The organism is Micromonospora sp. NPDC049230 (assembly GCF_040647875.1).
Classification (GTDB): Bacteria; Actinomycetota; Actinomycetes; order Mycobacteriales; family Micromonosporaceae; genus Micromonospora.
This window is the reverse complement of the sequence record NZ_JBEZCZ010000012.1, coordinates 1-57,671: the sequence shown is the minus strand read 5'-3', so window position 1 is coordinate 57,671 and position 57,671 is coordinate 1. Positions and strand designations below refer to the sequence as shown.

Annotated in this window: 44 protein-coding genes and 1 pseudogene (1 of these 45 running past the window's edge); 28 read left to right on the top strand and 17 right to left on the bottom strand. The window is 70.2% G+C overall.

The window, feature by feature from the left end; genetic code table 11:
• A protein-coding gene (locus AB0A95_RS13415; RefSeq protein WP_357555952.1) for a hypothetical protein crosses the window boundary here: on the bottom strand, nt 1–765 show its 5' portion. The gene continues 222 nt to the left of window position 1, outside the view; the window shows 765 of its 987 coding nt (coding positions 1–765); it begins with the start codon at nt 763–765; the stop codon falls past the left edge of the window.
• A gap of 71 nt (nt 766–836) precedes the next feature.
• Between AB0A95_RS13415 and AB0A95_RS13410 the strand changes: the two genes are divergently transcribed.
• A complete protein-coding gene (locus AB0A95_RS13410) occupies nt 837–1,445 on the top strand; it encodes a TetR family transcriptional regulator C-terminal domain-containing protein (RefSeq protein ID WP_357555951.1) in 609 nt (202 codons plus the stop codon).
• A gap of 424 nt (nt 1,446–1,869) precedes the next feature.
• The gene (locus AB0A95_RS13405; protein WP_357555950.1) at nt 1,870–2,544 is read left to right on the top strand and encodes a hypothetical protein; all 675 of its coding nucleotides are present in this window, start codon (nt 1,870–1,872) and stop codon (nt 2,542–2,544) included.
• Between the two features lie 163 nt (nt 2,545–2,707).
• Here AB0A95_RS13405 and AB0A95_RS13400 read toward each other — a convergent pair whose 3' ends face one another.
• Nucleotides 2,708–3,082, bottom strand: coding sequence for a DUF4259 domain-containing protein (locus tag AB0A95_RS13400; RefSeq protein ID WP_357555949.1), 375 nt, complete (start codon nt 3,080–3,082; stop codon nt 2,708–2,710).
• Nucleotides 3,083–3,343: 261 nt separating this feature from the next.
• Between AB0A95_RS13400 and AB0A95_RS13395 the strand changes: the two genes are divergently transcribed.
• Nucleotides 3,344–3,805: a hypothetical protein gene (locus tag AB0A95_RS13395; RefSeq protein ID WP_357555948.1), complete on the top strand. Its 462-nt coding sequence runs from the start codon at nt 3,344–3,346 to the stop codon at nt 3,803–3,805.
• A 535-nt stretch (nt 3,806–4,340) separates the two neighbouring features.
• Complete coding sequence (locus AB0A95_RS13390) at nt 4,341–5,969, top strand: RICIN domain-containing protein (RefSeq protein WP_357555947.1); 1,629 nt, start codon at nt 4,341–4,343, stop codon at nt 5,967–5,969.
• 93 nt (nt 5,970–6,062) lie between these two features.
• On the opposite strand, the gene AB0A95_RS13385 is transcribed toward AB0A95_RS13390, so the two are convergent.
• The 6 genes from AB0A95_RS13385 to AB0A95_RS13360 form a co-directional block, all read right to left on the bottom strand.
• The gene (locus tag AB0A95_RS13385) at nt 6,063–6,668 is read right to left on the bottom strand and encodes a short chain dehydrogenase (RefSeq protein WP_357555946.1); all 606 of its coding nucleotides are present in this window, start codon (nt 6,666–6,668) and stop codon (nt 6,063–6,065) included.
• Nucleotides 6,665–7,597, bottom strand: coding sequence for a helix-turn-helix transcriptional regulator (locus AB0A95_RS13380; protein ID WP_357555945.1), 933 nt, complete (start codon nt 7,595–7,597; stop codon nt 6,665–6,667). Before AB0A95_RS13380 ends, AB0A95_RS13385 begins: the two co-directional genes overlap by 4 nt.
• Nucleotides 7,598–7,876: 279 nt before the next feature.
• The gene (locus tag AB0A95_RS13375) at nt 7,877–8,206 is read right to left on the bottom strand and encodes a hypothetical protein (protein ID WP_357555944.1); all 330 of its coding nucleotides are present in this window, start codon (nt 8,204–8,206) and stop codon (nt 7,877–7,879) included.
• Nucleotides 8,203–8,409, bottom strand: coding sequence for a hypothetical protein (locus AB0A95_RS13370; protein ID WP_357555943.1), 207 nt, complete (start codon nt 8,407–8,409; stop codon nt 8,203–8,205). Before AB0A95_RS13370 ends, AB0A95_RS13375 begins: the two co-directional genes overlap by 4 nt.
• A gap of 48 nt (nt 8,410–8,457) precedes the next feature.
• Nucleotides 8,458–9,420: a hypothetical protein gene (locus AB0A95_RS13365; RefSeq protein ID WP_357555942.1), complete on the bottom strand. Its 963-nt coding sequence runs from the start codon at nt 9,418–9,420 to the stop codon at nt 8,458–8,460.
• A gap of 7 nt (nt 9,421–9,427) precedes the next feature.
• On the bottom strand, nt 9,428–9,838 hold the full coding sequence (locus AB0A95_RS13360; protein ID WP_357555941.1) for a hypothetical protein: 411 nt from the start codon (nt 9,836–9,838) through the stop codon (nt 9,428–9,430).
• 160 nt (nt 9,839–9,998) lie between these two features.
• Between AB0A95_RS13360 and AB0A95_RS13355 the strand changes: the two genes are divergently transcribed.
• From AB0A95_RS13355 to AB0A95_RS13340, 4 genes are all read left to right on the top strand, one after another.
• On the top strand, nt 9,999–12,386 hold the full coding sequence (locus tag AB0A95_RS13355; RefSeq protein WP_357555940.1) for a CHAT domain-containing protein: 2,388 nt from the start codon (nt 9,999–10,001) through the stop codon (nt 12,384–12,386).
• A gap of 1 nt (nt 12,387) precedes the next feature.
• Complete coding sequence (locus tag AB0A95_RS13350) at nt 12,388–21,468, top strand: hypothetical protein (RefSeq protein ID WP_357555939.1); 9,081 nt, start codon at nt 12,388–12,390, stop codon at nt 21,466–21,468.
• Between the two features lie 368 nt (nt 21,469–21,836).
• Nucleotides 21,837–22,226, top strand: a complete 390-nt coding sequence (locus AB0A95_RS13345) for a hypothetical protein (protein WP_357555938.1) — start codon at nt 21,837–21,839, stop codon at nt 22,224–22,226.
• Nucleotides 22,223–23,173, top strand: coding sequence for a hypothetical protein (locus AB0A95_RS13340; protein ID WP_357555937.1), 951 nt, complete (start codon nt 22,223–22,225; stop codon nt 23,171–23,173). The genes AB0A95_RS13345 and AB0A95_RS13340 overlap by 4 nt, the downstream gene beginning before the upstream one ends.
• A 476-nt stretch (nt 23,174–23,649) precedes the next feature.
• On the opposite strand, the gene AB0A95_RS13335 is transcribed toward AB0A95_RS13340, so the two are convergent.
• Nucleotides 23,650–23,895: a hypothetical protein gene (locus AB0A95_RS13335; protein WP_357555936.1), complete on the bottom strand. Its 246-nt coding sequence runs from the start codon at nt 23,893–23,895 to the stop codon at nt 23,650–23,652.
• Nucleotides 23,896–24,714: 819 nt separating this feature from the next.
• Between AB0A95_RS13335 and AB0A95_RS13330 the strand changes: the two genes are divergently transcribed.
• Both AB0A95_RS13330 and AB0A95_RS13325 read left to right on the top strand, forming a co-directional pair.
• Entirely contained in the window at nt 24,715–27,054 is a 2,340-nt protein-coding gene (locus AB0A95_RS13330) for a CHAT domain-containing protein (RefSeq protein WP_357555935.1), read from the top strand.
• A gap of 537 nt (nt 27,055–27,591) precedes the next feature.
• On the top strand, nt 27,592–29,115 hold the full coding sequence (locus tag AB0A95_RS13325; RefSeq protein WP_357555934.1) for a carboxypeptidase-like regulatory domain-containing protein: 1,524 nt from the start codon (nt 27,592–27,594) through the stop codon (nt 29,113–29,115).
• A 265-nt stretch (nt 29,116–29,380) separates the two neighbouring features.
• On the opposite strand, the gene AB0A95_RS13320 is transcribed toward AB0A95_RS13325, so the two are convergent.
• Nucleotides 29,381–30,343, bottom strand: a complete 963-nt coding sequence (locus AB0A95_RS13320) for a DUF1731 domain-containing protein (protein WP_357555933.1) — start codon at nt 30,341–30,343, stop codon at nt 29,381–29,383.
• A gap of 377 nt (nt 30,344–30,720) precedes the next feature.
• Nucleotides 30,721–31,833, bottom strand: a complete 1,113-nt coding sequence (locus AB0A95_RS13315) for a pyridoxal-phosphate dependent enzyme (RefSeq protein WP_357555932.1) — start codon at nt 31,831–31,833, stop codon at nt 30,721–30,723.
• A 256-nt stretch (nt 31,834–32,089) separates the two neighbouring features.
• Here AB0A95_RS13315 and AB0A95_RS13310 point away from each other — a divergent pair, with 256 nt between their 5' ends.
• The 5 genes from AB0A95_RS13310 to AB0A95_RS13290 are packed head-to-tail and all read left to right on the top strand — an operon-like array spanning nt 32,090 to nt 38,472.
• Nucleotides 32,090–33,646, top strand: coding sequence for an ABC transporter substrate-binding protein (locus AB0A95_RS13310; protein WP_357555931.1), 1,557 nt, complete (start codon nt 32,090–32,092; stop codon nt 33,644–33,646).
• Nucleotides 33,643–34,608: an ABC transporter permease gene (locus AB0A95_RS13305; protein WP_357555930.1), complete on the top strand. Its 966-nt coding sequence runs from the start codon at nt 33,643–33,645 to the stop codon at nt 34,606–34,608. The genes AB0A95_RS13310 and AB0A95_RS13305 overlap by 4 nt, the downstream gene beginning before the upstream one ends.
• Complete coding sequence (locus AB0A95_RS13300) at nt 34,605–36,461, top strand: dipeptide/oligopeptide/nickel ABC transporter permease/ATP-binding protein (RefSeq protein ID WP_357555929.1); 1,857 nt, start codon at nt 34,605–34,607, stop codon at nt 36,459–36,461. Before AB0A95_RS13305 ends, AB0A95_RS13300 begins: the two co-directional genes overlap by 4 nt.
• On the top strand, nt 36,455–37,252 hold the full coding sequence (locus tag AB0A95_RS13295) for an ATP-binding cassette domain-containing protein (RefSeq protein ID WP_357555928.1): 798 nt from the start codon (nt 36,455–36,457) through the stop codon (nt 37,250–37,252). The genes AB0A95_RS13300 and AB0A95_RS13295 overlap by 7 nt, the downstream gene beginning before the upstream one ends.
• Nucleotides 37,249–38,472 (top strand): ATP-grasp domain-containing protein, encoded by a 1,224-nt coding sequence (locus AB0A95_RS13290; RefSeq protein WP_357555927.1) that lies wholly within the window; start codon nt 37,249–37,251, stop codon nt 38,470–38,472. The genes AB0A95_RS13295 and AB0A95_RS13290 overlap by 4 nt, the downstream gene beginning before the upstream one ends.
• Here the strand turns inward: AB0A95_RS13290 and AB0A95_RS13285 are convergent.
• Nucleotides 38,469–39,206 (bottom strand): class I SAM-dependent methyltransferase, encoded by a 738-nt coding sequence (locus AB0A95_RS13285; protein WP_357555926.1) that lies wholly within the window; start codon nt 39,204–39,206, stop codon nt 38,469–38,471. The genes AB0A95_RS13290 and AB0A95_RS13285 overlap by 4 nt on opposite strands.
• A 98-nt stretch (nt 39,207–39,304) precedes the next feature.
• Between AB0A95_RS13285 and AB0A95_RS13280 the strand changes: the two genes are divergently transcribed.
• From AB0A95_RS13280 to AB0A95_RS13250, 7 genes are all read left to right on the top strand, one after another.
• Nucleotides 39,305–40,348, top strand: coding sequence for an enolase C-terminal domain-like protein (locus tag AB0A95_RS13280; RefSeq protein WP_357555925.1), 1,044 nt, complete (start codon nt 39,305–39,307; stop codon nt 40,346–40,348).
• 34 nt (nt 40,349–40,382) lie between these two features.
• Nucleotides 40,383–41,120 (top strand): class I SAM-dependent methyltransferase, encoded by a 738-nt coding sequence (locus AB0A95_RS13275; RefSeq protein ID WP_357555924.1) that lies wholly within the window; start codon nt 40,383–40,385, stop codon nt 41,118–41,120.
• Nucleotides 41,117–42,298, top strand: coding sequence for an MFS transporter (locus tag AB0A95_RS13270; RefSeq protein WP_357555923.1), 1,182 nt, complete (start codon nt 41,117–41,119; stop codon nt 42,296–42,298). The genes AB0A95_RS13275 and AB0A95_RS13270 overlap by 4 nt, the downstream gene beginning before the upstream one ends.
• Nucleotides 42,295–43,452 carry an acyl-CoA dehydrogenase family protein gene (locus AB0A95_RS13265; protein ID WP_357555922.1) on the top strand — a complete coding sequence of 386 codons (1,158 nt, stop codon included), beginning with the start codon at nt 42,295–42,297 and terminating at the stop codon, nt 43,450–43,452. Before AB0A95_RS13270 ends, AB0A95_RS13265 begins: the two co-directional genes overlap by 4 nt.
• A gap of 310 nt (nt 43,453–43,762) precedes the next feature.
• Nucleotides 43,763–44,710, top strand: coding sequence for an alpha/beta hydrolase (locus AB0A95_RS13260; RefSeq protein WP_357555921.1), 948 nt, complete (start codon nt 43,763–43,765; stop codon nt 44,708–44,710).
• 455 nt (nt 44,711–45,165) lie between these two features.
• Complete coding sequence (locus tag AB0A95_RS13255) at nt 45,166–46,521, top strand: sensor histidine kinase (protein WP_357555920.1); 1,356 nt, start codon at nt 45,166–45,168, stop codon at nt 46,519–46,521.
• A complete protein-coding gene (locus AB0A95_RS13250; RefSeq protein ID WP_357555919.1) occupies nt 46,509–47,153 on the top strand; it encodes a response regulator transcription factor in 645 nt (214 codons plus the stop codon). The genes AB0A95_RS13255 and AB0A95_RS13250 overlap by 13 nt, the downstream gene beginning before the upstream one ends.
• A 201-nt stretch (nt 47,154–47,354) precedes the next feature.
• On the opposite strand, the gene AB0A95_RS13245 is transcribed toward AB0A95_RS13250, so the two are convergent.
• Entirely contained in the window at nt 47,355–47,537 is a 183-nt protein-coding gene (locus AB0A95_RS13245; protein WP_357556037.1) for a DUF4158 domain-containing protein, read from the bottom strand.
• Nucleotides 47,538–47,627: 90 nt separating this feature from the next.
• A complete protein-coding gene (locus tag AB0A95_RS13240; protein WP_357555918.1) occupies nt 47,628–48,110 on the bottom strand; it encodes a hypothetical protein in 483 nt (160 codons plus the stop codon).
• Between the two features lie 9 nt (nt 48,111–48,119).
• Here AB0A95_RS13240 and AB0A95_RS13235 point away from each other — a divergent pair, with 9 nt between their 5' ends.
• From AB0A95_RS13235 to AB0A95_RS13225, 3 genes are all read left to right on the top strand, one after another.
• Nucleotides 48,120–48,539 carry a hypothetical protein gene (locus AB0A95_RS13235; protein ID WP_357555917.1) on the top strand — a complete coding sequence of 140 codons (420 nt, stop codon included), beginning with the start codon at nt 48,120–48,122 and terminating at the stop codon, nt 48,537–48,539.
• Nucleotides 48,540–49,017: 478 nt separating this feature from the next.
• Nucleotides 49,018–49,710 carry a response regulator transcription factor gene (locus tag AB0A95_RS13230; protein WP_357555916.1) on the top strand — a complete coding sequence of 231 codons (693 nt, stop codon included), beginning with the start codon at nt 49,018–49,020 and terminating at the stop codon, nt 49,708–49,710.
• Nucleotides 49,707–51,158: a HAMP domain-containing sensor histidine kinase gene (locus AB0A95_RS13225; protein WP_357555915.1), complete on the top strand. Its 1,452-nt coding sequence runs from the start codon at nt 49,707–49,709 to the stop codon at nt 51,156–51,158. Before AB0A95_RS13230 ends, AB0A95_RS13225 begins: the two co-directional genes overlap by 4 nt.
• A 204-nt stretch (nt 51,159–51,362) precedes the next feature.
• Here the strand turns inward: AB0A95_RS13225 and AB0A95_RS13220 are convergent, their stop codons facing one another.
• Nucleotides 51,363–53,507 carry an MMPL family transporter gene (locus AB0A95_RS13220; RefSeq protein WP_357555914.1) on the bottom strand — a complete coding sequence of 715 codons (2,145 nt, stop codon included), beginning with the start codon at nt 53,505–53,507 and terminating at the stop codon, nt 51,363–51,365.
• Between the two features lie 298 nt (nt 53,508–53,805).
• On the opposite strand from AB0A95_RS13220, the gene AB0A95_RS13215 reads away from it, so the two are divergent.
• Complete coding sequence (locus AB0A95_RS13215) at nt 53,806–54,243, top strand: hypothetical protein (RefSeq protein ID WP_357555913.1); 438 nt, start codon at nt 53,806–53,808, stop codon at nt 54,241–54,243.
• 163 nt (nt 54,244–54,406) lie between these two features.
• Here the strand turns inward: AB0A95_RS13215 and AB0A95_RS13210 are convergent, their stop codons facing one another.
• A complete protein-coding gene (locus AB0A95_RS13210) occupies nt 54,407–54,985 on the bottom strand; it encodes a TetR/AcrR family transcriptional regulator (RefSeq protein ID WP_357556031.1) in 579 nt (192 codons plus the stop codon).
• Nucleotides 54,986–55,139: 154 nt separating this feature from the next.
• On the opposite strand from AB0A95_RS13210, the gene AB0A95_RS13205 reads away from it, so the two are divergent.
• Nucleotides 55,140–56,159 (top strand): aldo/keto reductase, encoded by a 1,020-nt coding sequence (locus AB0A95_RS13205; RefSeq protein ID WP_357555912.1) that lies wholly within the window; start codon nt 55,140–55,142, stop codon nt 56,157–56,159.
• A gap of 148 nt (nt 56,160–56,307) precedes the next feature.
• Here AB0A95_RS13205 and AB0A95_RS13200 read toward each other — a convergent pair whose 3' ends face one another.
• Nucleotides 56,308–56,781 carry a TetR/AcrR family transcriptional regulator gene (locus AB0A95_RS13200; RefSeq protein ID WP_357555911.1) on the bottom strand — a complete coding sequence of 158 codons (474 nt, stop codon included), beginning with the start codon at nt 56,779–56,781 and terminating at the stop codon, nt 56,308–56,310.
• Between the two features lie 248 nt (nt 56,782–57,029).
• On the opposite strand from AB0A95_RS13200, the pseudogene AB0A95_RS13195 reads away from it, so the two are divergent.
• Nucleotides 57,030–57,306, top strand: a pseudogene (locus tag AB0A95_RS13195) (site-specific integrase); the annotation flags it as partial.
• Between the last annotated feature and the right edge of the window lie 365 nt (nt 57,307–57,671).

The following is a 57,671-nucleotide window of genomic DNA, read 5'->3' as shown; positions in this document are numbered from 1 at the left end:
GTAGGTCAGGCCGCCGAGGACGACTGTCGCGGTGGTGGAGCCGGTCAGACGGGCGTATCGGGGGACGAGGACGCCCTGCACGAAGATGACTGTGGGCAGCACCGTGCCGGCCAGGTACAGCAGGAAGGTCAGTGGCACTCCGAGGGCGAGCTGACCCGGGGCCAGACCGGCGAACGCGTGGCCGAGCACCGCCCACTGCGCGAGCGATTCGAGGACCAGCACGGCGAGGATGAGGATGGCGTCGCCGCGCCGATCCGCCGAGCGCAGACACATCTGCTGGGCGGTGTAACGTCGCCGGAACCACAGGAGTGGCACCAGCGCGTAGACCACGACGTTGTAGGTGGCCCAGCCGATCGCCTCGGCGGGCCCGACCGGATCCGTGGCACCGACGAGCGTGCCGGCCAGGTGGAAGCCGATCGGGTGCCAGCCGACCCCTCGGCCGATGAGCAGGCCACCGAGTTGGGCGAGGACACCGTACGCCAGGACGAGTCCTGTCTCACGACGAGCGGTCGAGAGCGTCGGTGCGCGCTCGGCGATCATCGGTGCGGGTCGGCCACGGGTGAGCGCGTATCCGATGGCGGCGAGCAGTGCCAGCTCGACGAGGGTGGCCTGAGCGGCGATCACCTGGCCGGGCCCGGATGGCGGGTCGTGCTGCGCCGGCCAGTCGAAGGGGGCGTCGCCGGGCGCGAGGAGCAGTACCGCGCCGTTGAGTGCGATCCAGCCGACCACCGTTGCCGTGAGCCAGGCTTGTTCTCGACGTGACACAGATGCCCCCGTTTATCTAGCACGGTTGTGTTAACAACAAGAAGCTAGCACGACTGTGTTATAAAAGGGTAATGCCGAAGCTGGTGGATGCGCAGGCCCGACGGACCGAGCTCGCCGAAGCGGTCTGGCGCGTCGTGCTGCGGGACGGGCTGGAACAGGCATCGGTGCGCAACGTGGCACGCGAGGCCGGCCTGTCCACGGGTTCGTTGCGCCATTTCTTCACCACCCAGTCCGAACTCCTCGAATTCGCCCTACGGCTGGTGGGAGAACGGATCGAGGAGCGGATCCGAGCCGTGGACACCACGGGCGACCCGCGTGCGGTGGTCCGGTCGATGATCGACGAAATGCTGCCGCTGGACCGGCCACGGCGCGGCGAGTGCGAAGTGTGGCTCGCGTTCACGGCACGTGCCGTCGTCGAACCGACATTGGCCGGCCTGCGCAAGGACATCGACAAACGCCTCGCCGACGCCTTCAGCACAATGATCCGGCGACTGGCCGACGCCGGTGCGCTCCGGTCCGGGCTCGATCAGAAGGTCGAGGCAGAGCGTCTCTACGCCCTCGTCGACGGCGTGATCCTGCACGCCCTCCTGCGCCCCGGCCGGACCTCGAACGCAACCGCCAGGGCCACCGTTGGCGCACACCTCGACCAGATCGCGCCGGCCGCCGCGGACGAACGCTGATCAGCCTTACGGACTACCGCCGGCTGGTCGCTCGACAACGGTAGGATCACGGTGACCGCGACACCGTAGCGGTCCGCCAGCTCACGGACCAGGCGGCGAGCCAACGCACCGTCCCCACAGACAACAAACCGCCGCCGTGCAGGCTCCGCGGTGAAGCTCTGTCCGGTGTCTCCGGACACAGCCGAATGGTGAACGACCAGGCACAGGGTGGCGTTGACCACGAGGTCGGCTTCGGCGTGCACGTGGTGGCCGATCCAGCGCATCTGTACGGCAGTGACTCGCTGGGACCACGTCGGGTCGTCGCCACCGCGGCAGCGCCCCCGAGACCGGTCCGCTTCGCCGACCCCGACGGCGACCGCGGGGCCGACTACCTCGTCGAGGATCCGGGCGGGATCCGCGGGTGGACATTGCTATGGTCCGCGCCATGGTTGCCGCGTGGCGAATCGTGGACTATCGGCGTGCCGAGACGCCCGTGACCGAGCCGATCACCAAGTTCGGCGGCCAGCCCACCTGGCTCGGGCCGCCGCACTGGCCGGTCAGCGCAGCCTGGGGCACGCCGATGCGTTTCCTGTGCCAGATCGTGCTCGAACCCGAACTCATCGGCGACGACACTGGACGGCTCGCCTACGTCTTCGTCACTCACGGGGACCACGGACGCGATGCCGACGAGTTCGACCCGGACGTCATCTTCGCTGACGGGGGCGAGAACGCCGTGGTCGTCCAGCCCGGTGCCTTCCCCGGGCCGACCGTCCCGCTGGCCAGCGGCCCGACGCTCTATCACGACGACGGATCACCTGCGGAGTACACGGTCGACCTGCTTCGCGATGAGGACGTCGAACCCCTGATGCCCGACGTCTACCTGGCGCTGTCCTCCGAAGACCGGGACCGCTACATCCAAGCGATCGACTACGACAAGATCGGCGGTACGGCCCTGCCGCTCGACCCGGACGACTGGCCTGCGGGTGGGCCGTGGCGGCCCCTTCTACGTCTGGCGACGAACTGGACGCCGTTCTATCTCAACCTCGGGGCCGCTCCGGTGGCACTCGCGTTTCTGTCTGCCAACGGCCGCGCAGGTTGCCTGCGGATAGAGGACTCGTAAGGACTGTTTCATAAGAACGGGCCGGCCTGCGGCGGGCCCGGCACGACCGCCCTTATGAAACAGCCCTAAGTACTTCGGCGCCGCCGTCGTAACCATCGATGAACGCGATCGACCAGCGAGGAGCGTCCATCCCCGGGCGGGCGGTGCGGACTCGCGCGGAGCGTTACGCCTGATCGTCCTTGGCCAGTGCGGCGAGCTGGTCGAAGGTTCGAACGAGGTGGGCGCGCCGCTGTTCCTTGTGGTCGGGTGTGGGCTCCAGGCCGTCGATGGTCTCGTCCCAGACGGTCAGGAACGTGGTTTTCCAGCCGGCGATGGTGGCCGGGTCCGGCAGGCTGACCCCGACGTAGTTCTGTTGTGCAATGAGGTGGAGCAGTTCGAGGTTGCAGGGCACTGCGACACCCCAGTACTCGTCGGGCTCGATCTCGACGGGGTCGCCGGACATCGCCTCGGCGACTTCGGCGATGAGTCGGTCGGTCACGATTCCCAGATGGTCGGCCGCGGTGTCGCTGTCGAAGTTGCCGTTTCCCCAGCTGCCCATTGGTCCTCCGCCTGTCGTGCCCACTTGTCCTGTGGATTGAACCAGGACGGTACGACCTGTGGCACCGGCGGAGTGGGTTCGACGGGCGCGATCAGAGGGATGACCTGACGAGGCCGGTTCGCCACTTCCCAGGCGGGCTGTACGGTCCTCGCGTTCGGTGGTGGCTGTGCTACGGGTACGAGATCGCGTTCGTTCACCGGCGATGTCCGCCGGCCGTTCGGCCCCGCCGATGGGCGAATGCGTTCGAGTTAGCATTTCCGGATGGAAACAGGGGCCGGTGCGATTGCCGCATGGGTGCCGGACCCCGCCGAACTTCGCCGGCGGGTCGCCCGCGGTCGTGGTCTGGTCGTCGTCCTTGACGAGACCGTCACGATGGAGGCTGCCACCGCCGCCGCGCGGACGTTGCGGGTTGCGCTCCAGCCCGACATGGCCGTCTTCGCCTCGTTACCTGTGAGCGACGTCGACGCGGACCCCCCGGAATCTGTGCGGTATCACGGCGCGACCTGGTATCTGTACCCGCACGGAGAGCACTGCCAGTTCGAGAATTCGGCAAGCGGCGAGGTCGTCGAGGCCAACATCTATGCCCCCGACCTCGTCGATCCGTACTTCCTCTTGCAGTACGCGAAGACCTCCGGCCGACATGGTGCGATCGTCGATTCCTGCGCGGAGGGTTTCCACGATATGTGTCGTTTACTCGATCACGCTGGAATTGCCCAGGGCTAACGACCGTGGCCGACTGACTGTCTGGAGCACGCGTCCTCGCCGCCAGCACAGAGTGCGGCATCGCACTCAAAGGCGAGGCGCGCTGATCGTCACCACGATCGCCGGTCTCGGGCGCCCGTACCCGCACGTGGGCACGGCCCGCGGCGCCGCGCCGTTCCCGATTAACCGGCATCCACGCGGCGACCGAGGCCCGGTGGTGTTCGACCGCCACGCGCCCGCGACTGCGGCGATTGGCCGCAGTGCGGGTCGTCCCGCGGCCCTGTGGTGTTTTCTCGTGGCGGGACAGGATTTGAACCGCGACTTCCGGCTGCCAACCACCACCCGTCGAGTTTGTTCGGGACAGCGAGATTCCACAGCGTTGGTTCGTAGGTTACAGTTACGCCCATCGATCCAACGGGGGATTTCTCGTCGTTGGTAGTCCACAAGCGACTGCCGCGCGGGCGCAACTTTCTGACGTCATCGGCGGACGCTGTCGTCGTACCGACGACGTGGCGTGCTTGTGCGCCCGGGTGAGTCGCGGGGAAGGATCGCAAGGATGACATCGAAGGACACGACCAGGAAAAGGTGGCTGCGCGGCCTCGCTGTCGCCGCACTGGCGGCCGGCGCGATCGCGGTGGTTCCCGCGGCTCCGGCGGCCGCCGCCCCGGGCCCGGTCGCCGCCGCACCGCCGGTGCAGTGCGTCGGTACGGGCACCGACGGCAACCGGCTCCAGATGGTCTACGCCTACGAGGCGGGCACTCCCAACAGGTTCAGCGAGCGCGAGCCGCACATCCGGCTCGCCGCCTGGGTGGCCCAGCAGAACGTCAACGACAGCGCCCGGCGCGAAGGCGCGCAGCGGTGGCTGAAGTTCGTCACTGGCGCCACCGGCTGCCAGGTCAACATCATCACCATCCAGGTGCCCGCCGGCAGCACCAACGCGGACTTCCGGGCCTGGCGTGCCACGCTCCAGAGCTTCGGTCTGACCGCGAACAACCGCAACTACGTCGTCTTCGCCGAGAGTCTGACAAGCTGCGCGTACACCGATGTCGTCGACGTGCCGCACGACCTGAGCCCCGGCACGTCCAACCTGAACAACAACTACGCGATGTGGACCTCCATCTCGCCCGGTTGCTACGGCGGACACACCGTCACGCACGAGTTCGCCCACTCGGTCCGCGGCATGCGGCAGGGCATGCCGAACTGGGACGGCGACTGGCACTGCTCCGACGGGTTCGAGACCCTCTGCGGCGAGAACGGGACCAGCTGGGCATGCCCCGATCCGATGGCCGAACGCCTGCTCGACTGCAACCGGGACGACTACTTCGGCATCAGCCCGCAGGGCAGCTGGCTGCCGAGCCACTGGAACGTGGCCTACGACAGCCTCTACCTGGCCGCCGGCTCCGCGACGACGACGCAGACCACGATCCCCGCGCTGCAACCCCAACTGCTGCGCGCCGTCGACGTCGAGGGCACGTCGATCGCCTTCTCCTGGACCCCGACGGTCAACCCGATCGGCAGCAACTGGTCCTTGGAGTACCAGATCCTGCGCAACGGCACCGTGGTGAGCACCGTGCCCGGCTGGAAGACCAGTGCCCGGGTCACCGGCCTGGCAACGAACAGCACCGCGTCCTACGCGGTCCGCAGCCGCCTCACCTACAACGGAGTGACCCGCACCTCGGCGAACTCGGTCGCGCTGTCGGTGACCACCAGCAGCAGCTCGGCGGCGGCCGGCACTGTCGAAACGGGCGCCACCCTGGTGTTCAACAATGACCTGTTGCACTCCGACGGCCGCAACCTGGCAATGGACCTCTACGCCTTCAACCCCGACGACAACGCCCCGATCAAGCAGTGGTTCTACAATTCCTCACTGAACCAGCGGTGGAAGCTCACCACGGCGACGGGCGGGACCTACACGGTGACCAGCGCGGTCACCGACAAGTGCCTCAGCCCTCTCGGCGGCGCGACCACGGCCGGCACGCCGATCGTGCAGGTCACCTGCAACGGTACGGCGGCCCAACGGTGGACCTTCACCGTGCTCACCGACCTGACGTACCAGATCCGCACGGCAGCCGGCACCTGTATCGGCTCGCAGAACAACGGCACCACCTCCGACACCGTGCTGGTCCTGGCGACCTGCTCGACCACGCAACCCAGCCACCGCTGGACCGCCAACCGCGTCGCCTGAACGCGTGGAGGGTGGGTCCGGCACCCACTGGACCCACCCTCCGGCAGCGCTACCACGGCCCTGTCAAACGACGGGTGAGCGCGAGTCGTCTGGTCATCCGTACGCCCGGATGATGCGGCCGGTGTCGTCACCTTCGACGCAACGCAGGTAGTGGCCGACGAGTTCGTCCATCGGCACCGGGCGCATGCCGGGGAAATGTTCGGCGAAGGCGTCGAGGGAGTCGCCGATCATCGTGGGGCTGACCACGTTGATCCGCATGGCCCGTGGTAGCTCGATCGCCGCCGACAGGCCAAAGCTGTGCAGGGCGCCGCTGATGACGCCGCCGCCGGTGACGTGCGGCCATGCTTGGTCGGCGAATATACCGGAGGTCAGGGTGAAGGAGGCGCCGTCGGCGCAGTGGTGCTGGCCGGTGAGAACCAGATCTGCCTGCCCGAAGAACTTGGCTCGCATGTTGTCGAACAGCGCGTCGGATGTCAGCGTCGTGAACTCGTCGAGCGCGCCGTGCGCTGCGATGCTCACGACACTGTCGACCGCCCCGACCTCGCGGTACATGGCCTCGATGGTCGAGTGCGAGGTCAGGTCGACGTGGACGTCACCCGAGGTGCGTCCGGCCACGACAACGTCGTGGCCGCGCGATCGCAGCGCGGGCACCAGACGTCGTCCGATGGTGCCGGCGCCGCCGACGACGACGATCCTCATCGTGCTTTCTCCTTCCGGGACCGGGCTCCTGGCGCGGTGCGTCGTTCGAGGCTCTGTGCCAGCAAGGTGAGCGCGTCGGCGTCAGATGTGCCGGGACGCGCGTAGAACAGGCCGAGCTGCTGGTCATCGTCAGGCAGGGTGACCGTCTCGTTCGCCAGGGTCACTCGCCCGACGACAGGATGGTCGAGGTCTCGTAGGTAGTACGAGCACGTTCGGACGGGACGCCGCACCCACATCCGCGCGAACTCCGGGCTGTCGACGGCGAGTTGGCCGACGAGCCGTTCGAGTTCCGGGTCGGCCGGGTGCCGCGCCACCGCCTGATGCAGGGCCGCGACGGTGACCTGCGCCTTGGCGTGCCAGTCGCAGTACAACCCGCGGTGGTGCGGGTCGAGGAACAGCATTCGGGCGATGTTCGGCCGGACCCGCAGGTCCGGGGCGTCGACGTCGACATGGCCGGCCAGCAGAGCGTGTCCGAGGCGGTTCCACGCGAGGACGTCGGCGCGGTGATCGATCACGATCGCCGGTGTTCCAGGCATGGCGGCGAGCAGTTCACGTACCGAGGGCCTCAGATTGCTTCTCCGGGCACGAGGACGAGTCGGGCGTCGCGGAGCAGCGAGGATCCGCAGATGGTCGTGCTCAGTCGGAGAGAGCCGCAACGCCGCGGCCAGCGCGTCGATGACGGCGCCAGAAGCGCTGCCGCTGACCCCCTGCTCCAGTCGCGTGTAGTAGCCGATACTGACCCCGGCGAGTTCGGCAAGCTCTTCCCTGCGCAGTCCCGGGACCCGCCGACGAGTAGCGCCGGGCTCGATACCCGCGGCGTCTGGCGTCAGGCTTTCGCGTCGGCTACGCAGAAAGCCGCCGAGATCGTTCGCTCCCTTGTTGACCACCAGCCCATCGTCGCGCCGATCGCCGATCTCTGCCTGCCCCAACCAGGGATACCCTCGCGACCCCCGGGTGATACGTACTCCTCTCACAAACGGTCCTTCGCGCCAGCAAGATCTGAGGTGAGCCGGGGGGTCGTCGCCACTGGCGGAACAGGGCGTCGTGGGTCAATTCGAGGCAGGTGCCGTCCTCGACATCGGTGGCCGGGCGGAAGAACCCTGCCCACCCGGCCACCGGCGGCTACCCCGAGGAGGGCGGTGACGGCCGCAGCGCGTCCGCGTACCGGAGCGCGACGGCAGCTACCAGGAGCTGTCCGAGGATCTCGATCACCAGATGGACAAGCCAGCCCACGAACAGGTACGGCAGAACCGCGACGCCGTGCTCAGCAACACGGTCAGCGTCCGGAAAGCTGGTCCGGTGCCGAGGGCCAGTCCCACCCCTGTCAACAAGGCCAGCAGCAGTGCGGTGGGCACCAGGGCGAGGAAGACCTCCAGGCCGAGGGCGAGGAGAGTCCCTTCCGGTTGGGTGGAGCTGAGGTACGCCTCCGGTCCCGCGATGATCAGCAGCACCACGAACTTGACCGGTACGACCAGCGCCGCCGCCAGGCAGGTGCGAACCCACCACCAGCCGGGGCCGTGATGCTGACCTTCGGTCACTTCAGCACTCCGGCTCCGGGCAGGCTCGTGCTCCACGTCATGTTCCGATCCTCATACTGCACCGCCTGGAACGACGGGTAGTTGTCGCCGTGCAGGCTGACCCTGACCCCGCGCCACACCCCGCGGCGACGCTGCACCGCCAGGGTGACGCTGTCGACGTTCAGCTCGCCGGTGTTGTGGTGATCCGGGATCACCCAGGTCATCTTCGCCCTGGTCCGCACGCCGATCGACAGCGGTCACAAGCCGGCTGATCAGGGCGGCGGCGACCAGGTCAGGGGCAGCGCGGTGGTGCGGTGGTTGAGCAGCCACCTTCCCAGCTGTTCGGCGATCACCCGCTCCTCGGCGGTGGTCTTGGGCATGCCCAGGCCGCTGGCCGCGTAGAGGTCGCGGCGGTAGACCATGACCAGGTCCTCCATGTGGTCGGCGTATTCCTCGGCCATCGCGCACACCCGGTGCCATGCGAAGACGATCGACACCGCGCTGACCAGGAGCAGGACGCCGGCGACGATCAGGCGGGACGGCCACGCCCACTCGGCGGTCACGGCGATGAGCAGCCACAACGGGGTCAGAAGCGCGAACAGCAGCTGCTGCGTACGCAGATAGACGTTGTTGCTGTGCTCGGCCAGCCGGATCCGCGCCGCGTCGGGCATCGCGGTGACCAGCGGGCCCCAGACGGCGGCGACGTTCAGGCCGTAGGCCTTCAGCACGTGCTCGCGGGCGGCTGCCAGCGTGTTGCCGATCCGGGTGGCCTCGGTCTCCACGCGGGGATAGTGACGCCAACGCTCCTGCGCCCGCAGGGAGCCGGTCTTCTTGCTGTAGACCTTGCCGTCGAGGAAACGCGTGCGCAGTCCGGCCCGGCGGGTCGCGTGCCTGCGCCGTCTGCCGGCCGCCCAGCATTCGGCCCGGGCCGGCCAGTTCGCCCCGGCAAGGGTGGCGAACAGGGACGGGGCCAGCCCGTTGACCAGGGCGGCGGTGCCGACGACAACGACACCGGCACCGATCGCGAGGGCCCACCGGCCGGCCGTGCCGTGGGTGAGCGGCCAGCACACGATCATGTGCCAGCCGTCGCACGAGTCGACGTCGGCGATGCGGGGCTGGGCCAGCAGGACCAGGCCGGCGGTGACGAACCAGGTGAACAGGGCCGTGCCCAGCGCGTAGTGCTTCCAGCGGGGGACGAGCGAGTCGACGAGCAGAGATCCGAAGAGGTCGGTCATGTGCCGGTCACGTGCCCGGGACGAGGGTGAGGGTGTGGGTCGCACAGGTTGGCGAGCCGAACGGGCCGTCCGCGTCGCCCGGCTCGCCGGTCACCGGGCAACCCGCTCTCGGGCAGCGCCAGTAGACGATGTCGGGCATGCGGGAGGCGCCGGACTGGGCCAGATGTCCACGTTGCCCGGTGGGCGGCACGTCGAGGCTCATGACCAGGATCTCCAGTTGGAGATCCCGATGGGTCAGCTGCTCGGCCCGGTCGACGTACCCGGCGTCATCCAGTGTGGTGTCCTCGGCCAGGTTGCGGACCGCATCGCGGACGTCCTCGGCGACAGTGGGGAAGCCCGAGAGGCCGATGATCTCGCGTAGTAGGCCCTGCCAGAGGACCCGGTCGGCCTGGACCGATGAGAGCGAATCGTCCGCCATGCGGTCCACAGTGCCACAGCGGTGCGAGAGTGCCTGGTCAGCAGTTCGGGGGATGTTCACCCCGATGGGGTGGACTAGGGTTGGGACGACTCCTAACTGAAAGTGATCAGAGAGGCAGTCCGGTGTGCCGTCGGAACTCGTAGATCTTCGTCTTGACCTGGTGCCAGGAGAGGGTGACGGGGTCACGATCCGTGCGACGTCCAGTTTCGACGCGCAGGGCGCGATCGGCGAGAGCCAGATCCGGCCCGACCTGCTCCGCGCGGCGGGCGTCCTGGCGGCACTGGATAAGCTGGACTGGGCGGTCCGGGGCACACAGCTCAACCTGCTGATCCCGCCGGGCCCGGTCCACCTCCTCCTCATGCGTCTGCGGGCCCACGCGACCTTCGCCGGTCAGCCGCTCCGGCTCCGGATCACCGCTCCCGAGCACCTGCTCGACCTGCCGTGGGAGTTCTCCACAGTCCCGACGCTCAACGGCCGGCTCGTCCCGGTCACGAAGGACACCGAGCTGACGCTGGTGCGGGAGACCGGGCCCCGGCCCACCCGGGAACGGCGCGACTCGGACGTCATCGTCGTCGCGGACGCGCTCGGGTTGCAGGGTGAGGTCCGGATCGACGACGCCGTCACGATCGACCTTCCGGAGAACACCGGGCGGGCGGCCCGGGACGCCGCCCTGATCGGCGAGGTCCTGGCCGGCACCTCCTACGAGTTCCTACCGGTTCCGGCCGCCGACCCGAAGAGCCTTCGGGAAAGCCTCGCCGCACCTGCCTTCGGCTTCTACTTCGGGGGCCACCACACCGCCGAGGGTGTGGTGCTGCACTCGGACGACCGTACCCGGGCAGCGGTTTTTCCTGACCTTGAGCTGGCGGAACGTCTCGGCGCGGCAGGTGTCGAGGTCGCCGTCTTCGCCGCGTGCGAAACCGCCACCGGCGGGGACTGTGCGCCTCTGGCGCGCCGAGCGGTGGAGCACGGCGTCAAGTTCGCCATCGGGATGTACGGGCCGCTGGACCACGCCGACGGCGAGCGGTTCGCCGAGGCGTTCTTCGCCGCCCTCGCCACCGACGCCCCGGTCGAGGACGCGGTCGCCGCGGGCCGCAGGCAGATCTACAACAAGCTGACCCAGCCGTTCGTCTACGCCGCGCCCGATGAGCCGCTGTCGTTCCGGCGCCCGCTGCCGCCGCTGCCGCCGAGCGACGTGTTCCGGGCCTGGTGGCTGCCACCGGACTGGGCGTCGCGGCAGGACCCGGCCCCGATCGACGACGCCCTGGCCTGCCGCGCGGACCTGCTGCTGGGCATCGGGCGGCAGCCGCTGACAGCGATCGTCGCCGACCGGGCCGGTGCGGGCCTGGCCGACGAGCTCAACGGGCTACAGCGGGCGTTCCCGCAGCACGCGGAGAATCTTGTCCGCCAGTGGTACGACGTGAACGCCTCCGGATCCGTGCCGACCGATCCCGACGACCTGGCGAGCCGGACCGACCGGCGTGAATCCTTCCGTGACCAGCACAAACGCGATCCCACCCGGGTCGGTGTGGTCCTGCGCTACGCCCTCCCGGCCCGGGCTGTCTGGGCGAGCGAGGCCCCGGCCGCCGATCTCGCCCGAAACCTGGCCGCCGTCCGACGGATCGTGCGGCACGCCGGCATCGTGCTACAGATCAGCGCCGGTGACCCGATGGACGCCCTGCTCGCCGCGGCCGACGTGGCGGCCGCCGCCACCCGCACCGGTCTCACCGACGTCGATGTCCTGACCAGAGTCGCGCCAGGTGGCAGCGGCCCGGCGGAGCGGACGCTGCACGACGTCGCATCGGCGGTCACCCGGGCCCGGCGCGCGCGGGGCCTGGAACCGGCCTGGCCCGGCCCGGCACCGGACGACCGGCCGGTCGTCGCCGCACTCAACGCGGGCGCCGCGCCGCCAGGAGGCGACGAGAGACGTTTCCTTCTTCTGGTACGGGACTGGGCTCCCGAGGGCTATGAGCGATTGTTGGAGGCGTACGCCGTGCACCGGGAGGGTCCCGGTTTTTATGCGGCCCTGGCCGCCGCGGCCACCCGTGAGCAGCACCTGGAACGCTGGCTGTCGGCCCTGCCCGCCGACCGGGCCGTGGACCCCGGCGGGATGCGCCTGGACTGGCACGGCCCGCAGCGCACCGCCGACATGCTGATCGCGACCGCCGAGCGCACTGGTCACCCCCGCGCGGGCGAGTTCGCCGTGCTGTGGAAGCACCTGGCCGCCGACCCGTGCGTCACCGAGATCGCCGAGGGCTGTGTGCCGCCGGGCGGCCCGCGCCTGTGGGAGCCGGAGACGGTCCGGCTGTGGGCCCGGCACCGCGACGTCAGCGCCGTGGAAATCGACGTGCGGACCCCCTCCTTCTGGGCGATGATCAGCCAGACCCCCGTGACCCGGGCCCTGGCCGACCGCCTCACGGCCCTGCCGTCCGCGCTGACCACCCTCGTCGGGCTGCGGGCCGGCACCCCGCACTTCGACGCCACCGATCTCGACGATGTGGAACGACTCAGCCTGATCGTGCGGCCGTACCGCCGCGGAAAGGCTCTCTGACGTGCTGGTTCTCCCCGCGTGGTACCTCTGCTGCCAGATCCGGCTGGAGGCGGCCGAGACGGCCGCCTACCTGGACATTCTGGAGGTGTTCGCGGCGCCGTACCGCAGTGTGGGCCGGCTGCGGTACGCGGTGGAGCAGTTCGCCCGTACCGAGCGCACCACCCAGGTCTACGCCATTCCGATCCTGGTCGAGGCGCTGCGCGAGGACGCACCGGACGATGTCGCCGCCGACGTGGTGGCGGCCACCGGGGAGCTGCTGGCCGAGGCGCTCGCGACGGCCGCCGGGCTGGCCGTGCCGTCGCTGCTGACCGAGCTGATCTCCGGACTCGGCACCCGGTCCGGCGACGAGGTGCTGCAACGCCTCGCCGCCGTCGGCGACGTCCGGCCGCCGCGCTCGGCCGGTCACGGCGGGCCCTACCTCGACCTGGCCGACAACGCGGCGCCGGTGATGGTGCTGGCCCTGCTGCGCAGCATCGCCTGGCGGAACCCGGAACGCGCAGCCCACCTGTGCAACAGCGAGCAGGCCCTGCCGGTGGTCGACAGGGCCCGCGACGGCCGCCACGGCCGGCTGCCGCTGCTGCTGGCGATCGAGACGCTGGCGGCGGTGGGAGAGCCCGTCGGTGAGCTGGCCGAGAACATGCTCGACGGCGACGGGGTGGTCGGGCTGACCGAGCCGGACGTGATGGCGACCTACGCCCGGATCCGGTTCCTGCCGCAGCCGGGCACCCTCGAACCGGAGGCGCTCGTCGACGCTGTCGAACGGGAGGCGGCCGCGTTCTGGTACTTCGACCGGGTCACCCGGGGGCGGCGGGAGCCGGCTCAGCCGTACCCCTGGCTCGGGGTCACCGAACGGGATCCGCTGCTGCCGCGCGTGCTGTGGCAGGCCACGCTCTGGGCGCTGGCGGTCCGGGTAGCGCCGGCGGGGGCCGCCCGGCGGCTCGCCCGCTGGTGGGGCCCGCCCGGGCAGGCCCGACCGGACGACCGGCCCCGCGCGGTGCACCTGCCGACCGATCAACGGCAGGCCGGCCGGGTCCAGACTGTCCTGCACGGGCTGCTGCGACGGCGGCTGGTGCGCCCCGACCAGGACGCTCCGGCCGTCGAGGTCCGGCAGGGGCCCGCGGGCCGCAACAGTTCCGAGACGACGGCCATGTTCTGGTCACCGTGGCTGGTGCGGACCGACGCGCAGTACTTCCGGGGCCGTAAGCAGGACCGGTACGAGGGCCGTGAGCAGGAGCGGTACAAGCCGTCGGGGCGCACCCAGATCCCGACTTTCCCGCACGTCGACGATCTGATCAGCCTGGTCCGGCTGTTCACCGCGATCGAGGTGGCCGCCGATCTGCTGGCCCGGACCCCGGACGGGCAGGCCCCGGAGTTCATCGTCGAACTGATGCTGCACGCCGGGGACGTCTTCCACACCGCCCGCTTCCGGGACCCGCTGGCCAACCTGCGGCACGGGTCGGCCTGGGAACCGTCGAGCACACCGATGTCATCGCAGCTCACCGCCCTGGCCCTGCACTCCTCGGAGGTGGTGCGGGCACGCGTCGCAGCCGGGACCGAACCGGCGCTGCCGCCGTCGGTGTTCGCCGCCTACCTGACCGCCAACGTGCAGTACCGGCCGGACAACAAGGGGCGGCCGATGCCGGTCCGGCGTACCCCGCAGCAGCGGTCGTGGCTGCTGTCGGCGCCCGCGGTGTTGCTGGCGACCGAATGGGCGTACGAGTCGTACTCCGGCTACGTCGACCTGCCCGACGTCGCGGACGCCGCCGCCTGGTTCGTGGGGGACCCGCCGGCCGCCCGCCGGGCCGTCGAACTGGCGCTCACCGGCACTCGTGACTACCTGCGCAAGACCTACGGTGACGGGAGCGCCGCCGGCATGCTGGAGATGGCCCGCGTCCTGGAGCGGGCCGCCTTCCGCGACCCGGCCGACCCGGGCCTGCCGGCCGGGTCGGTGCACCCGCTCACCGGCGAGACCACCAAGCCCAGCGTGCGGTCGCTGCTGCTGGCCCCGGCACTGGACGTGCGCGGCTGGGCCGAGGCCGGCGATCTGGCCCACCACGACCTGCGGCAGGCCTCCCACCTGGCTGCCGTCACCATGCGGCTGATCGCCCTCTTCGCCGAGGCGCCCGAGGTCACCGGGCGGGCCGAGTGGGTCGCCGAGTGGCTGCGCGCGGTCAACGAGATCAACAGATCCCGGGACTTTCCGCGCGACGTGCGGTCGGAGTTCATCCGCCTCTTCGACGTCGTCCCGGTCGACGAAGTTTCCGGCCGGCTGCTGCGTGACGTGCTGGAACTCGCCGTCGACGCGATCGGCGAGTTCTCCCGCAACGCCCCCCGCTACCTGGAACTGCTCGCCGGTCGCCTACAGGACGACGCTCTGGGCGCGCGCGGCAGCACCACCAACGCCCTGCGGCGCCGGCTCATGGGTACGCTGGTCGCCCGCGAACGCGAACACAACGACTCCGGCCTGCTGCTCAGCCCGTGGAGCCTGGCCGGCGACGACACCGCCGCCCGGCAGCGTCTGGGCCTGCTGGAACGCTTCGCGTATCTGGTCTCGCCGAGTGTCGACCTGTTCGCCGGCGCGGACACCCCGCCCGAGGAGGCCCGCCACCACGTGCTGCTGCGTACCGCCGCCGGCAGCCCCGCCGACCCTCGGATCACCGTCTCCACCCGCCAGGACGGCATCGGGCTGGTCCACGTCGCCGTCCGCGGCACCCTGTCGTCGGCGGCCCTGGAGGACCTGTTCGGCAGCCGGGCCCGCACCGGTGAGCGGCTCGACCAGTACGAGAGCCAGACCCGCAAGTTCACCGCGGTCGTCGCGAGCGTGAGCGTCGCGTCCCCGGGCGCCAAACTCCAGCGGGCCGCCCTGAACTGGGGCGCCGGGCGCACCATCGCCGCCGACGTGCCGACCAGCTACCAGATCGGCGACCTGGTTTCGGTACGTGTCACAGTCCGGGGTGGCCGCGCGGTGGTGGGCCGGGCCGAGCGCCTGCACCCGGTGCCGGTCGACGGTGAGCGCCGCCAGTTCGAGATCGCCGTCGACGGCCGGCACCTCAAACTCGGTGAGGACGGCCACCTGAAGCCCTTCGCCCCCACCGGTGACCTGCTCGAACTGTGGGACCCCGACACGTCCCGCGCCTACCGCGCCGAGCAGCGGCGCCACCCGGTGACCGCCGTGTGGAGCGCCGCCGCCGGTGACTGGGTGCCGGAGGAACGCGACTTCGTCCAGCTGATCGCGACGGAGTTCGCCGACGAGCAGAGCCGCGCCGCACCCCGGACCCTGGTCGTGGTCGCCGAGACCGAGAACGGCCTGCTGCTGTCGGCCCGCCCCGGAAACAACTACCTGCTGCCCGACCGGGTGTGGGAACCCGGGGCCCGCGACCTTGTCCAGCAACAGCTGGTCACCCCGGGCGCGGGTCTACTCGTGGACGTCGCCCTCACCGACCGGGACGGCCTGCCGCGCCTGGCTGTCACCGGGTTCGACGACCGCAACGTGCGCTGGGCCCGGATGTTCGACGACGCCGACGGCCACATCGCCCACCGCGCCGACGGCCACTGGCGGTACCGCACCACCATCCCCGAGATCGCCGGCGAACTGCCTGTCGACTTCGACAACCTGCCCCTGGAATCGCTGCCGCTCTTCACCGTCGACCAGAAGAACTGGGACGCCCGTGCCCAGCGGTCCGGCCGGGTCAGCGTCACCCGCACGCCGGTCCGCACGCTGCGCAACCACACCACCGAGGACCCGGACCGTTTCGACTTCCTCGACGACCTGGCCCGTGGGGCCGTCCTGCGGCTCGGCTCGATCAACACCCGACGCAAGCCGTGGGGGTCGTCCTACACCGGCTGGACGCCGGACAACGTCGAGGTCGCGGTCGCCGCCGAGACCGTGTCCTTCGCCGCCGGAACCGTCGACACCGGGAACCTGACCCGCAACCGGCTCGCCGTCGTCACCCGCATCGAACGGCGGCCCGCACCCCGGGCGGCAACCCCGGCCGAGCCGGTCGGCGACGACGAGATCGTGCCCCACGACAAGGACCGGGGCGCCCGGCTCACCGCCCTGAAACGGGTCACCCAGGCGCACGGGTTCATCGTGATGATCGGCCCCAGCTCCCGCGACGAACGCGCCCCCGCCTACGGCGTCTGGCTCGACTGCGACGAGGTCGTCATCTACTGCGAGGTCCCCGGCCGGGCCTTCACCAGCCTGGCCCGCCGCATCGGCGAACGCGTCACCGCCCGCCGCACGCCACTGGGCTGGCAGTTCACGGTGGAGACCCGGGTGATCCACACCCGGGCGCTGTGGCGCGCCGTCCCGGACCGCGACCCCGAGGCGGCCACCCCGGCGCTGCACCTCGGCACCTGCCTGGCGGGCGGTTACGGCCTGCGCCAACTGCTGCAACGCCGGGACCAGCCGGAGATCCTGCTGCGCTTCCACGTCGCCGGCAACGCGCACCACCTCGCCGGCACCGGCCGCAACAGTCGGCCCGGTCTGCGGCCCGGCACCGGCGTCATCGACCGGATCGCCGAGTTCCGCGACGGCGGTGCCTGGCACGCCCGGGTACGGCTGCGCACGCCGGCCGGCGACCTCTACGGCGACGCCCGCGGCCGGGCCTTCCCCGCCACCGGCGGCAACTGGGCGAGCATCGAGGTCAGGGTCGACGAGTACGAGGACACCGCCGACAACGCCCGCTACCTCGACGTGCGCCGCAGCTTCGTGCCGGCCCAGGTCTCCGCCGCAGTCGCGGCCGCCGACGAGCTTCAGGGCAACCGCGAGCGTACGTTCCAGGACTGGCGGGACGAGGGCACCGACCTGGCCGAAGGCACCGTCGACGGCACCATCCTGCGCCTGTCAGATCTGGAGGTGCCGGCGGGTGACCGCTGGACCCGGACGGTTCCGCTGCGGGACGGCGACCGGCCGTGGGTCGACGGCCGCGCCTACGACAGACGGGCCGCCCGTGCCCTGCTGCGCCGCACCGCCGCCGGAACCTGGGAGGCCTCCTGCCGGGACGCGCCCGCCCTGACCCTGGAGGAGTTCGCCGCCTTCCTACAGTGGTCGGCCCGCACAGCCGGCGAACGCCGCTACGACAACCACATCATGTACGCCGCCGGTGGCACCGAGGACGCCTGCCGGTTCGAATGGGGCCACGGGCGCACCGTGCTCGTACCGCTGGATCGTCTGGAGATCGACGGCCGCGTCCGCACCGGCCAGCCCTTCTTCTTCGGCGACCGGATCACCGAGTTCCGGTTCGGCCACGTCACCACCGCCGACGGCACCGCCCGCCTCGTCCTGCGCATCGACTCCGACGACGTCGAGGCCGAGATCGAGAATCAGGTCTGGGACGACGCGAGCAAGCGGATCGTGCAGCTCCTGGAGATCGTCGTCGACACCAGCCGCCAGTCGGTCAGCATCGACAACGTCGTCGTCCGCAACCGCCGCATCGGCGGCTCCGCCGACCGGGACCGGCACGGCCACCAGCAACGGCTCCGCAACGCCGTCCTCGACTCCCGCGACGCGGCCCGCCTCTACGCCGTGATGACCCAGAAGGACCAGCAGACCCGGAGAGGTGTGATCCTCGCCCGCCTCGACCCGCGCCCCCTGGACGGCAGCGACCCGAAGCTCCTCTTCCGTTACCTCTCCCCGTCCGTCGGAGAGGGCGACGGCGTCCTGCACCGCAACGACCGCCTCTTCATGCTGGCCGGGCCGATCCAGCCGAAGGGCACCCGCCCCGGCGAGGTCGGCAACGACTATCTCGTCCCGTTCACCCTCCCCGGCGACCTGCTCGACTCCGACGGGCCCACACTGCGCGTCGAGGTCCGCCGCCGTGAGTTCTCCCTACGCGAGAGCACCCTGCGCCACCTGTACCGCACCGACCCGGAACGTTACGACGGCCGGCAGATGCTCGTCACCCTCGAAGGGCCGCTTCGCGGGCGCGGCCGCGGCGCCTGGCAGGGCTCCCTGCACACCGCCCCGCCACGGCCCCGGCACCTGCTGCGCGACCATATCCACTCCTCCACCGAACGCGTCTTCGCCACCGTCGGCCAGCGCGAAGGCGACGCCCTGCGCGTCGAGATCGCCCCCGGCGTCCTGGTCCTGATCCCGTGCGACGACGAGACCACCAGACAACTGCGCCAGGGTACGGTCGTCGCCCTCGCCGCCGAGGCCAGCGACCGGATCGGCATGCACAAGGCGATCGCCGGCGACCGCACCTACCTCGCCGGGAACCGGCCCGCCGTCCTGCTGCCCAAGGACCTCCTGCTGGGCAGCCGCAAGGAGCCGGGCGACGACGAGCGGCGCACCCTGTTCACCGTCGCCGGGCTACCCGGCGTGCAACTGGCCACCGGAGCCCTGACCGCCCGGCTCATGCGAAGCCCGCACCCGAAGGTCGCCACCGTCGTCCTGCGTGGTGGCAAACCAGCAGTCGACCCGGACGAGCCGGTCCGCGCCGCCATGATCCGGTTCGACCGGGACACCCACCAGCCACGGCTGACCGCCGTCGCGGGATCCGTGGACCAGCCGCCGGCCGTCGGCTGGCCGCAGTTGTCGTTCGCCGACCGTGGCAGCGACGAACTGGCCGCCCACTGCCGCACCGGGTGCTGGTATTACCACGACATCGAGACCGGGTCGTGGCCGCCGGGGCAGAACGGGGTACGGCGTACCCCGTTGAAGGTCCCGGCCCGGGTCGCCACGGAACCGGTCTTCTTCAGCGACGGCTGGACCCTGCGGCACCCGGAGGACCGGCTCACCACCTTCGGGTTCCCCGCCACCATGCTCGCCGAGCAGGGCGTGCCCGTCGACAATGGTTGGTACCCGGTCGCCGCCGCCACGCCCCGCGGCATCTGGGCCGAGATGGCACCCGGCCACATCGTCGAGATCACCGGCCAACTGCTGGCACCACCCCGGCACGGCCGCCTCCACCTCGGCGGACTGGACTGGACCGAGTTCGGCGCCGGCGACGAGATCCGGCTGCGCCGCCCCGCCGGTGCCGGGCTGCTCGCCGCCCTCGTCCTCGAGGACTGGCGGCCCGGCCCGCGCGGCGTGTGGGGCCACAGCCGCGTCCTGCTCCCGGTCAGCGGCAGCCGGCCCGGCGCGGTCACCCTCGGCGCCGGGATCTGGTCGCTGACCTACCCGCTCGCCCCCGGCCAGGCACACGCCCACCCCGACGGGTCCGTGCGGTGGCTCGACCCCGGGAACACGCTGCACGACCCCGACGAACCGATGCCCGGCGACGTCGTCCTGATCAGCGCCGACAGCGACGGCACGCTACGGGCGGCCGGGTGCGGCGACCGCGGGATCCGGCTGTCCACCCGCAGCTGGACCGGCACCGACTGGCTCCGGGAGGCCCTCGGCGACCCCGGCCGGGCGGCCGCGACCCTGGACCTGTTCGGCGGGGCACTGCCCGTCACCGTCGAGGAGATCCAGGACGGGCACCTGGTCGTACGGTGGCAGCAGCCCTCGGCGGGCGGCCGCAACGTTCAGCGCCTCGCCCGGATCCTCGGCACCCTGCCCGACGGCCGTGCCGTCATCCGGACCGGGCGGTCCCTGCTCGCCCTGCGCCCGGACACCCTGATCCCCGCGTTGCCCCGCACGGCGGGCGCCGCAGTCGCCGAAGTCCTCCGCGACCGGCCAATCTGGCTCAACCGCACCCAGCAGGGCTGGCGCAGCGGACTACTCGACCCGGTCCCCGCCGACACCGGCACCACCGTCACCCCGATCGCCGGCGCCGGACCCGGGGTCGTCTGCCGGGAGACCACCACCGACGCCCTGCGCTGGCTGCCCGCCCGGCAGGCGGCCTGGACCGGCGACCTCGACGGTGCCGTGCTGGCCCGCTGCCTCGCCGGCGCCGATCTGCCGGTTCTCGTCCAGGCCGACGGCACCGTGTCGTTCACCGGCTCGGCCGAGGCCCGGCAGACCTGGGAACGGCTTCGCCCCGGCAGCCGCCAGCGGGTCGTCCCCACCGAACAGGCCGGCACCCTCGCCGACGGGCGCCTGCTGCGGTACGCCGCCCGCCTCTATCCCGGCATCGGCCTTGTGGAACTGCTCAGCGAACACGAACTGCCCCCGGGCGAGCCGATCATGGCGGTCGTCGACGAGCGCGCCAGGGTGGTACGGGTCGTGCCCTTCCGCACCCGCCGCATCCGCCTCGACCTCAGCCGCGAACTCGCCCACTCCCTGGCCTACCGAAAGATCCCGGAACGGTTCGCCGGCTACGTCGCCGCCCACGTCACCGGCACCGCCGGGCAACCGCCCACCGGCGCGGACACCGAAGCGGACCTGATCACCCTGGCCGCCGCACCCCGGACCACCGCCACCACGGTGGTCGTGCCCGAGCCCCTGCGCACCTGGCTCGGCCGCCCGGGCCGTACCGTCCTCGGGCTCGGCGACAACGGCCCGGTCGACCTGGCCCCGGCCATCGCCGCCGTCCTGCTGCTGACCGACATCGGCCCGCGCGACGACGACCTGACCAGGGTCGCCAACCGCCTGGCCGTCCACCTCACCCGCCGCCTCGGCATCCTGGCCGGCCGCAACCTGCACCTGGAGGCCATCCTCCGGCACTGGCTGCAGGCCCCCGGAGCCGCCCAGCGCGGCGGGCAGTGGCTGCGGCTGGCCGCCCTCGACCTGCGCGGCCGCCGCTTCCCCGACGCGAGCAGCCGCGACGGGCTCGCCGACGAGCAGTTCGACGGTCAGCTCCGCCCCGACCAGGCCGAAGACCTCGGCACCTTCTGCCGCGGCGTGCTCAGCCGCTCCACGAACGACACCGAGAACGAGCTGGTCGCCGTCGCCTCGGCCCTGCTGTCGGCCCTCGGCGAGCCGCACGACGTGACCCGCCTGCTCCGCCCGGCCCACGCGACAAGCGGCGTCCTCTGGCAGCTGTCCGCCCTGGGCCGGGCCCTGACCCCGGCCGGCCCCGACCTGACCGCTCAGCTCCACCTGGACCGCGACCAGCTCCGCCACCTGACCAACCTGTGGCAGACCCTGCTCACCAGCAAACTCGCCCTGTCCCTGCTCCCGTCCGCCGAACCCGTCCCCGACATCGAGGCCCGCGGCGTCCGGGGTCTGGTGAACCGCCTGCTCAACCAGCAGTGATGGCAAGGATCTCCCGATTTGCAGCCCCGGCTGAGGTGGCGGGGCTCCGGGCTGTGCGGGTGGCGGCGGCGGCGCACCGTATGACCTGCCTGCGGGTGCCGGTTGTAGGCGCGTTGCGCATCGCGCCGTCGCGGTGAGCGTTGGCCAGATCCAGACAGACTCGGACGGTGAAGCCGTCGAGCCGTCCGCGCCCGCGACTGCCGCCGATCGACGACCGCAGCCGCCTCGCCGACGCCGTAATCGACCCGGGCGGAAAGCCGATAGCCGACAGCACCGGCTATCGGATCAAGAAACCGTTGTTGCTCACGGGTGGCACAGTGACATCAACCAGACGACTGTTGCTGCGCCCTCGTCGTAGAAGGTGATTCATGTCGCCGAGTAATCCGTATGGTGTCCTCATCGACCCGCACGCGCCGGCGGCCATCGCCGACTGGCTCGACCTTCCCGCCACCAAAGATGTCTATGCCGTAGCCGACGTCGCCGAGTATCTGCTGGACATCTCTACTGACCTGACCTATCTCGGTCTGCTCGTCGACCACATCCACGTAGGCACGATCAATCGCAGCGTCGTCGACGAACCGGTGAAAAGCCTCGACGCGGCCGCTGGGCAACTTCTACCGGGCCAGCCGCACTACGAACTCGTCCAGTGGCGGTGCCGTACCTGTGACACCCGGCTCTGGCGTATCCACGTCGACCCGCGCGACCCGCCCACCTGCCCGAATAACTGCGGGCGGCTGTACCCACACACCCCGTCATGATTTTCGAGGAGTTCCAGGCCGGGCTTGCCAGCCTGTCGAACAGGTTCGTACTGACCTCGCTGCTACCGACCGTCACCGGCAGCTTGATGATCCTGGTCCTCGTTCTGGCGGAATCCTCGAGCGGGCATCCCGACTGGGCCGCCGCCTGGCAACGGATCACCGGCGCGAATGTCGTCGCGATCATCGCCGCCGCGCTGATCGCTGTGGTGCTTGCCCTGCTGCTGCGGCCCCTGCACTCGACTCTGGCCCGCATCACCGCCGGCCACTGGCCTGCCGCCGCCAGAGCGGTGACCCGAGCCCGTCAGCGCAGGCACACCCGCAGCCGGGACCGGCTGGCAGCCGCAGCAGCAGATCTGCCCGCTGACCCTCGGGCGATCGGCGCCGACGGGCTCGTACAGCGCGCCGGCGCCGCCGGTGCCGCTCTGCGGGAACGGTATCCTCGCGGTGAAGTGCTGCCTACCGCGCTCGGCAACGCCGTCACCGCCGCCGTTGAGCGGGCAGGCAGCGTCTACGGTCTGGACGCCGCAGTCGCCTGGCCTCGGCTCTACCCTCTACTTCCTGCCGACACCCGGGTCATCGTCGACGATCGCAGGGCCGCGCTCGATGCGGCGACGGTCACCGCTGTCACGATGGCCTTCACCACCGTCGCCGCAGCGGCACTGCTGCTGCGCTGTGACTGGTGGCTACTGCTGGTTCTCGTCCCCGCGGCACTCGGTTTCGCCGCGTACCGCGGAGCGGTCGCAGCTGCCGTCGCCTACGGCCACGCCCTTGACGTCGCTTTCGACCTGCACCGCTTCGACCTCTATCGGGCAATGCACCTGCCCGCTCCGGCAACTCTGGGTGCCGAGACGCAACTCGCGCGACAGGTCTGCAGGCAGTGGCGGCAAGGTGTTGCCGACCCCGGTATCGAGTACCACCACCTAGCTGCTCCCGGGCCCGGCCGATGACCGTGACCGAGGACCCGGCTGAATACGCCGCTCTCCAACGCTTTCTACACCGCCTACGGACCTACGAACAGCACGCCGACCCTCGGCTACTCCTGGAGCCGGCGGCGACCGGTGACGCGTTGGCTGTCTGGAACCGTTGCCAGAGTGACCCCTTACCGCAACTGCTGACCGCCGTCATGATCGGGCACATGCACTGGTACCGGCACCTGCTGCTGCCCTCCGCAAACGACCGGTACGATTTCGTCTGCGCCGAGTCGATGACCCAGTTCATTCACGCCAACGCCCCCAGCGCTCTAGAGCACATCCTGCAACCGCTGCTGATCCATCCCCGTCCTGGCGACGAACCCGCGCACCGCAGAGCGAAACGCGCCGCGGCGCTACTGAGGCTGGACCCGACTCTTACCACCGACTACCGGGCCGCCGCCGAACGTTCGCTGTCCGACGCCGTTGCCGGTCTCGACGGGGATACCCCCGGGCTAGCGGACTTCCTTGCCGTTCTCCTGCTCACCCAAAGCAGACGGCACGAACAGCGCGCGGACGCGGAACTGCTCGACCAGATGATCGCCACCGCACGCCGCGGCGCCGCGACAGCAGTACGACAACCAGATGGCAGCAGTGACCAGGGCATGTTCCTGGGGAATCTCTGCGGACTGCTCATCCAGCGCTTCAAGACCACGGCGGACCACCACGACCTGGACGCCGCCGTCACGACCGGAGCGCAAGCCAAAGCCTTGCTACCGTCGGAAAACCCACTCCTTCGCATGGTGGACAACAACTTCTCACTGGCTCTTGGCCTGCTGCTTCAGCACCCCGAGGCGACCACCATCCCGGCTGCCCCCAGTGACTGCGCCGACCTGGGACTTGCCCTGTTGCAGATCGCCCAGCACGCCACCATCGACCCCCGACCTCTGGACCGGGCTGTCCTCCTGCTGGCACGCGCCACCGAAGCCGCCAATCCCGCCTGGCCGGTGGAACGGCACGCCGAGTACCTGTCCGCGCTCGGGACCGCATACGGGATACGGTTCGAGAGGCAGCGACGCCCCAGCGACCTCGACGCCGCCGCCGACGCCTGCGACCAGGCAGTAAGCCTGAGATCTCCGGACGATCCGGCCGCAACGGCGTGCCTCCAGAACGCTGCCAACACCCGCGCGCTACGGTGGGTCGTGAGCGGCGACCCGGCCGACCTGGACGCCGGCGTCGCGTTACTGCGGCACGCGATCGACCTCGCCCCCGCCAGAGCGGGCCTGTGGTCCAACCTGAGCAACGTCCTGCACACCCGGGCGGCTCGGACCCGGTCAGAGCAGGACCTGGACGAGGCGGTGACAGCCGCACGGTACGCCGTCGCTCTGATCACCCCCAGCACTCGCGCGGGCGACCAGGCTCTGTACCGGTCGTGTCTCAGCGACGCGCTCCTGGCCCGGGCCGAGCACTCCGGTAACGCCGCCGAGTTCGACGAAGCCTCCGACCTCGCCGAACACGCCGTCCGTCTACTCCCCCGCGATCACCCGTACGCCGGCGACCGGGCTGTGGACGCCGCGCGGATGGCCATCGCGAACCTGGAACGTAGCGGAACACTGCCGCACCTCGATCGCAGCATCACCCACCTGCGCACAGCGGTCACCGTGACCCCGGCCACCCATACCGAACACCTTCCTCAAGTCACCAGGCTGATCGGGGCTCTCCTCGCCCGCCACGACCGGACCGGTATGCCCGCCGACCTCGACGAAGCAGAAACGCTGGCACGCCGCGCGGCAGCGGAACCCACGAAAGATCCGGCGGTTCGTTCAGATGTGTTGTCGGCTCTCAGCCGAGTGCTGAGGCACCGCGCGACTACCCTGGACGACTACCGGCAGGCCGCCGAGTACGCCCGTCAAGCCATTGCCGCCGCGCCGGACGACGGATCGCGCTGGCGAATTCAGGGGTACGAATCCCTCAGTTCCATCCTGATGTTGCGGTACCTACACACCGCCGACCCGGTCGATCTCGATATGGCGATCGCCGCGCAACGTGTGGTGCTCGCGGACGACCGTCGCTCAGCAGCGCACGGGGCCGAGTCGCTGAACGCACTCTCGGTGAAGCTGCGGACTCGATATCAGCGCACCGGCAATGGGGCAGATCTCGATGAGGCGCTGACTCTCGCACGGGCCGCAGTTGACGTCGAAGGTGACCGGCCGACAGCTGCCGCGTACCTGTGGACCCTGGGGATCACCTTACAAGTTCGGTTCGACCGGGACGGCGACCCGCGCGATGCCGCCGAAGCGACCGAACTGTGGTCCCGTGTCACTGGCGACGAACTGGCTGCCCCCATCCGTCGCGTCTTCGCCGCTCGAGACTGGGCGCGCCTGGCCGTGCGACGTGAGGACTGGCCCGAAGCGCTGCGCGGTTATATCGCCACTGTTCGGCTGCTACCGGTGCTGGCCTGGCACGGCCGGGGCCGGGAGGTCAACGAGCAGAGCCTCCGGGCAGTGCCCGGGGTGGCCTGGGAATCCGCTGCGGCCGCTCTCAACTGTGGCCAGGCCGACACCGCTGTCACCCTGCTCGAACAAGGCCGGGCGGTGATGTGGAACCACCTGCTCAACACGCACACCGACCTGGACACGGTCCGTGCGTTCGACCCCGAGCTGGCCGACGAGCTCACCACCGTCCGGGAGACCCTGGACAGCTACGACCGGACCGCCACCGCCCCGGCCGGTGCCGCGGGCCTCGACCCCGCAGACCAGGTGGCGCTGGCCGAACGGTGGCGAGGTCTCCTCGCGGCCGCCCGTCGCCTGCCCGGACTTGGACACTTCCTCGACACCGCTGACCTGGCCACCCTGCGTCCGGAAGAGGGCAGCGGCCCTGTCGTCCTGGTCAACCTGAGTCCGTGGCGCTGCGACGCGATCATCGTCGATCATCGCCAGACCCGCGTCATTCCTTTGACGACCACAATGGATCAAGCCGTCGATGTCACCGTAACCTACGAGAAGGCCTTGCTGCGGCACGCGGCGCAACGCCGGCTCAGCTCTCGAGCCGCCATGGAGGTGACGATCACCGACACTCTCCAGTGGCTGTGGGACGTCATCACCGAACCGGTGCTGCGAGCCCTCGGCCTCACCGGTCCACCCGCGGACGATCAGCCCTGGCCCCGAGTGTGGTGGTGCCCCACCGGGTTCTTGCAAACCTTGCCGTTGCACGCCGCCGGCTACCACGACCAGCCCGGCCGCAACGTCCCGGACCGGGTCGTCTCCTCCTACACACCGGGTCTCCGCGCCCACTCCTACGCCCGGCGAAATCGGTCGGCCCCACCGTCGGATCAGATGCTCATCGTGTGCGCGGCTGACACCGCCGAGGCCGACGCCCTACCCGCGGTCGCGTTCGAACGTGACGAGTTGCTAGCTCTGCTGCCGAAGCCGGCACGTCATCTCAGAGAAGGACCAGCGGCAACCCGCGGCGCGGTCCTCGAGTCACTGAGTACCTGCACGATGGTGCACTTCAGCTGTCACGGCCGGCAAAACCTGGAACGACCGCTACGTTCAGGTCTGGTCCTCGCCGACGGTGTCCTGACCGTCGACGACCTCACCGCAGTCACCGGGCCACGTGCCATGGCGGTCCTGTCCGCTTGCCGAACCGCCACCGTCGCTGCCACCACCCTCGACGAGACGATCAGCCTCGCCGCTGGCCTTCACTTCGGCGGGTGGCGACACGTCGTCGCAACCCTCTGGTCCGTCAGCGACCGCGATGCCGCAGATATCACCGTGGACTTCTACCGTCGGCTGGCAAACAACGGGCGGTTGGATCCCGAGAAAGCCGCTGCCGCCCTACACGCGGCAACACGCGCCGCCCGGCACGGCGCTCCTGATCATCCCAGCAGATGGGTTCATTTCATCCACCTCGGCGCCTGACCGTCACCGGCTCACGTACCCAGTCACCGAGACGTCGCTCCGTTTCCGGGAGCAGATGCTCGTAGGGTACGAGCGGAACGGATGCGGTGGAGCCGTCTGAACGCGAGCGGTGGAATCCTCATGGGGTTCACTCCGGGGAGGCAGGGGCTCGTCCCACTCAGGCCAGGCCGCCCGGAGGGCGCCAACTCGTGGTCAGGGCCAAGCCGCGCCTCGCTCACCGAGCCCGTGACCTCTAGTCGGCATTGCCGCCCATAAAACGCCGATCGCGTCGCACATGTCGCAAGACTTCACCGCCCCGACGAGCGAGCCGCGCAACGTCGTATCGGTCTCGGCACCTGCGGGTGAACGGCACCCTGACCATCCGCAGATGCCTTGAAAACCGACACTGTCCGTGTTTGTCAGATGACTTGCAGTGGTGGGTGTCATGGCTAGGCTGCCCTGACGTGCACGAGCGAGCCGGGCTTCGCCGATTCCGGAGGTGCCACCACGATGGACAGTCGAGAATCACGTCCCGCCAGACGTAGCGGGACTCTCCTCTTGGCGGCGCTGAGCGCGCTGTTACTGCTCGGGGTCGACGCGGTGCTGGGTCCGGTCGCGCCGGTCCGGGCCGGTAGCACCGCCGCGACCGTCAGCGGCACCCTGACCGACCGGTCCGGCCGACCGGCCGGCCAGGTCAGGGTCACCCTCGCGCCGGACTCCGGCGCGGCGCATCCGACCTACTCGACCACCACCGACCGGGCCGGCCGGTGGCGGGTGTCCGGAGTGTCAGCCGGGCGCTACCGGATCACCAACCAGCTGCCCGGCGTGTTCCGGCCCCGCTACTACCCGAGCCGTCTCGGGTTCCCCTGGGGAGCTGTCACCGTCCCGGCCCGTGGCCGGCTCGTCGTCGACGACGTGCTACCTCCGGCCGGCCGGATCCGGTTCGTCGCCGCCGACGCGGCGACTGGCGACGCGGTACGGGACTTCTGTGTGCAGGACCCACTGGAGCTCGGCTTCACCTGCACCAACCCCGCCGGCACCTTCCCGAACGGGTACCTCGATCTGGAGGTGCCGCCCGGCCACTACCGGTTCACCGGCAACGCGAACGACGGCGTACACGAGGGCGGAATGGTCGAGGCGACCGCGGTCGCCGGGCAGGTGACCCACGCGACGCTGCCGGTCCAGCCGCCGGGCAACGAACTGCGCGTGACGCTGCGGGACCGCGCGACCGGCGCGCCGGTGCCCAACACGGGAATCATCGCCATGTCGGTGGACAAGCGGTTCCCCGACATCTATGACGCCAACGAGATCTCCGACGAGAACGGGGTGGTGCGGTTCCGGAGCCTCCACCCGGACCGGTACAACATCTGGGCCGGCGGCTCGGCCAACGGGCACGGCGCGCAGTGGGTCGGCCCGAACGGTGGCACCGGCGACCGAGCCGAGGCACGTGTGGTCGAGCCAGGGCCCGGAATCACCACGCTGCCCGACATTCTGCTGGACCGAGCGGGGTCGATCACCGGGTCGATCACCGACGCGGTCACCGGCCAGCCGGTGTCGGTGACCGTCGCGCTGACGACCTACGACCCGTTCTGGTACGAGACCACCTGGAAGGTTCCCGGCAACGGCTCGTACACCTTCAGCGGGCTCGGCCCGTACGAGTGGTCGCTGGCGTTCATCCCACCGGGCAACGGCGGTGCCAACAGCGCCTACGCCACCCAGTGGTCCGGTGGGGCGCCGAACAGCGTCAAGGCGACCCGGATCAAGGTCGTCGCCGGCGGCACCACCGTCGCGAACGAGCGGATGAACGCCGGCACCGCCGTCTCCGGCCAGGCCAACGGCCTTCCGGTGTACGACTACCCCTATCCCGTCCACGTCTACAACGCCGACACCGGCGACATCGTCGCGGTCGACGAGAACGTCGAGGACGGCCGGTACGACACCCGGCTCCTGCCTGGCCAGCGGGTCCGGTTCTGCCTGCACTCCGACCGCTGCTACCCGGACTACGTCCGGCAGGTCGACGCGTCCGCCATCCGGGTGGGCACCTCGCCGTTCACCGTCGACTTTCCCGGCCGACGGCGCTGAGCAGTTATGGGTACCGGCGCCGCCCGGATCTTGCGCCGTAGGGCGGGGATGGCCTCCCCAGCACGGGCGCGCGGCAGCCCACGGGCGGTTACCCGGCCGGCGGCGTCGAAACGGGCCGGCACGCCATCGGATGCCTGATCCGCAGGGGTGGGGGCGGTGCCGGCTGGGGCAGCCGCTCAGGCGATGGTCTCGGCCCGGACGAGTTCCGGGTCGTCATGCGAGACGTCGAGGGAAACACATCTTGCGTCATCGGACCGAGAACGACTCATCTGGCGCGAAGCCGCCAGCCTCGGCGACGCCGTGCGGCCAGGTCTGCGGCAGCCGTCCGCCACCGTGGATAGTCGAACGCAAACCCCGCGTCAGAGAGTCGTCCAGGGGTGACCCGCCGGCTCTTCAGCAACAGTTCGGTGTCCGACCGCATCGCGAAGGCACCGACCTCGGCCATCGATCTGGTGGCCGGCAGACCAACCGGCATCCGCCAGGCCGACCGCAACTCCCGCATGAAATCTCGCTGTGGCAACGGGCCGGGTGCGGCGAGGTTCACCGCCCCAGTGAGGTCGTCGCGTTCGATCAGGAAGCGGACGGCGCGGACGAAGTCCTGGTCGTGGATCCACGAGACATACTGCCTGCCGCCCGCGACCGGCCCGCCGAGGCCGAGCCGCGCCAACCAGCTCAGCACGTCGAACACGCCGCCGCGGTCGGGGCTCATCACCATGGCCGACCGCAGCGCGACCTTGCGGGTGTCCGGAGTGGTCGCCGCCTGCTCCTGCGCGACTTCCCAATTCTGAGCGATCTTGACGCTATACGCCCAGTACCCGGGCACACCGCGCTCAGCACCGCCGATCAGACCGCCGTACTCATCGTTGGCCGCGTCAAAGCGGTGCGCATAGATCGTCGCGGTGCTCATCTGCATCCACACCTTGGGTGGCCGGCCCGCCTCGGCGATGGCCTCGCCGACGACCCGCGCCGGCTCCACACGTGAACTCATCATGGCTTCGAGGTTCTCTGCGGTGTACCGACAGCTCACACTGCGTCCCGCAAGATTGATGACCACATCGCTGCCGTTGATCTGCCTGGCCCAGTCACCAAGCGTGCGGCCGTCCCAGTGAACCTGACGCTCACCCTTCGGTGAGCGTGTCAGCAGCACGACATCGTGGCCCTCCGCAGTCAACGCCCGATCCAGGATCGTGCCGACCTGCCCGGTCCCACCGGGAATGACGATCTTCACAGCCCCTCCTCATCCGGCATCTTATTTTGAACATGTTCAACTATGCCGCGATCGTACTGCTACGCCGAACCGCCGGCTGCCCTGCCACGGCAGGACACGGTGAACCCTCGCTACGGCGCCTCCTTCGCTGGCCCGCACCCAGCGGTTGGCCCGGGACCGGAGACGGTAAGGCCGTCTACTTTCTGCCAGAGCTTTCCCTCAGGGGTAGCCGGTCAGCAGTGCGTGCCTGGAACGCCTCCACATGCGCGTGGGTCACGACGCACGGGCCGTCAGCCGCATCGTCGGCGTCCGGATCCGGGGGGACGACTCCCCCAGCTACCGACCCGCAAGTCACTGACCCGCGGAAACCCTGTCGCCGTCGGGACGGCCGGACCGGATCACGGTGTACGCCGATCCGGCCCAGCCGCCAGGTACGTTCCCGTAGAGGGTCGTCGTGCGGGTGGACTGGGTCGACGGTGATCCGGGTATCGTCGCCGGCCCCAGTCCATCGTCGACCACGGTGGTGCCAGATCATCGAGGGCACCGATTTCGGTGGGTTTGAGTGCGGCCGGGTCCAGTGCCTCCTCGTGGCGGGTGAACACCTTGTCCACGTACCGGTGCCCGGTGTCGGCGCCGATGACGAGATGCTCGCGTCCCGGGTGACGCTGTGCCTCCCAGGCCGCTACCAGGAAGGCCGCTCCGGTGGACAGGCCGGCGAAGATGGCGTGCGTGCGCATCAGGTCGACCGTGCCGGCCATGGCGTAGTGGAACGTCAGCCAGTGCAGTTGGTCGTAGAGGTCGGGGCGGACGTTGTCGAAGGGGATGGCGCTGCCGATTCCGGCGATGATGGCCTCCGGGTCCTGGTGGCGTTCGCTGCCGAAGCTGACGCTGCCGAAGGGCTGAAGCCCGACCAGCCTGGCCGCCGGGTCGCGTCGGCGTAGCGGCTGGATCAGGCCGGCGCTCGACGCGCCGGTGCCGACGCTGGCCACCACCGTCAAGGGCCTGTCGGGCAGCGCGGTGTGCACCAGGCTGGCCAGTTCGGCGTACCCGAGGTAGTGGATGGGGTCGTGGTACTGGCGCATCCAGTGCATGCCGGGGTTGGCGCGCAGCAACTGGCGTATTCGCTCGACCCTGCGGCCCTGATCGAGGCGCAGGTCGGACTCGGCCGGCATCTGGTCCACCGTCGCGCCGAGGATCTCCAGCTGGGACCGGATCGTTGGTGTCACGGTGGTCGAGGCGACGATGTGGCAGCGGAGGTCGTAGCGGTGACAGACCATGGCCAGAGCCAGGGCGTAGATGCCGCTCGAACTGTCGACGACTGTGTCTCCCGGCCGGACGGTGCCGTCGGCGAGCAGAGCCCGGACGGCGCCGAGAGCGGCGTAGATCTTCAGCGTTTCGAACCGGACGAGCACCATGTTGTCCGACAGGCGGATGAGGCTGGGCGCTCTGACGGCGTCGGTGACATGACCGTGGACGGTCGCGGAGACATCGGGCGGGACCATGAACGGCATGGGCTGTCGTCCCTCGTGTGGCGCCGCCGGAGCGGGGCGGCGGGGCGGCCGGTACGCAGGGCCAATCATCCACGTCGATGCGATGGCCCCTCGGTAGGTCGCACCCACTGCCGCGCTGGTTCCGGCGCCGGGGATCTTCGCAGATGGCGAATGGACAGATGTCGCGGGAACCAGGCGCACCATTCGGCCGACTGTTGTAGCGGTGGCCGACGGATCGCCACCGAGTCGTCTGGTCCGCGCACGCCCAGGAGAGTTCGTGTCACGACTACGCCCGCTCGCCGCCCTCGTCGCATCGATCATGTTGATCGGCGCGTGCTCTACCGACGCCGGTGGCGCCGGCGCCAACTCCCGGGTGCTGCGCATCGGTCTGAGCGGGGAGTCCGGCGCGCTTGATCCGCACGCGTTCACCGGTAACTTCCTGCTGCTCGACGCGATCTACGAACCTCTGGTCACCTACGGCCAGGGCGGCAAGCTGGAGCCGGGGCTCGCGGAGTCGTGGACCGTCGCCGAGGACGGTAAGCAGGTCACGTTCGACCTGCGCGACGGCGTGTCCTTCACCGACGGGACGCCACTGGACTCCGCCGCCGTGAAGTGGAACTTCGACCGATGGGTCGGCAACAAGAAGTTCACGTTCTTCCGCGCCTCGCAGGTCATTTCCGCTGTGGACACCCCGGACGCGCACACTGTGCGGTTGACGCTGTCCGAGCCGTACGAGCCGTTGTTGCAGGAGTTGTCGATCGTGCGGCCGGTCCGGCTGCTCAGCCCGAAGTCCGCGACCGCGAGCGGCGAGTTCCAGAGCCCGGTCGGCACCGGGCCGTGGAAGCTGATATCCAACTCGGCCACCGGCGCCACACTGGCCCGCAACGACGCCTACTGGGGGACGAAGCCGAAGCTGGAAAAGCTCGAGTTCAAGACCATCCCCGATTCTCAGGCACGCATCGACGCGCTTGGCAACGGCGAGATCGACCTCATCGGCGGCTCGTACCTGGCCCCGATCACGCCCGTGGAGGCCAAGTCGCTCACGGGACGCGCCGATGTCGCGCTACTCACCGGCGCGCCGGACGTCTCGATCATCCTCGGGTTCAACGCCGACGGCCCGGCCGGTGACCGGGCTGTCCGCGAGGCGGTGCGGCAGGCCGTCGACACCACAGCCCTCGCGAAGGCGTTGCTGCTGGGCTACGCCGAGCCGGCCCGGCGAGTGTTCCCGCCGGGCGTCCCCGACTCCGGCGCCGACCTGCCGCTCTTCTTCGACCAGGCCGCCGCCCGCGGCACGCTCGACGCGGCGGGGTACACGCTCAACGGCGACACCCGCGTCAAGGACGGCAAGCAACTCTCCCTCAAGCTGCTCATCCCCGCCACACCGGCCGAGGGGCAGCTTGACCCGCGTGCCATGGCCGCCGCGATCGCCGCGTCCCTCAAGGCGGTCGGGATCGCGGTCGAGATCGCCCCGGTCGACTCCGCCGCGTACTACGACGAGCGCGCCGAGGGCACGTACGACATCACGTTCTTCGAGGGGCTCGGCGCGCCGTACGATCCGTCCGGCTCGATCGTCTCGCTGTTCACCTCCGGCGCCCGGGCCCCGCTGTGGGCGACTCCGGCCACCGAGGGCCTTGTCGACAAGGCGCTCGACGCCACCGAGCCGGCCGTGCGCGGCGCGGCCTACCAGGCGCTCTACACCGCGGTGGCAGCCGACGCGGGCTTTGTGCCGCTGGTCTACCGGCCGCGCCTCTGGGCCGTCCGGAACGCGGTCAAGGGGTTCGCGGTGCCGCCCACCGACGTCGATGTGGAGTTGACCGGAGTCACCGTCGAGTGAAGGCCCCCGATCGCCTGGCCGCCGCGGGCGGGTACGTCACGCGGTGGGTCGTCGACACCCTCGGCGTGTTGCTGGCCATGTCGGTCGGCACGTTCGCGCTGGTGTTGCTCGCCCGTGGCGACCCGGCGGCGGTGCTCGCGGCGACCCGGGCCGGACGCCCGGCCACGCCCGATCAGATCGAGGCGGTTCGCGTCGAGCTCGGCCTCGACGATCCCGCCCCGGTGCGGTATGTGCGGTGGCTCGCCGACGCGTGCACCGGCGACTTCGGGCTGTCGCTGCGAACGAACACCCCCGTGGGGCCCGAGGTCGCGGACCGTCTGGGCGTCACGTTCGGGTTGGTCGCCGGCTCCGCGGCGGTCGCGCTCGTGGTCGGGGTGGCTGTCGGCGTCGCCGGGGCGGTGCTGCGGCGAGGTGTGCTGCGGGGCGCCCTGCGGATCGGCGCGCTGCTTGTCACGTCGGTGCCGGCGTTCTGGCTGAGCTACCTGTTGGTGCTGCTGCTCGCGCTGCGTCTGCGGGTGGTGCCGACGTCGGGAATGGCGGGCCCGCAGACGTGGATCATGCCGATGGCGGTGCTCGGTCTGCCGGCGGCGGGAGTGCTCAGCCGGGTCATCGCCGTCACGCTGCGCGAGGCGCTGGACCGGCCGTACGTGCGCGCGGCGCAGGCGCGGGGCAGCAGCCCGCTGTCGATCGTGCTGCGCGACGGCCTGCCCAACGCGGCGGGGCCGATCCTGTCCGTGGCCGGGTTCGGCATCGGCAGTCTCCTGGTCGCGACCGTCGTGGTGGAGAAGATCTTCGGCTGGCCGGGTCTCGGGGCCTACTTCGTGCAGGCGGCCGGGGCCAGGGACGTACCGGCGTTGCAGGCCGCCGTGCTCGTCCTGGGCGGCGGGTTCATTTTGTCCAACCGCTGCGCCGACGTCCTGCATGGCCTGATCGACCCGCGCTCCCGTCGGAGGTCGTCGTGAACCGAGGCCGGGGGCGTACGGCGCTGATCGCGATCCCTCTGGTCGCGTTCGTGGTGGCGGGCGTGCTGGCCCCGCTGCTCGCCCCGGCCGACCCCACCGCCAACGACCTCGCGGCCAGTCTGGCGCCGCCGTCGGCCGGCCACCCACTCGGCACCGATCAGCTCGGCCGCGACCAGCTCAGCCGACTTCTCTACGGCGCGCGGATCTCCCTGGGAATCACGGCGGCGGTGCTGGCGATCTCGCTGACCGCCGGCGCGGTCGTCGGCGCCATGGCCGGCTATCTGGGTGGATGGGTCGACCGGGCCGTGTCCCGGGTGATCGACGTGGTCGTGTCGCTGCCGGGGATGCTGGTGGCGCTCGCGGTGATCGGGGTACGCGGCCCCGGCGTGGACAACCTGGTACTCGCGCTCTCGCTGTGGTCGTGGGCGCCGTACGCCCGGATCGCACGGGCCCGCGTCGCCGGCATGCGCGGCAGCCCACACCTGGACGCCCTGCGCCTGCTCGGCGCCGGTCGCGGCCGGATCGTCGGCCGACACCTGCTGCCGCCGGCGCTCGCGCCCTGCCTGGTCTACGCCAGCACGGACGTCGGCACCGTCGTGCTCAGCGTCGCCACGCTCAGCTTCCTCGGCCTCGGGGTCGCGCCGCCGTACGCGGAGTGGGGCCAGATGCTCATCGAGGGACGGCCGTTCCTGGCCTCCGCGTGGTGGCTGGCCTATCCGCCCGGCATCGCGATCACGGCCGTGGTGTTCGCCAGCAACCTGCTCGGCGAACGGCTCGCGGCCGGTGCGGAACGGCCATCGATCCTCCGCCTGGTACGCCCGGGACGGATCCGCCGCACTACTGAGCCGGTGGCGTCCCCCGACCCAGGCACTGTGCTGCGGGTGCGGGGCCTCTCCGTCACGTACCCCGACGGCAGTGCCTCTCGGCGCGTCGTCGCCGAGGTGTCCTACGAGGTGCGACGCGGGCAGGTGCTCGCGTTCGTCGGTGAGACCGGCAGTGGCAAGACCACGGCGGCTCTCGCACCGTTCGGACTGCTCGACCCGATCGCGGTGGTGACCGGCTCCGCCCTGCTGGACACCCGCGAGCTGGTCGGTCTCGGCCCGGGTGAGCGGCGCCGGATCAACGGCCGCAGGGTGGGCGTGGTCTTCCAGGACAGCGGAGCGTTCCTCAACCCGTTGCGTACCATCGGCGCGCACGTTGACGAGGCCGTCCGCAACGCCGGCCGGGGCGGACGGCGTGCCGCGACCCGCAGGGTCAGCGAGGAGTTGCTGCGCCTGGCCGGCCTGCCGGATCCCCCGGCGGTCGCCCGCGAGTTCCCGCATCAGCTGTCGGGCGGGATGCGGCAGCGGGCGCAGATCGCCATGGCTCTCGCCGGTGAGCCGGAGCTGCTGGTCGCCGACGAGCCGACGTCCGCGCTCGACGTGACGGTGCAGGCGCAGTTGCTCGACCTGCTGGCCCGGCTGCGCGACGAGTTGGGCATGGCGATGATCATCGTCAGTCACGACCTGGCGGTGGTGTCGCGCGTGGCCGACACCGTGGCCGTCGTGTACGCCGGCCGGATCGTGGAATCGGGCCCGGCCTCCACCGTGATCAACAACCCTGATCATCCCTACACACGCGGGCTGCTGGACGCCGTGCCACGTCCCGGGACGGCGCCGGGCACCCGCTTCCGGACCATGCCGGGCCTCGCCGGAGGCGGCCCGGACGACCTCGACGGCTGCGCGTTCGCGCCCCGGTGCGCGCTGCGCGAGGACAACTGCGCGCACCAGCCCCCGGCCCTGGAACCGCTGTTCCCGGCGTCCGCGCACCGGTCGGCGTGCCTGCGTCGACCGAGCAGGGAGGAATCGTGCTAGAGGTCGACCGGGTGACCGCCGGCTACGGCGACATCCTGACCGTGGTCGAGGACGTCACGTTACGGGTGGCGGCCGGCGAGATCGTCGGGCTGGTCGGTGATTCCGGCTGCGGCAAGACGACGCTGGCGCGGGTCATCACCGGCCTGCACCGGCCCCGCGGCGGAACGGTGCGCGTCGCGGGCGTCGACGTGCACGCGTTGCGTGGCCGGGCGTTGCGGGCGCACCGGCGTCAGGTCCAGATGGTGTTCCAGGACCCTTTCCTGACGCTCAGCCCGCGGCAGACGATCCGGCAGGCGATCGCCGAGCCGCTACAGATCCACCGGATCGGTGACAGCCGGTCCCGGTCCGCGCGGGTGGACGAGCTGCTGGACCTCGTCGGGCTCGATCCCACTGTGGGCGACCGCCGTCCCGGTCAGCTCTCCGGAGGCCAGCAGCAGCGCGTGGCGATCGCCCGCGCGCTGGCGTTGGGACCGCAGCTCCTGATCTGCGACGAGCCGGTCACCGCCCTCGACGTGTCGGTGCAGGCGAAGGTGCTCAACCTGCTCTGCGACCTGCGGGACCGGCTCGAGTTCGGCTGCCTGTTCATCACCCACGACCTCGCGGTCGTCGCGCAGCTCGCGGACCGGATCGCGGTCATGAGCGGCGGCCGGATCGTCGAGCAGGGCCCGACCGGCCAGATCATCAACCAGCCCGCACATCCATACACGCAGGCCCTGCTCGCGGTCGGGATCCACGACGGACATCGATTGACGGGAACCATTCGACCCGCCCACTCGACATATTCATCGTGACGATTGCGTGCATCGAGATGCTCTCCTTCGGCCTCGCCCACCTCGCCAGGGCCGCCCACGCCTCCGGTGAGCGGCTGGCGCTGCTGACCGGTGTCGAGCCGCTCTACCTCCACGAGCTGGCCACGCTGCCGCCCGGCACGATCGACGTCGTACCGGTCGACACGCACGATCGCCAGGCGGTCACCGAAGCCCTGCACGCGATCGATGACCTGCGGGGTCTGATCAGCTCGACGGACACCTGGGGGGTGACCGGCGCCGAACTCGCCGCGGAGTTCGGCCTGCCCGGCATCGACCCGGCGGTGATCCGGCTGATGCGCGACAAGGCCCGCGTCCGCGACCTGCTGCACCAGAAGAGCCTGAGCCACGTCGTTGCCTTCCCGGTGGACGACGCGGCCACGGTGAGCCTCGACCGGCTGGCGTCGGCCGTCGGGCTGCCCGCCGTCGTGAAGGACACCGCCGGGACCAGCAGCGCGAACGTGTGGCTCGTCCGCGACGCCGAGGACCTGGCCCGCCTCCGCCGCGAGGCCGCGGACGCGGCACTGTTCGGAACCCTGTTCGCCGAGCCGTTCCTGGCCGGGCCCGTCTACAGCGCCGAGACCGTGACCTGGGCCGGTCAGACCCGGCTGCTGGGGCTGTCGAGCCGCCTCATGTCGGCCCAGCCCCGGTTCCGGGAGGACGTGACGGCGTTCCCCGTGGCGCTGCCACCCGCCGAGCTTCACGAGATCGAGGCGTGGCTCGGCGAGGTGCTGGCGGTCCTCGGCTACACCGACCGGTTCGCCCACATCGAGATCGTCATGACCACCGACGGGCCGCAACTGATCGAGGTGAACCCCCGCATCGGCGGCGCGCTGGTCGGCGAGTCGATGTGCCGCGCACTCGGGGTCAACGTCTACGCCGGCCTCGTCGACCTCGCTCTCGGACGCCGCCCCCGCCTGCTCGACGAGGCCCTGCCCGGCGGCCCGGCGGTGGCGTTCGTCCTGGCCTACCCGGAACAGGCCGGTGAACTCGTCGCCGTGCACGGAATCGACGAGCTCCACCGCTATCCGGGCCAGCCGCGCTGGTATCCGACCAAGGCGATCGGTGCCCGCATCGCCCACGTCACCGACGGGCGTGGCTACGCGGGCATCGTGCTCGCCGAAGGACCGACCGCGGAGATCGCCACGCACCGTGCCGTCGCCGCGGCGGGCGCGGTCCACGTCCGCACCCGGCCGTCGTGCTAGACGCGTCGGCCGCGCACGATCAGCCTCCGGGCGTGATTGTCGAACGGCTCCGCGTCGAAGCCGCCGAAGCAGTCGACGTCGGCGAAACCCGCCTCGCGAAGCATCCCCTTGAGCTCGGCGGCGCTGTAGAGCGTGTGCTCGATGACGGCCGTCCGCGCCTGACCCTCCCGGACCAGGAGGAAGTCGTCCCGGAACCGGGTCCAGTCGTCGAGGACCGTGCCGCGCACGAGCAGCGTGCCACCGTCGACGTCGATGATCTTCGGTGCGTGGCCGTCGCGGGCCGCGATCTCCTTGCCGTACAGGTCGATGAGCATCCGACCGCCAGGCTTGAGACTGGTCAGCGCGTTGCGCAGAACCCGCATGTTCTGGTCGTGGTCGGCGAACAACCCGAACGACGTGTACATGCTGATCGCGAGGTCGTACCGGTCCGGCTCGACGAACTCACGCATGTCGGATCGGACGAGCCGGATATCGACGCCGGCGGCGGACGCGGCCGTCGCGGCCCGGTCGAGCAGCGCGGCGCTGAGGTCCACGCCGGTGACCGTGGCACCCCGGCGGGCAAGCGGAATCGTGTACGTCCCCGGCCCGCACCCGAGATCCAGCACGGCAGCCCCGGCCGGCAGTCGCAGCAGCGGAGACGCGGCCACCCGCGCCTCGGCCTCGGCGGCACGCTCGGCGGAGAACATGACCTCGGCGAACCCGGTCCACAACGCCTCGTCCTCGAACCACTCCATCACCACTCCATCCACTGCTGCCGATGTCCATCGTGTCTGGTAGTCGTTGCCGGGACCGGCCTGGTTCCGGCAGGCCGCACAATCGGGAGGGCTCGTTCATGGAACTGTCCGTCCGCCGCGAGACACTGCGGCTCATCGAGGTGGTGCGAAGCTCCCGGGGTGAGATCGACTCCGTCGGGACCTGCATGGTCACCCTGACGCACGACGGGATCACCGCCTACGGCGAAGGCACACCGACCGGGTACGACGGCGTCACCGCGGACGACGTCGTGGCGGCCATCGACGCCGACGGAGTGGCCGTGCTCGGACGGGACCTGCGGGACCCGGACACCGTCCTCGACCACATCGGTCGGTGGGACGCGCCGGCCGGTGCCCGGATGGCACTCGACGGCGCCGTGCACGACTGGATCGGCAAGGCCGCCGGACAGCCGACCTGGAAGCTGTCCGGGGCGGCCCGAACACTCGGCCCGACCGTTTACACCATCTCGATGGCAGCACCCGACGAGGCGGCGAGCGCGGTCCGGAACGCACCGGCGGTGGGCGCCTTCAAGGTGAAGGTCGGCGGTCCCGGAGACATCGAGTCCCTCGAAGCGATCCGCGCGGTGACCGCGCTGCCGGTCCGCATCGACGCCAACGAGGCGTGGGACCTCGACACCGCCCGCGCGCTCACCCCTCATCTCCGGCGGCTCGGCATCCAGCTGATCGAGCAGCCGTTCCCGGTGACCGCGATCGACGACTACCACCGCTACCGGGAGGTGCCCGACCGGCTGCCGGTCTTCCTCGACGAGGGGTGCACCGACGAGGCGAGCGTCCTGGCCGCCCGGTCGTACGCCGACGGGTTCGTCGTGAAGCTGTGCAAGGCCGGCGGGATCCGCGGCGCCCGACGGGTGATGGAGGCCGGACGACGGGCCGGGCTCGGCACCATGATCAGCTGTATGTGCGAATCGGAGCTCGCCATCAGCCAGGCCGCGCAGCTCGCACCCCTGGCTGATCACATCGACCTCGACGGGCACCTGTACCTGCGGGAGCCCCCGTTCCGGGGGCTCGGTCTCGAGGACGGCCGGATCGTCCTGGGCGACGCACCCGGTCTCGGCGTCGTGCCGACGCCGGGAACTCATCCGCTCGGTGATGCGACATGGTGACAGGACGCGGGACACCGCACGACGGGAGGCCACTGTGAGCTGGTATGAAGATCTGTCCCTGTGGTCCGGTTTCTCGGACGTGCTCTTCTCCGCCGAGCGGGCGCGGCACGCCGCCGGCCTGGTGGCCACCTCGCCGCTGCTGGCGTTCCCGCCGGGCAGCCGAATCCTCGACCAGTGCTGCGGTGCGGGCTTCTTCGCGGCGCCGCTGGCTCGCCAGGGCCACCGGGTGACCGGCGTGGACATCCACCGCGAACTGCTCGACCGAGCCGCAGCCGAGACGGCCGAGGTCGCGTCCGAGGCGTCGTTCGTCCGCGCGGACGTGCGGGAGTACGTGTCGCCCGACGCGTTCGACGTGGTGCTGAACATGTACACGTCCTTCGGGTACTTCGACGAGCACGACGACAACGTCCAGGTCCTGCGCAACGCCTACCGCTCGCTGGTACCCGGCGGCAAGGTGATCGTCGATCTGTTGAGCAAGGAGATCTACGCCTCCTGGGTCGGGCCCCCGAAGATCGTCGATGTGCCCGGCGGCATGGTGGTCATGCGCGACACGATCCTGGACGACTGGACCCGGTACCGCACCGACTGGACACTGGTCCGCGGGAACAGGGCCGAGCACACCTCGCTCACCTGCTGGGTCTACAGCGCCGCGGAACTGAAGGACATGGTCACACAGGCCGGGTTCGAGAAGGTCGAGTGCTTCGGCAACTTCGACGGCGGGCCGTACGACGGCGCGGCCAGCCGACTGATCGTCCGTGGAACCAAGGCGTGACAGGCACTCGCCCCTTCACCCGTGTGCAGCTCGCGCTGCTCGGGAGCGGGCTCCTCGTCAACCTGATCAACTTCTCCGTGTATCCGTACCTGGCCATCCTGCTCCGCGACCGGATGGGTCTGGGCATGGATCAGGTGGGCGTCATCCTCGGGCTCGCGACGTTCGTGCAGTTCGCCGGCGGGCTGCCGGGCGCGGCCCTCGCCGAGCGACTCGGCCTCCAACGGTGCCTATTGGTCGCGATGGTGCTGCAGACGCTCGGCTCGCTGGGCTTCCTCGCCGGTGGCGCCTGGCCGGCGCTGACGATCGCCGCGCTGTTTCTGCGATCGGCGGCCTCGGCGGTCTACTCGCCCAGCGTCCGAGGCTATACCGTTCTCGGCGCCGCCCCGCACGAGCGGCCACGTCTGGTGTCCGCGAGCTACGCCACGGGCAACGTCGGCATCGCGCTCGGGCCGGTAGCCGGCGCGCTGTTCATCCACGATCCGGCCGTGATGTTCGCCGTCGCCGCCGTGCTGCACGTGGCGATGACGATCGGGCACGCCCTCCTGCCAAGGGACCGGCGCGACGACCGGGAGGCGGTCGAGCCGCTGCGTCGGGCGCTGCACGGCGCGGCGGTGCTGCCGTTCGTCGTGACCGCCCTGACCCTCTACCTACACATGCACTTCTACCAGTACCTGTCGTCGTACGCACAGGGCCGGGCACCGGCGGTGTTCTACGGGTCGGCCATGATGGCCTACTCGCTGATCCTGGCCGTGATCCAGCCGCTGATCTCCAAACGAGTCGAGCGGATGCCGTACACGCACGCGATGGCCATCGGCTTCGGCGGCCTGGCAGTCGGCATGCTCGCCTTCACCGGCGGCAACGAGATCGCGATCGCCGCCGGAATCCTCGCCATCGGCGCGGGCAACTCCGTCCTCTTCCTCAAGAACACCCTCGAAGCGCTCGCCCGCACGAACAGATCCCCCACTGTCGTCTTCGGCCAGCAGCGACTCGCCGAAGGCGCCGGCGCGTTCCTCAGCGGCCTCGCGGGCGGGGGCCTCTACCACCTGTTCGAGTCCGCCGGGAACCTCCCCGGATTCTGGCTGACCATCGCCGCCCAATGCCTGCTGCTGCCGCCGATCGTGCTCCTCACGGACCGCATGCTCCGCCGCCCCACACCCGAAACGGCAGGTGTGTCATGAACCCGGCAGACGCGATCACCACCGCCCACTCCATCGCCGAAAGGCTCCGCGCGGACGCCGTCGAGCGGGACTACGCCAACCGGCCACCACACGCCGAGATCGAGCTGCTCCGCGACAGCGGCCTGCTCGCCCTCGACCCCGACGACCACCCCACCGCACACGCCGTCACCCGAATCGTGGCGGCCACCGACGCCTCGATCGGTCACCTCCTCGGCTATCACTACCTTCATCTCTGGCGAGCCTCGCTCTACGACAACACCGAGCTGGCGACCTCGTTACGTCAGGAGGCCGCCACCGGGCGGGTGTTCGTGGCCGCCGTCAGCAACCAACGCGACACCATCACCGCCACCACGACCGGCGACGCGCTCTCCGTCTCCGGCCGCGGCGTGTTCGCCACCGGCTGCGCGGTCGCGGACCGCCTGCTCGTCAGCGCGATCCGCGACGACCACACGGCACGCCTGGTCGTCGTCACGCGCGGTGCCGGCAACGGAGTCTCACACCCCCCGGACTGGGACAACCTGGGCCAGCGCCTGACCGCGAGCGGAAGCATCGCGTTCAACGACGTCCGGGTCAGCCGAGACGACGTCCTGGGCACCTTTCCGGCTCACGACGAGGAGTCCAACCCCCGCCGTCTACGCCTGTCCCTCGTAGCGCTGGCCTTTCAAGCGGTTCTCACGCAGGTCCTCGTCGGCATCGCAGACGGCGCGATCCACGAGGCCGCCAAGTACACACGCGAAAGTTCGCGCCCCTGGCCCGCGAGCGGACTCGAGCAGGCCATCGACGACCCACACGTGCTCGCCGGCTACGGGGAACTCGTCGCGACGCTGGACGCGGCCCGCCTCCTGGCCGACAACGCAACCCGCGCCCTCACACAGGCCGACACCCGCGGCCTCGCCTTGACGCCGGCCGAACGCGGCCGGGCGGCACTGACCGTCTCCGCCGCGAAGGTCGTGTCCAGCCGACTCGCGACAGAGGCGACAAGCCGAATCTTCGAGTTCACCGGCGCACGCGCAACGGCCCGCACGACCGGCCTCGACCGATTCTGGCGCGACGCCCGCACGCTCACCCTGCACGATCCCGTCGCATACAAGGCGCGGGAACTCGGCGCCTTCCTCCTCACCGACCGGTATCCACCCATGACGGCAAACAGCTGACCGACCCAGTTGCCGAGCCGGGGCCCGACAGAGGGCAGTGGGTGACCCAGATCGTCTGGTCTGCTCATCACCCGGTACGCCCATACCGCTACCAGCATCAGTACTCCGCGCCACGACCAGGTCCAGCTCACCTCCCCACACCGATCGACTTGCCACCCGCCCTCGCCGACGTGATCAGCAGACTGTCGAGCGACCGAGCAGGCAGCGATCGCGCCAGCACATGCCCCTGGCGAGGGGTAGGGGTAACTCCCAAACCGACTGGGCGGCAGCAGGATCGAGCAAGATTCGCAAACCGTGGAAGCTCATTTCCATGACCACGCAGAAGACCTCCCGATTCCATCGGGCCGCCCTGGCCCTCGTCCTTCCCGTCGCCGTGACAGCGGCAGTCACCGGGTGTGATGACTCGGCGGCGCCGAAGGCCGCGCCCGCGGCCAGTTCGGAAGCCGCGGTTCCCTCGACCTCGACAAGCGCGGCCGGCCCGGTAAGCGCGGCCCCCGCAGCGGGCTTGCACATGATCGCCAACAACGGGCATCAGCTTGCCTTCCACGTCACGCCCGGAGGTTCTCCCACCATCGTGCTGGACGCCGGCGGTGGCGAGGACTCCTCGTACTGGGATGCCCTGGTGCCGCAGCTGTCGCGGGCCACCGGATCGCAGATCATCACCTACGACCGGGCCGGTCTGGGCGCCAGCGAGGAGGTGAAGGGCCCGTGGGACCCCAAGGCCGCCGCCTCCGACCTGAAGGCCGGTCTGCGTGAACTCGGCGTCACCCAGAACGTGGTTCTCGCGGGCCACTCGCAGGCAGGAGAGGTGGCCCACTACTTCGTCCTCGCGAACCCCGGCGTTGTCTCCGGGGCGGTGCTCATCGATGCCAACGTGCCGCAGTTCTTCACCGACGCCCAGACCCAACGCCTCGTCGCGCTGACCACGCCGCAGATCGAAGAGCTCAAGAAGGCGCCGTCGACGAAGGCGAACCGCCAGCTCATCGCCACGGCCGACAACTTCGGTCCCACGCACCAGGCGTACCACAAGGTCTCCTGGCCCGACGGCGTTCCCGTCATCTATATCGTGTCGGACAAGACACCCTTCGATGGCTCTCCGCAGGACGCTCAGGCCTGGCGCGACGCGGCAGCGGCGTTCACCAAGGCGGGGCCCGGCCGCACACTCGTCATCGCCGAGGGAAGCTCGCACGACGTCCCCCAGGACAAGCCCGCTCTGGTGCTCAAGGAAATCGAACAGATGACCGCCACCGTCAAGTAACGGCACGGCCGACCGGACCGGCGAGACTGGTTGACCGGCGCTGCCCCGGCGTTCTCGGTCAACCAGTCCGCGCAGACGACCCCACCGCGTGCGGTCGGTAGAGCGAGCACGGAGTGTCCGGCCGATTGGGAATTCGTCGTGGCGCGGCTGCCGATGACCGGGGCAGCGCCGTAGGCGAGCGCGACAAGCCACACGGTCCGCATCCCGATGACGGCGAGGTGGTGGTCGAGATTCGGGGAGCGGGCCGGAACTGCTCACACGATGGGTAGCGTGTGTGCGGGTGTCGATCGATCGAGGGCGTGGATCGGCGATGCGAGCCTCCGTGGACCACGGACGGACACCATGGCCGCTGGTCCCACGCGACGTGGGGACACCGATCGTGGGGAATTGTGGATCGCCGGCCACCATGAATCACCAGCCCGGCGGTTCGGCACGATGCGCAATGATGGAGTGAGATGACCGATAACAGCGGACCCGCCCTGTCCGGCGGCTCCTCGCCCTCGCGGGAGGGCTCCGGGCCGGGTCGCGTCGCTCGCAGCGGTCCGACTCCGCGCTCCGCGCTGGCCCAGCGGATGAGCCTGCTGGGCTGGTCGCTGGTGCTGCTGCCGGGCGCGGTCCTAGGTGCCGTGCTGGCCACACTCTGGATCACCTCGATATCGGTCGCCGCGCTTGGCGTCGGAATCCCACTGACCCTGCTCGCGACCGTACTGGTGCGCTGGTTTGCCGACCTGCATCGCCAGTGGGCCGCCGACCGGCTCGGCGAACCGGTGCCCGCCCGGCCCTATCAGCCGAGGCCGGACGCCGGGTGGCCGGTGCGGCTCTGGACGATCCTGCGCGACCCGGCGACGTGGCGGGACTGGATCTGGTTGGTGGTCAACTCGATCACCATTTGGTTGAGTTGCGGACTGTCGCTGCTGTTCTTCCTCTTCGGAGTCCTATACCTGACCTATCCGCTCATCTATCAGCTGACGCCTTCTCAGGCATTCCGCACTCCGCTGGGGGAGGGCTTCCGGCTGCACAGCGTCGCGCAGTCGTTCGGGCTGGTGCCGCTCGGTCCGGTCTTCCTTCTGCTCTGGTACGTCACCGCGGTGCGCCTCGCGAACCTCAACGCTCGGGTGATCCGCGCTCTGCTCGGCCCCACCGAACAGGCGCGCCTGCGGGCCCGCGTCCAACAGTTGGCGACCTCGCGAGCTGAGACCGTCGACACCCAGGCCGGTGAACTACGCCGAATCGAACGCGACCTGCACGACGGCGCGCAGGCCCGGCTGGTGTCGCTGGGTATGAGCCTGGGCTTGGCCGAACAGTTACTGCCCAACGATCCGCAGGCCGTCCGGCAGTTGCTGGCCGAGGCCCGCGAGTCGACCTCCAGCGCCCTCACCGAGCTGCGCGACCTGGTACGAGGAATCCATCCGCCGGTACTGGCCGACCGTGGCCTGGACGGCGCACTCAAGGCCTTGGCCCTGGCCAATCCGATCCCGACCACTGTGGTGACCCGCCTACCCGGACGGCTGCCGGCCCCGATCGAGTCCGCTGCCTACTTCGCCGTCGCCGAGGCCTTGTCGAACGCCATCAAGCACGCCCAGGCCCAGCAGATCCGGATCACGGTGGAGTTCGCGCCCCGCCGGGGCGGCGCTGCCGGGGAACTGACGATGTTGGTGTCCGACGACGGCCGTGGCGGTGCTTCGATCGATTCCGGCACGGGCCTACGTGGCATCGTCCGTCGCCTGGCGGCCTTCGACGGCACGCTGACCGTTGACAGCCCGCCTGGCGGACCTACCGAGGTGAGGATGTCGCTGCCGTGCGTATCGTGATAGCCGAGGACCTCGCCCTGCTCCGCGAGGGCCTGATCAGGATCCTGCGGGCCAATTCATTCGAGGTCGTGGAAGCCGTTGACAACGGTCCCGCGCTGATCCGGTCGCTGACGACGCACCGCCCCGACGTCGCCATCGTCGACGTACGGTTGCCGCCGACCTTCACCGACGAGGGGCTGCGTGCCGCGATCGAGGCCCGCCGCCAGATTCCAGGGCTGCCCATCATGGTGCTGTCGCAGTATGTCGAGCAGATCTACGCCAGGGAGCTGATGTCAGATCGCGCGGGCGCGGTGGGCTACCTGTTGAAGGACCGGGTTACGGACGTCGCCCAATTCGTCGCCAGTGTCCGGCAGGTCGCTACCGGCAGCACCGTCATGGACCCCGACGTGGTGAGTGCGCTACTCACCCACCGCTCCGCCGACCCTAAGCTCCTGGAGCTGAGCCCACGCGAGCATGAGGTCCTCACCCTGATGGCCGAGGGCCGCTCGAACGCTGCGATCGCCGCCCGGATGTTCGTCACCGAGAAAACGGTCAGCAACCACAGCAACAACATCTTCACCAAGCTCGGTCTCAAACCCTCCGAGGACGACAACCGCCGCATCCTGGCGGTCCTCGCCTACCTCGAAGGCTGACTCCTTGGCCTCTGCTCCACCATCAGTACGACCGAGAAACTGCCGAGCAACCGGGCCCGGTGGGGCGACGACGAAGAACTGGGCACCCCGAATCTGATCACGGATGAGGAACGCCACAGGCGGCTTCATGTACGCCCAGCTCCGGGACAACCCGACGGAGAGCTTCTGAAGATCAAGAAGTGCCAGGACAACCTGCCCGAGTCAAGGAGTCCAACAGCACTGGAACGCCGCCGCGATCACGTTGCGGCCCGTCCGGAACTTGCGCAGGAACGCCTCGTCGGCATCCGTGAGCGGGAAATGCCTAATCAACTCCACCCGGCCGATCTCCGGGAACAACCGCAACCGTGCAATCTCGTCCTCGGAGAACACATCCCGAGTCACCACGAACCCACCATCCCACCACCGACCGTCACCGAACGGACGGCAGACTACGGGCCGATCAGACCAAGATTCAATGCCAGATTCTGAGCGTTTTTATTTCGCGGCCCAGACCGTCCGGGAGGGGTGCTTGTTGGTGAGCGCTGAGCGGGTCGCGTGCATCGATGCCAGTAGCTGCAGCAGGTCCGCGTCGGCGCTACCCGGTTCGGCGGTGAAGACGAGCATGAAGGAGCCGGGGTTTCCCGGTAGGGGGTAGGTGTCCCAGTCCAGGACGATGTCGCCTACTCCGGGAACCCGGAAGGTCTTGGTACCGCTGACCGACGCACGGACGTCGTGCTGCGCCCACAGCCGCCGAAACTGGGCGCTGCGGATGCTCAGCTCACCAACGATCGCGGTGGCGCGTGGGTGCGTGGGGTCGGTGGCGACGGCGGTGCGCATCATGCCGATGTAGTCCAGGGCCTGCCGCTCCCAGTCCGGGCAGCTACGCTCGCCGGTCAGCGTGTCGTCGAACAGCAATAGGAGCATGTTGAGCCGGTCGGCAGGGTAGGCGTCCGGGTCGCCGAGCAGCGCCTGCGCCATCGGGTTCCAGTGGACTATCGGGCAGCCACCGCCTACGGCCGGTCCAAGCTCGCCACCACGATCTTCGGCATCGAACTGGACCGCCGCCTGCGGGCCGCCGGAACGCCGATCGTCAGCGCCCTGGCCCATCCCGGCCTCACCCGCACCAACCTGACTCCGCGTGCCTGGGAACACCGTGGCCGATTCGGGCGACTGATCGCGTCGGCCGGCCTGCTGGCAACCCAGCCGGTGGCGCAGGGCGCGCTGCCGCAATTGCACGCGGCGACCGAGCCCGGTGTGCGGGGTGGACAGTTCTTCGGCCCGTCCGGACTCTGGGAGACGCGAGGCAAAGTCACCGAGGCCCGGCTCAGCCAGGAGGCCGCCGACCCGGCCGTCGGCACGCGACTGTGGGCGGCAGCCGCGGACCTGACCGGCGTCAACTACCTCTGACCCACGACGGTCACCGGCTGGCCGGCAGCAATCCGCAGCGTCGCGATCAGCCGCCGCACCTGCCTTCGCGCGGCTGCCAGCCACGATCGCGCGTCGCCATCGGCATGAGCGGAAGCCGCCCTACCGCCTCCGCGGGGACGCCAACGCTGACGCCTTCGGGTCCGTCGAAGAGGCTTCCCAGCAAGAAGTCCTGGTCAGAGGGTTGCTGGTGAGGCAGCTACTCACCATCCTCTCCGACATCCAGAAGTAGGTTGCGAGCCCAGAATGCCGAAATACGCCGCCGCTCGGATCGCGGCATGACAGTGCGCGGATTCCGCCGCCGGCCTGCGGGCCTGGTAGTACGCCTGGCGCGCCGGCACTCCGTGCTCGCAAATATCAGTGCCGGCGGGCACCACAGCGGCGACTGTTCTAATCCTGGCTTCAGGTTGATCGGGGAGGATGAGCGGCAAAGCATCGACTGCAAGGGGGGCGGGCCGGCGTGCGGATCCTGATCGCGGATGATGACGGGGCCATCCGTGAGTCGCTGGAGCGGGTGCTCCAGGTCGAGGGTTACGACACCAGCACCGCCGCCAACGGTCTCGCGGTGCTCGACGGCGTCGGTGGGGCGGGCGGTGACACACTCGATCTGCTGATCCTCGACGTGATGATGCCTCGCCTCGGTGGATTGGAGACCTGCCGGCGGTTGCGGGCGGCGGGTCGGGACCTGCCGGTGCTGATGCTGACCGCCCGGGATCAGGTCTCCGACCGGGTCGCGGGGCTCGACGCGGGCGCTGACGACTACCTGCCCAAGCCGTTCGCCACCGAGGAGTTGCTGGCCCGGGTGCGGGCCCTGCTGCGCCGGCGCACGCCGACCGACGGGGAGTCGCAGATCCTGTCGTTCGCCGACGTCCGGGTCGATCCCGACAGGTTCGAGGCGTGGCGGGGCCGGCGACCGTTGCGCTTGACCCGGACCGAGTTCTCCCTCCTGGAGGTCCTCGTGCGCAACGCGACCCGGGTCTTGACCCGCGACGCGCTGTTCGAGGCGATCTGGGGGTTCGACATGAGCGCCACCGCCAACAACCTCCAGGTGTACGTGAGCTACCTGCGCCGCAAGATGGAGGCCGAGGGTGAGCCGCGATTGATCTACACGCTGCGCGGCCTGGGATACACGTTGCGGGAGACTCCTCCGTGAGCAGGCCCGCCGGCCGGGAACCGCGCCGGCTGACCCGATGGTGGCGCCGGCGGTCCCTCCGGACCAGGCTGACGGTGATCGCGGCGACGGCCATCGCGGTCAGCGTGTTCGTGGCCTTCCAGGTGGCCAGCGAGCTGATGGACTGGGAGTTGCAGGGCACCGCCGAGGATCAACTGCGCGCCGACTCCCGCGTCCTGGCGACGGACGCGGAGCACGCCGGTGTGGCGCAGGTCCAGCTACCGCCGTATCCCGGGTCCGGTCGGCTGGTACGGGTCATCCTGCCCGACGGCTCAACCCGGACGCCGGTCGGCCAACCCGCGCTGCCTCCGGTCAGCGGGCGCGCAGGGCGCGTGGCGCAGGGCGCGTCGGCCGACCTGATGGAGTCGAACGACAGCGACGAGGACGGCTACCGCATTTACACGCTGCGGGCGGGCGACGGCGCGGTCCAGGTGGCCCGCGTCGCCGACGACAGCCCGATCAACCGGTTCGGGTTCGGTATGTTGCTGATCGGGCTGCTCTGCGTGGTTGGCGGCGCCCTTGTCGGGCGGACCGTGGCGCGGGCCGGACTGGCACCGATCGACCGGCTGACTGCCGCGGCGGTACGTGTCGCGCACACCCGGGTTCTCGACGCCGACATCCCGGATGAGGGCGGCGGGGAGATCCGGAGGCTGATCCAGTCGATCAACGAGATGCTCGCCGCGCTCCGGGACTCCCGGCGGGCCCAGCGGCTGCTCGCCGAGGACGCCGCCCACGAGCTCAAGACCCCGCTCACCAGCCTGCGCCTCAACGTCGAGCTGCTGATCCGGCTCGATCGGCGCGGCACCCTGGACAGCGCACTGTCGGCCGAGAGCCGGACCCGGTTGCTCAACGATCTCGGCGCCCAGGTGGCCGAGTTGAGCACCCTTGCCGCCGAGCTGACCGAGGTGGCGCGCGGTGACGTCAGCGACGAGAGCACCGAACTGCTCGACCTCGCCGACGTGGTGGTGGCCGCCGCGACCCGGGCGCGTTCCCGCGTGCCTGACGTCGAGGTCGCGCTCGACGTGACCCCCGTGTGGGTGAGCGGGCGTCCCGCTGCGCTCCAGCGGGCGGTGCTCAACCTCATCGACAACGCCGGCAAGTGGTCCCCCGCGGACCAGCCGGTCCAGGTCCGGCTGCGTGCCGAGGGCGCGTCGGCGGTGCTCGAGGTCGACGACGCCGGGCCGGGCATCGACGCAGTCGACGTACCGCGGGTGTTCGACCGGTTCTACCGTGCCGACAGCGCCCGGAGGTTGCCGGGATCCGGTCTGGGGCTGTCGATCGTGCAGCGGGTCGTTGACGCCCACGGCGGCCGGGCCGCTGTCGCCCGTTCCACACGCGGTGGCGCGCTGCTTCGGGTCGACCTTCCGACCGCGGCCCCGCCCGCCCCGATCGCGCGCCGCACCGCCGGGGAGGACACCGCGGCGCGCTGACCCCGTCCCGGCGGTGCGACGCAGGACAAGAGACGGCCGCCTGCGGGCATGACCCCGCGCCGTTCACCTTCGGGGCCGGACACCGCGGTGCGCCGACCCCAGGCCCGGGGCGTCGCGCAGGACCGGAGGGCGGCGCCGTCGGGCCCACGAAAGGACACGGGACGGGCTGGATGCCCGTCCCGGATCTCGCCCGTGCCGCCGCGCTCACCGTTGCAACGCGGGCTCCTCCTCCTCGGCGAGCGTGTGCCGACCGATCGGCGGCCCTGCCGCTGGACGGGACAGCCGGCTCGGCCACCAGATCCGCCGGCCGATCAGCAGGGTGAGTGCGGGCACCAGGACCGACCGCACCAGCAGGGCGTCGAGCAGCACGCCGAAGGCGACCAGGAACCCGACCTCGACCAGCATCACCAGCGGAAGTGTGGCGAGGACCGCGAACGTGGCCGCCAGGACCAGGCCTGCCGAGGTGATGACGCCACCGGTGGCGGAGAGGGCTTTGAGCATGCCCTCTCGGGTGCCGAGACGCACCGTTTCCTCCCGGGCCCGGCTGGCCAGGAAGATGTTGTAGTCGACGCCGAGCGCCACCAGGAACAGGAACGCCAGCAGCGGCACCGAATAGTCGATACCTTTGAACCCGAGGATCGTGTCGAAGACGAACACGCTGCCGCCGAAGGCTGCGGCGAATGAGACGATCACGGTGGCCATCAGGACCAGCGGGGCCACGATCGCGCGCAGCAGCAGCCCGAGGACGATCAGGACGACGGCGAGCACCAGCGGGATCACCCGCTTCTCGTCGCGGCTGGTGGTCACCTCGGTGTCGAGGTTCTCCGCACTCGGCCCGCCGACGATCGCCTCCGCCCCGCTCACCGCGTGCACAGCGGTGCGCACCCGCTTGATCGTGTCGTACTCCTCGGCGGTGTCCGGCGCGTCGGTTGGGAACACGGAGATGTCGGCCCAGCCTCCGACGGTCTGGCCCGGGACGGCCTCTGCCACGCCGGGAGTGCGCTTGACGATGTCGAGCACCCGCTCCTGGTACGCCGGCCGCGTATAGATCGTCATCGGCTGGCCGCCGAGCTCCGGGAAGTGCTGGCGGAGAACGGTGAAGCCGGTGACGGACTCCGGCGCGGACAGGAACTGGTCCTGCTCCCGCAGGGCGCCGGTGTTGCCCGCCAGCCCGATGGCGAGCACGCCGAGGACTCCGAGCGAGCCGAGCGTCGCGACCCACCGTCGGCGGCTGATGGCGGTGCCGAGCCGTCCCCACAGCCCCGGCTTCTCTTCCACGGCCGTGCTGAACCGCGGGATGGCCGGCCAGAAGATTCGCCGGCCGAGCACCACGAGCACCGCCGGGAACAGCGTCAGCATGGCCACCAGCGCGCACAGGATGCCGGCCGCGCCGATCGGGCCCAACCCGCTGGTGCTGTTCAGGTCCGCGACGAGCAGGCAGAGCAGGCCGGCGACCACGGTGGCCGCGGACGCGACGATGGCCGGCGCCGCGCCGCGTAGCGCGTGGACCATCGCAACCCTGACGTTCTCGTGGTGGTGCAGTGCCTCCCGATATCGAGCGATGAGCAACAGCGCGTAGTCCGTGCCGACGCCGAATACCAGGATCGTCAGCAGCGCCGAGTTCTGGTCGTTGACCACTATGCCGAAGCCCTTGACGAGCAGGTAGACGGTCGCCATCGCGGTCAGTGCGGCCGCGCCCACGGCCACGAGTGGGATGAACCACAACACCGGGCTTCGGTAGGTGAGGATGAGCAGGAGCGTGACGACGACGACGGTGGTGAGGAAGACCTGCAGGTCGATGCCGTCGAAGACAGCGTCCATGTCGCCGTCGATCGCGGCCGGGCCGGTCACGTCGAGTTCCAGGCCGGTGGGGCGGTCCTTCGCGGCGTCACGCAACGGGCCGACGATGGTCTCCGGTGCGCCGTAGGTCGTGCTCACGTCGAGGGTGAACATCATCGCCCTGCCGTCGGTGGAGAGTCTCGTCGCCGGGCCCTCGTCGTCCTCGCCGGCCGCCACCTTCGGCGGGTACCGTTCGGCAAGGGTGCTGTGGTGGCGCTCGACCGTCGCGCGGTCGGCGTCGGTCATGCCGCCGGCGCGGTGGTACACGAAGACGAACGTGTTGTCCTCGCCGCCGGGGAGACTGTCCTCCAGCACGGCCACCTTGGTGGACTCGGCACTGGCCGGCAGGGTGTCCACGGCGGCGTCGGTGGTGACCGAGCTCAACTTTCCGCTCAACGGCACCATGACCGCCGCCAGCGCCACCCACAAGCCGATCACCAGCCACGGCACCCACCGGCCGGCCAACCGACCGGGCGGCCCTTCCCTGGGCGGCGTTGCGTTGACTGACATCAATAGCCTCCTGACGGGTTGCATCGCTTGTCTGAGGCCAACTTCGTACCGAGCGAATCTGAGACGACCGTTAATCCGGTGATCAGACCGGTTGGCCAGGCCCAGGCGACACAGCCGTCGGAGCGGATGAGCAACGCGGCCCGGCTCTCGTGCGGGCGTCGAACGGCGCTCCGGGAGTGGTACCGCCGTACCACCTCCCTCCCGACGATCACGTGGTCGCTCGACGCGCCGACCGACCTGCCCTGCGCCGCCGCCGAGTCGGGTCCGCTCTGTGACCGGGCGGCCTCGATCGCGGGACGTGACGAAGCGGTTCGGACCGGATCTCGGCGAGTCGGCGGACCGTCAGGTGGAGGAATGCAACCCGGGCGGCGTGCCGAAGCCCGGCAACACCCAGACCTGCGACCAGAAGGTGCCGGCGCCGATGACGCTGTTCGCCGGTTTCGGCCACATGCGCCTGCTCGGGCGGGCCATCAAGGTCGAACTCAACCCCGGCACGCCGAATGCCAAGGTCGTGCTCGACGTGCCGCAGTTCGACTTCGACAACCAGCGGCTGATGACGTTGCCGTCGCCGGTGGAAATCGGTCCGCGCGACGCGAGGCCGCGCAGACAGCTGCCGCAGCTGACGAAGCTGCCGCCCCGCTACGTGGTGTGGGGCGACGGCGCCAGCGACGAGATGTGCACGGGCATCATGACGGTCTCCCCCCGCAAGTCCGGAGGAAGCGTCGAACGTGTGTGAGCCCGCCGAGGTCGACGAGCCGAGAGATGGCGCTGAGCCCACACCCTTCCGCACTGAACGGGCGGTGACGTGGAGGCTGCAAGCGGACCCGGCATTCGCTCGCCCACAAGGCGAGGATCCACGACGACCACCGGACACCCGGTGAACGTTCGTGGACACCGCACTAGCGGACGCGGAGCCCGGCCACGAGGAGGTCGACCAGGCGGCGTGCGTCGTAACGAGGATCGTTGCCCGCGCCGATGCAGAGATTGCCGACGCCGCGCAGCAGCCCGTAGGCGGCCATGTCGGGGCGGATCTCACCGGCGGCGACGGCGGCGTCGAGGAGCTGGTCGCAGACCGGGACGAGCCGATCGAGGAAGTAGGCGTGCAGGGTCTGGAAGGCGGCGTCGTCGGACTGTAGTGCCGCGGCGAGACCGTGCTTGGTGACCAGGAAGTCGACGAACAGGTCAATCCACCGCGCCAGGGCGGCGTGCGGTGTGTCGCTGTCGGCCAGTAGGGCGGGTCCCGCGTCGGCGCAGGCCTCGATCTGGTGCCGGTAGACGGCGACGATGAGGTCGGCCCGGCTGGGGAAGTGGCGGTAGATCGTGCCCACGCCGACCCCTGCTCGGACGGCGATGTCCCGCACGGGGACGTCGACGCCGGAGGTGACAAACGCCGCGGTGGCAGCGTCGAGCAGTGCCCTCTCGTTGCGCCGGGCGTCGGCTCGCTTGCGCGGGGCCGGCTGCGCCGAGCCGTTGTCGATGTCGGCCACGTCGCGTTACCTCCGTCACGTCACTTGGAAACCGGAACACCGTTCCGTATATTGGGTAATCGGAACGCTGTTCCGCATGTCCAGCATACCGACCGGGCGGGCTGCCACCAAGCCGTGGACCGCCGGACGTGAAGGAGAAACAGTCATGCAGTACCGCACCTTGGGTCGCACAGGCGTGCAGGTCAGCACCCTCGTACTCGGCGCGATGAACTTCGGCAAGATCGGCAACACCACCCAGGAGGACGCCACCGCCATCGTCGACGCAGCGCTCGACGCGGGGATCAATCTCATCGACACCGCCGACGCCTACAGCGGCGGCCAGTCCGAGGAGATGGTCGGCAAGGCCATCGCCGGCCGCCGCGACGAGGTCATTCTGGCCACCAAGGCGACACTGCCGATGGGCGACGACCGCAACCAGCGGGGCGGCTCGCGCCGCTGGCTGGTCACCGCGCTGGAGAACAGCCTGCGCCGCCTCGGCGTCGACCACGTCGACCTCTACCAGATGCACCGGTGGGATCCGACGACCAGCGACGACGAGACGCTGTCGGCGCTGACGGACCTACAGCGCGCGGGCAAGATCCGCTACTTCGGGTCCTCGACCTTTCCCGCCTACCGCATCGTGCAGGCGCAGTGGGCCGCCCGCGAGGGACGGCTGAGCCGTTACGTGACCGAGCAGCCGAACTACTCGATCCTGCAGCGCGGCATCGAAACCCACGTGCTGCCCACGACCCAGGAGTACGGCATGGGCGTGCTCGCCTGGAGCCCACTGGCATCGGGCTGGCTCTCCGGCGCGATCCGTGCCGGCCAGGACATCAGCACGAACCGCTCGGGCTTCATGCAGCAGCGCTACGACGTCAGCATCCCCGCCAACCGGGCCAAGCTCGACGCCGTCGAGCAACTCGCCACAGTCGCCGACGAGGCCGGCCTCAGCATCATCCAACTCGCGCTCGGCTTCGTCACCGCGCACCCGGGCGTGACCAGCGCGATCATCGGCCCCCGCACGACGGACCACCTCCGCTCGCAGCTCGCCGCCGCGGACACGGTCCTCCCTGCCGACGTGCTGGACGCCATCGACGCGATCGTGGCCCCCGGCGTCGACCTCGCCGCCCACGAGAAGAACGACACCCCGCCCGCTCTGCTCGAGCCGGCGCTGCGCCGCCGCTGACCGCTCGGCACGTCAATGACCAGACGGCAGGCGGACGTGTGCCCGCGCGTCCGCCTGCCGCTGACGCGCCGCACAGCCAGACCTTCCAGGCTCGGCGCCGAAAGGACGAACGGACCCATGCCAAGCAAGCCCTCGCCCAGCTTCGGGCTCATGACCGCCCCGATGCACGTCGACTACCACGACACCCAGCATCCGGACCGCATGCGTCGCGTCCGGCTCGTCCAACTCGCAGCCCCGCAGAATCGCCCGGGCCATCTGGGCGTGCCGGACGCCCAGCGCTGGCGGCCGCCGTTTCCTGAGCGAGCCGGAGCCGGGCGGCCGCATACCGGCCCGGGTGCTCCCTGGCGTACTCGCGGTAGGCGTCAGCGAACGCGGCCAGGGCGTCCCGGCCGGCACGACCAGCGACGGCGTCGGCGACGCGATCGGCGAGTTCCTCCAGCGCGAACAGCGCGATGCGAATCCTGAGGTCCTGCGAGTTCTTCAGGTGCGAGTACAAGCTCGGGACCTTGACGTCGAACCGCCGGGCGAGCGCCGAGATGGTGACCTCGTCGAAGCCGACCTCATGGGCCAGCTCCGCCCCCGCTCGGGTCAGACGCTCCGGCGTCAGCCCTACTCTCTCCATCACCGTCCTCCCAACTGCCTACGCCTATTAGGCTCCTGCCTAATAGTTATAGGCAAACTGGCCCGCAGCTCGGGAGCAACGGACCGAACGAGAGTTCTCGAAGGCGTGCGCCTGGCGCCGTGTCGACTGCGAACCGAACGCCCTGCGCCACCTCATCAGGCAGAGGCGCATCCCGAGAAGTAGCGGAGCGGGAGGCGCGGTGGCATATCCAGAGGTGGCGTCGGTGAGCAGTGGCGGGCGTTCGTTCCGGCGACGCCTGGCACAACACCGGCATGATCTTCACGACCCGCTGCGGACCACCCATCGAACCACGCAACCTCAACCGCTCCTACGACAGCCGCAAATCCCGCGCCGGCCCGACGCACCCGCGGTTCGCTCCTGGTCGACCTGGACGTGCGCCCCCGGGTCGCGATGGCGATCCTGCGGCACGCGGACTTCTCGATCACGATGGAGATCTACAGTCAGGTCTCGTCGAGGACGACCCGCGAAGCCCTGCGGAGGCTCGGCGAAAGCCTCGATCAATGAGCCGTTGTTGTACTTCGCTGCGGTACAGGATCAGAAATGGCCACCCGGAAAATCCGAATGGCCTCTGACCTGCGTCGGGACGGCCGGATTCGAACCGACGACCCCTTGACCCCCAGGACGCTTCGTCACACGTCCACGCACGTCACACACGCTAGCCCCAAGATCAGGTCGTGCGGTCAACGTCGTGCCGCGCACCATCGCGCAGGCCGCGTGGCCCCACTTGGTCCATCGGACGCTGACACGGGTGGGGGCCGCAGCGCACGGTTTAGATGTGCTGTCCAGGGACGTTGGTCAACCTGGTGATCGGTGGTAGGCCGCCAGTGGCGGTGTGGGGTCGGTGGTGATTGTAGTGATGTAGGAAGGCC

Bases quoted from the DNA above. Each gene is read 5' to 3' on its own strand.
- AB0A95_RS13265 (WP_357555922.1), top strand. From the start codon at position 42,295: ATGAACCCGGCAGACGCGATCACCACCGCCCACTCCATCGCCGAAAGG.
- AB0A95_RS13390 (WP_357555947.1), top strand. From the start codon at position 4,341: ATGACATCGAAGGACACGACCAGGAAAAGGTGGCTGCGCGGCCTCGCT.
- AB0A95_RS13365 (WP_357555942.1), bottom strand. From the start codon at position 9,420: ATGACCGACCTCTTCGGATCTCTGCTCGTCGACTCGCTCGTCCCCCGC.
- AB0A95_RS13360 (WP_357555941.1), bottom strand. From the start codon at position 9,838: ATGGCGGACGATTCGCTCTCATCGGTCCAGGCCGACCGGGTCCTCTGG.
- AB0A95_RS13280 (WP_357555925.1), top strand. From the start codon at position 39,305: ATGGAACTGTCCGTCCGCCGCGAGACACTGCGGCTCATCGAGGTGGTG.
- AB0A95_RS13255 (WP_357555920.1), top strand. From the start codon at position 45,166: ATGACCGATAACAGCGGACCCGCCCTGTCCGGCGGCTCCTCGCCCTCG.
- AB0A95_RS13370 (WP_357555943.1), bottom strand. From the start codon at position 8,409: ATGACCTGGGTGATCCCGGATCACCACAACACCGGCGAGCTGAACGTC.
- AB0A95_RS13340 (WP_357555937.1), top strand. From the start codon at position 22,223: ATGATTTTCGAGGAGTTCCAGGCCGGGCTTGCCAGCCTGTCGAACAGG.
- AB0A95_RS13315 (WP_357555932.1), bottom strand. From the start codon at position 31,833: ATGCCGTTCATGGTCCCGCCCGATGTCTCCGCGACCGTCCACGGTCAT.
- AB0A95_RS13385 (WP_357555946.1), bottom strand. From the start codon at position 6,668: ATGAGGATCGTCGTCGTCGGCGGCGCCGGCACCATCGGACGACGTCTG.
- AB0A95_RS13400 (WP_357555949.1), bottom strand. From the start codon at position 3,082: ATGGGCAGCTGGGGAAACGGCAACTTCGACAGCGACACCGCGGCCGAC.
- AB0A95_RS13285 (WP_357555926.1), bottom strand. From the start codon at position 39,206: ATGGAGTGGTTCGAGGACGAGGCGTTGTGGACCGGGTTCGCCGAGGTC.
- AB0A95_RS13260 (WP_357555921.1), top strand. From the start codon at position 43,763: ATGACCACGCAGAAGACCTCCCGATTCCATCGGGCCGCCCTGGCCCTC.
- AB0A95_RS13200 (WP_357555911.1), bottom strand. From the start codon at position 56,781: ATGGAGAGAGTAGGGCTGACGCCGGAGCGTCTGACCCGAGCGGGGGCG.
- AB0A95_RS13410 (WP_357555951.1), top strand. From the start codon at position 837: ATGCCGAAGCTGGTGGATGCGCAGGCCCGACGGACCGAGCTCGCCGAA.
- AB0A95_RS13240 (WP_357555918.1), bottom strand. From the start codon at position 48,110: ATGGCGCAGGCGCTGCTCGGCGACCCGGACGCCTACCCTGCCGACCGG.
- AB0A95_RS13405 (WP_357555950.1), top strand. From the start codon at position 1,870: ATGGTTGCCGCGTGGCGAATCGTGGACTATCGGCGTGCCGAGACGCCC.
- AB0A95_RS13220 (WP_357555914.1), bottom strand. From the start codon at position 53,507: ATGTCAGTCAACGCAACGCCGCCCAGGGAAGGGCCGCCCGGTCGGTTG.
- AB0A95_RS13395 (WP_357555948.1), top strand. From the start codon at position 3,344: ATGGAAACAGGGGCCGGTGCGATTGCCGCATGGGTGCCGGACCCCGCC.
- AB0A95_RS13345 (WP_357555938.1), top strand. From the start codon at position 21,837: ATGTCGCCGAGTAATCCGTATGGTGTCCTCATCGACCCGCACGCGCCG.
- AB0A95_RS13205 (WP_357555912.1), top strand. From the start codon at position 55,140: ATGCAGTACCGCACCTTGGGTCGCACAGGCGTGCAGGTCAGCACCCTC.
- AB0A95_RS13330 (WP_357555935.1), top strand. From the start codon at position 24,715: ATGGCCATCGCGAACCTGGAACGTAGCGGAACACTGCCGCACCTCGAT.